This window comes from Shinella sp. M27 (assembly GCF_049199905.1).
Classification (GTDB): Bacteria; Pseudomonadota; Alphaproteobacteria; order Rhizobiales; family Rhizobiaceae; genus Shinella.
Genome location: NZ_JBLZPK010000029.1, coordinates 1 through 49374 on the forward strand (window position 1 = coordinate 1; position 49374 = coordinate 49374).

41 protein-coding genes, 1 tRNA gene and 1 pseudogene are annotated in these 49374 nt (G+C 62.8%); 15 read left to right on the plus strand and 28 right to left on the minus strand.

What is annotated here, in order from left to right; all coding sequences use genetic code 11:
* From ACOZK4_RS11610 to ACOZK4_RS11625, 4 genes and pseudogenes are all read right to left on the minus strand, one after another.
* Nucleotides 1-356 (minus strand): annotated as a pseudogene (locus ACOZK4_RS11610) (nicotinate-nucleotide diphosphorylase (carboxylating)); the annotation flags it as partial.
* A gap of 39 nt (nt 357-395) precedes the next feature.
* Complete coding sequence (locus ACOZK4_RS11615) at nt 396-1994, minus strand: L-aspartate oxidase (protein ID WP_421592023.1); 1599 nt, start codon at nt 1992-1994, stop codon at nt 396-398.
* Between the two features lie 90 nt (nt 1995-2084).
* A complete protein-coding gene (gene nadA, locus ACOZK4_RS11620; protein ID WP_313522646.1) occupies nt 2085-3164 on the minus strand; it encodes a quinolinate synthase NadA in 1080 nt (359 codons plus the stop codon).
* Between the two features lie 167 nt (nt 3165-3331).
* Nucleotides 3332-4567, minus strand: coding sequence for an MFS transporter (locus tag ACOZK4_RS11625; RefSeq protein ID WP_421592024.1), 1236 nt, complete (start codon nt 4565-4567; stop codon nt 3332-3334).
* 299 nt (nt 4568-4866) lie between these two features.
* Here ACOZK4_RS11625 and corA point away from each other — a divergent pair, with 299 nt between their 5' ends.
* The gene (corA, locus tag ACOZK4_RS11630) at nt 4867-5859 is read left to right on the plus strand and encodes a magnesium/cobalt transporter CorA (protein WP_421592025.1); all 993 of its coding nucleotides are present in this window, start codon (nt 4867-4869) and stop codon (nt 5857-5859) included.
* Here the strand turns inward: corA and ACOZK4_RS11635 are convergent.
* The 5 genes from ACOZK4_RS11635 to recO all read right to left on the minus strand — a co-directional run bounded on the left by ACOZK4_RS11635 (nt 5856) and on the right by recO (nt 11760).
* Nucleotides 5856-6701 (minus strand): MOSC domain-containing protein, encoded by an 846-nt coding sequence (locus ACOZK4_RS11635; protein WP_313522652.1) that lies wholly within the window; start codon nt 6699-6701, stop codon nt 5856-5858. The two genes, corA and ACOZK4_RS11635, sit on opposite strands and share 4 nt — an antisense overlap.
* Nucleotides 6702-6780: 79 nt before the next feature.
* Nucleotides 6781-7434, minus strand: a complete 654-nt coding sequence (locus tag ACOZK4_RS11640; RefSeq protein WP_313522654.1) for an HD domain-containing protein — start codon at nt 7432-7434, stop codon at nt 6781-6783.
* A 36-nt stretch (nt 7435-7470) separates the two neighbouring features.
* The gene (locus ACOZK4_RS11645) at nt 7471-10329 is read right to left on the minus strand and encodes a DUF2339 domain-containing protein (RefSeq protein WP_421592026.1); all 2859 of its coding nucleotides are present in this window, start codon (nt 10327-10329) and stop codon (nt 7471-7473) included.
* 160 nt (nt 10330-10489) lie between these two features.
* Complete coding sequence (locus tag ACOZK4_RS11650) at nt 10490-10999, minus strand: PaaI family thioesterase (protein ID WP_421592027.1); 510 nt, start codon at nt 10997-10999, stop codon at nt 10490-10492.
* Nucleotides 10996-11760, minus strand: a complete 765-nt coding sequence (recO, locus tag ACOZK4_RS11655; protein ID WP_117369295.1) for a DNA repair protein RecO — start codon at nt 11758-11760, stop codon at nt 10996-10998. The genes ACOZK4_RS11650 and recO overlap by 4 nt, the downstream gene beginning before the upstream one ends.
* Before the next feature lie 209 nt (nt 11761-11969).
* On the opposite strand from recO, the gene ACOZK4_RS11660 reads away from it, so the two are divergent.
* Nucleotides 11970-12680, plus strand: a complete 711-nt coding sequence (locus ACOZK4_RS11660) for a L,D-transpeptidase (protein WP_421592028.1) — start codon at nt 11970-11972, stop codon at nt 12678-12680.
* A gap of 3 nt (nt 12681-12683) precedes the next feature.
* On the opposite strand, the gene ACOZK4_RS11665 is transcribed toward ACOZK4_RS11660, so the two are convergent.
* Complete coding sequence (locus ACOZK4_RS11665; RefSeq protein ID WP_421592029.1) at nt 12684-13046, minus strand: hypothetical protein; 363 nt, start codon at nt 13044-13046, stop codon at nt 12684-12686.
* 10 nt (nt 13047-13056) lie between these two features.
* A complete protein-coding gene (locus ACOZK4_RS11670) occupies nt 13057-13545 on the minus strand; it encodes an SRPBCC domain-containing protein (protein ID WP_421592030.1) in 489 nt (162 codons plus the stop codon).
* 70 nt (nt 13546-13615) lie between these two features.
* On the opposite strand from ACOZK4_RS11670, the gene ACOZK4_RS11675 reads away from it, so the two are divergent.
* Nucleotides 13616-13939: an ArsR/SmtB family transcription factor gene (locus ACOZK4_RS11675; RefSeq protein ID WP_421592031.1), complete on the plus strand. Its 324-nt coding sequence runs from the start codon at nt 13616-13618 to the stop codon at nt 13937-13939.
* A gap of 33 nt (nt 13940-13972) precedes the next feature.
* Here ACOZK4_RS11675 and bla read toward each other — a convergent pair whose 3' ends face one another.
* Nucleotides 13973-14866, minus strand: a complete 894-nt coding sequence (gene bla, locus ACOZK4_RS11680) for a BKC/GPC family carbapenem-hydrolyzing class A beta-lactamase (protein ID WP_421592032.1) — start codon at nt 14864-14866, stop codon at nt 13973-13975.
* Nucleotides 14867-15005: 139 nt separating this feature from the next.
* The gene (locus tag ACOZK4_RS11685; protein ID WP_421592033.1) at nt 15006-17315 is read right to left on the minus strand and encodes a Tex family protein; all 2310 of its coding nucleotides are present in this window, start codon (nt 17313-17315) and stop codon (nt 15006-15008) included.
* Between the two features lie 230 nt (nt 17316-17545).
* On the opposite strand from ACOZK4_RS11685, the gene ACOZK4_RS11690 reads away from it, so the two are divergent.
* Nucleotides 17546-18595 (plus strand): polyamine ABC transporter substrate-binding protein, encoded by a 1050-nt coding sequence (locus ACOZK4_RS11690; protein ID WP_421592034.1) that lies wholly within the window; start codon nt 17546-17548, stop codon nt 18593-18595.
* Nucleotides 18582-20945: a putative bifunctional diguanylate cyclase/phosphodiesterase gene (locus ACOZK4_RS11695; protein WP_421592035.1), complete on the plus strand. Its 2364-nt coding sequence runs from the start codon at nt 18582-18584 to the stop codon at nt 20943-20945. The genes ACOZK4_RS11690 and ACOZK4_RS11695 overlap by 14 nt, the downstream gene beginning before the upstream one ends.
* A gap of 36 nt (nt 20946-20981) precedes the next feature.
* Here ACOZK4_RS11695 and era read toward each other — a convergent pair whose 3' ends face one another.
* The 8 genes from era to rpoZ form a co-directional block, all read right to left on the minus strand.
* The gene (era, locus tag ACOZK4_RS11700; RefSeq protein WP_313522677.1) at nt 20982-21926 is read right to left on the minus strand and encodes a GTPase Era; all 945 of its coding nucleotides are present in this window, start codon (nt 21924-21926) and stop codon (nt 20982-20984) included.
* A 9-nt stretch (nt 21927-21935) separates the two neighbouring features.
* Complete coding sequence (rnc, locus tag ACOZK4_RS11705) at nt 21936-22655, minus strand: ribonuclease III (RefSeq protein WP_421592036.1); 720 nt, start codon at nt 22653-22655, stop codon at nt 21936-21938.
* Nucleotides 22652-23422 carry a signal peptidase I gene (gene lepB / locus ACOZK4_RS11710; protein WP_313522680.1) on the minus strand — a complete coding sequence of 257 codons (771 nt, stop codon included), beginning with the start codon at nt 23420-23422 and terminating at the stop codon, nt 22652-22654. Before lepB ends, rnc begins: the two co-directional genes overlap by 4 nt.
* 67 nt (nt 23423-23489) lie before the next feature.
* Nucleotides 23490-23900 (minus strand): holo-ACP synthase, encoded by a 411-nt coding sequence (gene acpS / locus ACOZK4_RS11715; protein WP_313522682.1) that lies wholly within the window; start codon nt 23898-23900, stop codon nt 23490-23492.
* A complete protein-coding gene (locus tag ACOZK4_RS11720) occupies nt 23897-24493 on the minus strand; it encodes a DUF2062 domain-containing protein (protein WP_421592037.1) in 597 nt (198 codons plus the stop codon). The genes acpS and ACOZK4_RS11720 overlap by 4 nt, the downstream gene beginning before the upstream one ends.
* A 99-nt stretch (nt 24494-24592) precedes the next feature.
* Complete coding sequence (locus tag ACOZK4_RS11725; protein WP_117369271.1) at nt 24593-24745, minus strand: DUF3563 family protein; 153 nt, start codon at nt 24743-24745, stop codon at nt 24593-24595.
* Between the two features lie 168 nt (nt 24746-24913).
* Nucleotides 24914-27145 (minus strand): RelA/SpoT family protein, encoded by a 2232-nt coding sequence (locus ACOZK4_RS11730; RefSeq protein WP_421592038.1) that lies wholly within the window; start codon nt 27143-27145, stop codon nt 24914-24916.
* Between the two features lie 108 nt (nt 27146-27253).
* On the minus strand, nt 27254-27658 hold the full coding sequence (gene rpoZ / locus ACOZK4_RS11735) for a DNA-directed RNA polymerase subunit omega (protein ID WP_421592039.1): 405 nt from the start codon (nt 27656-27658) through the stop codon (nt 27254-27256).
* A 410-nt stretch (nt 27659-28068) separates the two neighbouring features.
* On the opposite strand from rpoZ, the gene ACOZK4_RS11740 reads away from it, so the two are divergent.
* The gene (locus ACOZK4_RS11740) at nt 28069-28647 is read left to right on the plus strand and encodes an NYN domain-containing protein (RefSeq protein WP_117369265.1); all 579 of its coding nucleotides are present in this window, start codon (nt 28069-28071) and stop codon (nt 28645-28647) included.
* Nucleotides 28648-28880: 233 nt separating this feature from the next.
* Nucleotides 28881-29357 carry a hypothetical protein gene (locus tag ACOZK4_RS11745; protein WP_421592040.1) on the plus strand — a complete coding sequence of 159 codons (477 nt, stop codon included), beginning with the start codon at nt 28881-28883 and terminating at the stop codon, nt 29355-29357.
* Between the two features lie 58 nt (nt 29358-29415).
* On the opposite strand, the gene smpB is transcribed toward ACOZK4_RS11745, so the two are convergent.
* Together smpB and dapA are read right to left on the minus strand one after the other, a co-directional pair.
* Complete coding sequence (gene smpB, locus ACOZK4_RS11750) at nt 29416-29895, minus strand: SsrA-binding protein SmpB (protein WP_117369261.1); 480 nt, start codon at nt 29893-29895, stop codon at nt 29416-29418.
* Nucleotide 29896: 1 nt separating this feature from the next.
* The gene (dapA, locus tag ACOZK4_RS11755; protein WP_421592041.1) at nt 29897-30781 is read right to left on the minus strand and encodes a 4-hydroxy-tetrahydrodipicolinate synthase; all 885 of its coding nucleotides are present in this window, start codon (nt 30779-30781) and stop codon (nt 29897-29899) included.
* Nucleotides 30782-31104: 323 nt separating this feature from the next.
* On the opposite strand from dapA, the gene ACOZK4_RS11760 reads away from it, so the two are divergent.
* Both ACOZK4_RS11760 and ACOZK4_RS11765 read left to right on the plus strand, forming a co-directional pair.
* The gene (locus tag ACOZK4_RS11760; RefSeq protein WP_421592042.1) at nt 31105-33168 is read left to right on the plus strand and encodes a lytic transglycosylase domain-containing protein; all 2064 of its coding nucleotides are present in this window, start codon (nt 31105-31107) and stop codon (nt 33166-33168) included.
* A 70-nt stretch (nt 33169-33238) separates the two neighbouring features.
* Nucleotides 33239-34135, plus strand: coding sequence for an alpha/beta fold hydrolase (locus ACOZK4_RS11765; RefSeq protein ID WP_421592043.1), 897 nt, complete (start codon nt 33239-33241; stop codon nt 34133-34135).
* 198 nt (nt 34136-34333) lie between these two features.
* Here ACOZK4_RS11765 and ACOZK4_RS11770 read toward each other — a convergent pair whose 3' ends face one another.
* Nucleotides 34334-35419, minus strand: a complete 1086-nt coding sequence (locus ACOZK4_RS11770) for a porin (RefSeq protein WP_421592044.1) — start codon at nt 35417-35419, stop codon at nt 34334-34336.
* A gap of 974 nt (nt 35420-36393) precedes the next feature.
* Nucleotides 36394-36483, minus strand: a tRNA-Ser gene (locus ACOZK4_RS11775).
* A 418-nt stretch (nt 36484-36901) separates the two neighbouring features.
* Between ACOZK4_RS11775 and ACOZK4_RS11780 the strand changes: the two genes are divergently transcribed.
* Nucleotides 36902-38014 carry a calcium-binding protein gene (locus ACOZK4_RS11780; RefSeq protein ID WP_421592045.1) on the plus strand — a complete coding sequence of 371 codons (1113 nt, stop codon included), beginning with the start codon at nt 36902-36904 and terminating at the stop codon, nt 38012-38014.
* 60 nt (nt 38015-38074) lie between these two features.
* Here ACOZK4_RS11780 and ACOZK4_RS11785 read toward each other — a convergent pair whose 3' ends face one another.
* Nucleotides 38075-38539 (minus strand): MarR family winged helix-turn-helix transcriptional regulator, encoded by a 465-nt coding sequence (locus ACOZK4_RS11785; protein ID WP_421592046.1) that lies wholly within the window; start codon nt 38537-38539, stop codon nt 38075-38077.
* Between the two features lie 80 nt (nt 38540-38619).
* Here ACOZK4_RS11785 and ACOZK4_RS11790 point away from each other — a divergent pair, with 80 nt between their 5' ends.
* Complete coding sequence (locus tag ACOZK4_RS11790) at nt 38620-39042, plus strand: DoxX family protein (protein WP_421592047.1); 423 nt, start codon at nt 38620-38622, stop codon at nt 39040-39042.
* 22 nt (nt 39043-39064) lie between these two features.
* Complete coding sequence (locus tag ACOZK4_RS11795; RefSeq protein WP_421592048.1) at nt 39065-39748, plus strand: glutathione S-transferase family protein; 684 nt, start codon at nt 39065-39067, stop codon at nt 39746-39748.
* A 74-nt stretch (nt 39749-39822) separates the two neighbouring features.
* Here ACOZK4_RS11795 and ACOZK4_RS11800 read toward each other — a convergent pair whose 3' ends face one another.
* Nucleotides 39823-43173, minus strand: a complete 3351-nt coding sequence (locus tag ACOZK4_RS11800; protein ID WP_421592049.1) for a caspase family protein — start codon at nt 43171-43173, stop codon at nt 39823-39825.
* A gap of 98 nt (nt 43174-43271) precedes the next feature.
* Nucleotides 43272-44393 carry a Gfo/Idh/MocA family protein gene (locus tag ACOZK4_RS11805; RefSeq protein WP_421592050.1) on the minus strand — a complete coding sequence of 374 codons (1122 nt, stop codon included), beginning with the start codon at nt 44391-44393 and terminating at the stop codon, nt 43272-43274.
* Nucleotides 44394-44569: 176 nt separating this feature from the next.
* Between ACOZK4_RS11805 and ACOZK4_RS11810 the strand changes: the two genes are divergently transcribed.
* The 3 genes from ACOZK4_RS11810 to iolD all read left to right on the plus strand — a co-directional run bounded on the left by ACOZK4_RS11810 (nt 44570) and on the right by iolD (nt 49345).
* Nucleotides 44570-45427, plus strand: a complete 858-nt coding sequence (locus ACOZK4_RS11810; protein WP_421592051.1) for a MurR/RpiR family transcriptional regulator — start codon at nt 44570-44572, stop codon at nt 45425-45427.
* A gap of 120 nt (nt 45428-45547) precedes the next feature.
* A complete protein-coding gene (locus ACOZK4_RS11815; RefSeq protein WP_421592052.1) occupies nt 45548-47470 on the plus strand; it encodes a bifunctional 5-dehydro-2-deoxygluconokinase/5-dehydro-2-deoxyphosphogluconate aldolase in 1923 nt (640 codons plus the stop codon).
* Between the two features lie 24 nt (nt 47471-47494).
* The gene (gene iolD, locus ACOZK4_RS11820; RefSeq protein ID WP_421592053.1) at nt 47495-49345 is read left to right on the plus strand and encodes a 3D-(3,5/4)-trihydroxycyclohexane-1,2-dione acylhydrolase (decyclizing); all 1851 of its coding nucleotides are present in this window, start codon (nt 47495-47497) and stop codon (nt 49343-49345) included.
* Nucleotides 49346-49374 lie beyond the last annotated feature (29 nt).

The following is a 49374-nucleotide window of genomic DNA, read 5'->3' on the forward strand; positions in this document are numbered from 1 at the left end:
GCGACGCCGCAGAGATGCATGAGGAAATTCAGCGCCACCCGCTCGGCCGAAAGCACCGCCCGCGCCGGTCCCGAGACTTTCGCGATGACCGTCCCGGGCGCGAGCCTGTCGCCGTCCTTCACGAAGGCCTCGAAACGGATCGACGGATCCATCAGCCGGAACGCCTCGCGCGCCAGATCGAGCCCGGCCATGACGCCGTGCTCACGCGCATTCAGCTCCGCCGTCGCCTTCATCTCCGGCCCGATCGTCGCCTGGCTGGTGATATCGCCGGCCCGGCCCAGATCCTCGGCAAGGGCCGCGCGCACCTGGTCTTCCACCATCAGGGGGGAGAGGACGGGGAGATAGGAGCTGGTCATGAGCTTGTCCTGTTCAATGTCGAGAGGAAGACGGCGGGATCACGCCGCCGCCGTTTCCGAGAGATCCGCCACGACCTTGTCGGCTTCGGCGAGCGTGATGAAGGTGCGGTGTTTCCAGTTGGCCTTCTGCTCGGGGAAATCGGAGCGGTAGTGGCCGCCGCGGCTTTCTTCGCGAAGATACGCGCCCGTTGCGATGAGCTTGGCGGTCGTGACGATGTTGTGGAAGCGCATGCGGCTGTTTTCGCGCTCCAGCGCCGCGATCTCGCGGATCGCCGCCTTCAGGCCCTCGCCCGTCCTGATGACGCCTACCTGATCGCTCATGATGCGACGCAGGCGCTTCAGGGCGGCGCTGTCCTCGATGGTCACGAGGTCGTCGCTCTCCCCGGCATTCTTGCCCCAGTCGTTAAGCTTCGGCTCCGGCAGCATGCCCTTGATGTTTTCCGCGATGCGGGCAGCGAAGACGACGGCTTCGAGCAGCGAATTGGAGGCAAGGCGGTTCGCGCCATGCACGCCGGTCGAGGTGACTTCGCCGGCGGCCCAGAGGCCGTCGATCGAGGTGCGGCCCTCGGCATCCGTCAGCACGCCGCCCATGTGGTAATGCACGGCGGGCACGACAGGGATCGGCTGGGTGACGGGATCGATACCGGCAGCCTTGCAGGAAGCATAGACCGTCGGGAACATGTCCGGGAAATGCGCGCCCACCGCCTTGGTGCAATCGAGGAAAGCGCCGCGGCCGGCCTGCACTTCGGCAAAGACGCCGCGGGAGACGATATCGCGCGGGGCGAGTTCGGCATCCTCGTGGATATCGAGCATGAAGCGGTGGCCGGCGGAATTGACGAGATACGCGCCATCGCCGCGCAGCGCCTCGGTGGCGAGCGGTGCGGGGTCGCGGCCGATATTGATGGCGGTCGGATGGAACTGCACGAATTCCGGATCGGCGATGATGGCGCCGGCGCGCGCGGCCATGCCGACGCCCTGCCCGCAGGCCTGCCACGGATTGGTTGTGACGGCGAAGAGATGGCCGACGCCGCCCGAGCAGAGCACCACGGCGCGCGCCGGGAAATGCACGCGGTTCTTCGCCTGCCCGGCATCCGGCCGTGCGATGACGCCGGAGATGAAGCGGCCTTCGCGCACCAGCTCTTCAACCACATAGCCTTCCAGCACGCGGATCGACGGCGTGTTGCGCACGGCGGTGATGAGCGCTTCCATGATGGCCTTGCCGGCCATGTCGCCCTTCACGCGCACGATGCGGCGTTCGGAATGGGCGGCCTCGCGCGACAGCATGAGCTTGCCTTCAAGGTCGCGGTCGAAGGGCACGCCGTAGTCGAGCAGGTCGTGAATGCGCGACGGCCCTTCGGAGACCATGAAGCGCGCCATCTTCTCATCGACGATGCCGGCACCGGCTTCCAGCGTGTCGGCGACGTGTTTGTCGAAGGTATCGCCGGGGCTCATGGCCGCCGCGATGCCACCCTGCGCCCAGGCGGACGATGCGCCCTGACCGATCGGCGCCGCGGCGAGGATGGTGACGGGACGCGGCGCGAGTTTCAGGGCGCAGAACAGGCCGGCAAGGCCGCCGCCGACGATGACGATATCGTCGATGCCGTTCCAGGATTGCGGGCGGAAACTGTCAATGGGCATGGTCTTTCCTCCGACACGCCGCTCGGCCTTCCTGCCCGGAAGGCGAGCTGCGGGGCACTCCCGCCCCTTCTCCTCCTGAAACGAGGAGAGCTACTGCTTCAAATTCACCATCCGCTCGACGGCGAGGCGGGCACGATCGGCGATTGCCGGATCGACCAGGACCTCCTCCGTCATGTTCACCAGGCTGTCGAGGATTTTCGGCAGCGTGATGCGCTTCATGTGCGGACAGAGATTGCAGGGCTTAATGAAATCGACGCCGGGAAGTTCGGCCTGGATGTTCGACGCCATCGAGCATTCGGTGACGAGCAGCACACGCGAGGGCCTGTTGTCCTTCACATAGTTGATCATGCCCGAGGTGGAACCGGCGAAATCGCAGACGGCGATGACGTCGGGATGGCATTCCGGATGGCCGATGATCTCGATGCCGGGATGGGCTTCCTTGTAGGACAGGAGCTCGGCCGCCGTGAAGCGCTCATGCACCTCGCAATGGCCCTTCCAGGTCAGGATCTTCTTGTTGGTCTGCTTGGCGACGTTCATCGCCAGATATTCGTCCGGAATGCAGAGAACGGTATCGCTCTCCAGGCTCTCGATGACGGCCAGCACGTTGGACGAGGTGCAGCAGATGTCCGTCTCCGCCTTCACATCCGCCGAGGTGTTGACATAGGTGACGACGGGCACGCCGGGATAGCGCTGCTTCAGCAGGCGCACATCCTCGCCGGTGATCGATTCCGACAGCGAGCAGCCGGCGCGCGAATCCGGGATCAGCACGGTCTTTTCCGGGTTCAAGAGCTTCGAGGTCTCGGCCATGAAATGCACGCCGCACTGGATGATGATCTCGGCATCCACCTTGGTGGCATCGCGGGCGAGCTGCAGCGAGTCGCCGACAATATCGGCGACGCAGTGGAAGATTTCCGGCGTCTGGTAATTGTGTGCCAGGATAACGGCGCCGCGCTCGCGCTTCAGACGGTTGATGGCGGCGACATAGGGCGCATAAACAGGCCATTCGAAGGCGGGGATGAACTGCTTCACCTTCTCGTAAAGGTGCTCCGTCTCGCGGGCGATTTCCGGCGTGAAGGTGAGGTCGGGTTTTTCCAGGACACCGAAGCGCTCGGCGGCAGTGAGCGGACGCGCAGCCTCGGCTTCTGCCGCATGCGGGGCCAGAACGGTCATGGAACCCTCCTCTTCCGCCGGATTCCGGCGGCTTCGCTATTTTGCTCAATTTGAGCATAATAGCCGTAAAACAAAACCGGCATGGGCCGGTGGTTCAGATTTAGAAACTTTTGTGACGCTTTGCAAGAAGCGCCGCCCGAAATCCTTCGGGCGGCGGCGTGATTTCGTCAGGCCATGGCCGGGCGGGCAACGCCCTTTTCCTGGATGGGCCAGTGCACGATGGCCGCGAAGATGCCGAGCGCCACGCCGAGCCACCACACCGGATCGTAGGTGCCGAAATGGTCGTAGAGATAGCCGCCCATCCACACGCCGAGGAACGAGCCGACCTGGTGCGACAGGAAGACGATGCCACCGAGCAGACCGAGATGCTTCGTGCCGAACATGATGGCGACCAGTCCATTGGTCGGCGGCACCGTGGAGAGCCAGAGCAGGCCCATGACGATGGCGAAGATGATGACCGAGGTCGGCGATTTCGGCAGCAGGATGAAGGCCGAAACGGCAACCGAACGGGCGATGTAGATATAGGCGAGGAAATAGGGCTTGGAGTAACGCTGGCCGATGAAACCGGCGGCGAGCGAGCCGATGATGTTGAAGAAGCCGATCAGCGCCAGTGCGATCACGGCGTAACGCGCATCGATGCCGAGGTCGCCGAGATAGGCCGGGAAATGCGCGGTGATGAAAGCGACCTGATAGCCGCAGACGAAGAAGCCGGACACGAGCAACAAATAGCTGCGATGGCCGAGCGCTTCGCGCAGTGCCTCGCCGATCGTCTGCTTGTATTCGTTTGCCGACGTGATGCCTGAGGAGGAATTGCCGCGCAGCGGAATGGCGATGAGCGGCACCAGCAGCATCAGCATGCCGAGATAGACGAGGCTGTCCGACCAGCCATAGGCGCTGATCAGGCCCTGCGACAGCGGCGCAAACAGGAACATGCCGGCAGAGCCTGCCGCCGTGCAGATGCCGAACGCCATAGAGCGCTGCTCGGGCGTGACATTGCGTGCAAAGGACGACAGCAGGATGCCGAAGGAGCCGGAGCCAACGCCGAGACCAACCAACACGCCGCCGCCGATATGCAGCCAGAGCGGCGATGTGCCGAGCGACATGAGGAACAGGCCCAGCGCATAGACGAGGCCCGAGATCAGCAGCACGCGCCAGGTGCCGAACTTGTCGGCGATGGCACCAAAGAACGGCTGGCTGACGCCCCAGGCGAGGTTCTGGAAGGCCATGGCGAGACCGAAAGTCGTGCGGTCCCAGCCGGTATCCTGCAACATCGGCAGCTGGAAGAAGCCCATCGCCGAGCGCGGGCCGAAGGTGAGCACGGCGATCAGCGAGCCGGCGATGATGATGAGCCAGGGCATGGGCCGGCTCGCGGCGGGCGCCGCAACGGTGGATGGGGCGGACATGGGCGTCTCCAAATCAGGTGCGCGAAATTTACGTCGCACTATCAATTAACAAAAGCGAATTTAATTGACCGAGCGATCAGCCTCATTGATGGGATATTTCGATTCAAGCGACCGGCGGATGTGCTTGACGCGGAACGATTTTGGGCGCATCCCACCCTTCGGCGTCACAGGACGCCAATGAAACCCGGATAAGATCAATGGACCCCGACAGTCGACTATCGAGAGCGATGAAGCGACCCGTCCGGTAGCAGCGTTTCGGCTTGCTCCGGATGGCGAGAGCGCCCTCCAAGGAGCAAAGCATGCTGCAGATCTATGCCCGCAAGGCTGACCGTTTTTGCCTGCGCGACATTTCCAATCCCGCCATCGAACAGGCCATCGCGCCTGCCCTCTGGTACGACCTCCTCAACCCGTCGCCGGAAGAGGTAAAGGACGTCGAGGCCGCGCTGCACATTGCCATGCCGACGCGCGAGGAGATGGAGGATATCGAATTGTCCGCCCGCCTCTATCAGGAAGACGGCGCCGCCTTCATGACCATGACGGCGCTGACCAATCTCGACAGCGACGAGCCGGCCAAGACGCCGATCACTTTCATCCTGCGCGGCCCGACGCTGGTGACGGTGCGCCATGCTGACGCAAAGCCCTTCGCCACCTTCTGCGCGCGAGCGCTGCGCGGCAACGGCCACAGCTATGAGAACGGCGAAGACGTCATGCTCGGCGTCATCGAGGCCGTGATCGACCGCATGGCGGATGTGCTGGAGCGGCTGGGCAACGAGATCGACGGTATCTCGCGCGAGGTCTTCCGCAGCAAGAAGGCCTCCTCCACCAAGAAGACACGGAACCTGGAAGCGCTGATCGAACAGCTCGGCCGCAAGGGCGATTTCCTGAGCGGCGTGCGTGAAAGCCTCGTCAGCATCTCGCGCCTCGTCGCCTACCATGCGGCGCTGGAGACGCCGACGCGCAAGCCATCGAAGGAAATCCGCCAGCTGGTGAAGCTCGTGCAACGCGACGCCACCTCGCTCGGCGACCACGCCGCGTTCCTGTCGGGGAAAATCAACTTCCTGCTCGATGCGACGCTCGGCCTGATCAATCTTGAGCAGAACCAGATCATCAAGATCTTCACCGTCGCCTCGGTGGTCTTCCTGCCGCCGACGCTGGTTGCGTCGGCCTATGGCATGAACTTCGAGCTGATGCCCGAGCTGCAATGGCACTTCGGCTATCCCTACGCCGTCGGCCTGATGATTATCTCGGCGCTGATGCCCTATCTCTATTTCAAGCGGCGCGGCTGGGTTTAGGCCCGCACCTTCATCGGCCAGCGCTCGGTGCGCGTCTTCGTCACGCGCACCGTGTCGCCGAGGCGGATTTCGCCTTCGCTGCGCGGCACGGCGTTCCAGCCGAAGAGCACGCCGGGCACGCGACGGTCGGCGGACATGCGCTTTTCGGCGAGGCCCTGGATGGGGTTGCCGCCGATGCGTTCGCCGGTCATCTGGTCCTGCGTGGTCATGATGCAGCGGGCGCAGGGTTTAACGAAATCGAAGACGATGCCGTTGATCTCGATCGCTTCCCAGAGGTCCTCTTCCCATGGATCGTCGCAGGAGACGAGGATGTTGGTGCGGAAGCGATCCATGCCGACGGGCTCCTGGCCCTTGGCGACCAGCGTCCGGTTGAGATCGGCAAGCGAGCCGGTCGTGGTGACGAGGATGGGGAAGCCATCGGCAAAGCCCACGGGGGCCGGCTGGCCTGCCCAGTCCTCCCCCTCGGCGCGGTGCGCCAGCGCGTCCATGTGGACGAGCTTGACCGGGCGCTCGAGCCAGTCGGACAGCACGTCGTTCACCGCTTCGTCGGCGACGGCGGCGTTGACGGGGCTATCCCAGACGGTAACGTCGAGGCGGTCTTCCGGTTCGAAGCTCGCGAAGAGCTGGCGGCCCTCCATTTCGAGATGCAGGCTTTCGCCCACCGCGGTTGCCTCGACGCGGGCCAGCGCCTGCAATTCGCGCTGGGTGATGAAGCGGCCGTCGGGCTCGACGATCATGAAGCGCCGGTCGCCGGCGAGGCCATCGATACGCACCGTGGCGCTTTCGACGGGGATGGCCCGGCCGCTCTTCAGCGGGTGAATGTTGAGGCCCTCGATCTTCATCGGACGTCCCTTCCTTGAAACTTTGATTCAACGCTCTGCCGAAGCGATTCAATCCGGCGGCACAAAAGCATGTTTTCGTTCAGATTTCATCCAGAAGCATGTCGCGGATCACGCGCAGCCGCTGCGTGCGCTCCAAGGCCATGCGGGCGCCTGCCGCCGTCTGAAAACCATCCGCCAGCTTGAACAGCTTCACCTCGAAATGATCGATGGCGAAGGCCTTGTCGTCGAGCGGGCGGTTTTCAGCGAGCGGATCCATGGGATCATAGAGGCCGCTGCCCATGCGGCCGGCAATATAAAAGCAGCGCGCCGCGCCCACCATGCCAATGGCATCGAGCCTATCGGCATCCTGCACGATCTTCGCCTCCAGCGTCTCGGGCGCGATATTGGCGGAGAAGCTGTGGGTGAGGATGGCATGGCTGACGGAGGACACATCCGGATCGCTCCAGCCTTCGGCAGCCAGAAGCGTCGCGGCCTTTTCGGCTGCCAGCCGCGAAGCCTCGGCGCGCAGCGGCGAATTCTTCTCCACGGCCACGCAATCGTGCAACAGCACGGCAGCGGCGAGCAGGCGCGGATCGCCGCCCTCCTCCGCCTGGATGCGCCGGGCGTTCTTCCACACGCGGATGAGATGGGCCGCGTCATGTGAGCCGTCATCGGCCGCGAAGGCCTGCGGCAGCAGGCGCGCGGCAAGCGGTCCCAGGGGCGTGAAGGCAGCGGCGAGGCAGGTGAAGGACATGGGGTATCCGGTGTTGTTGCCCCGAGACCTACCCCGTCATGCTTCCGCGTTCAATTCCGGCTTTTCACCCGTCCCGGACTTTCCCGAGAGGATTTTCTGGTAGAACAGGCCGATGCCGATCAGCACCGCGCCGAGCCCGATGAAGGACAGCGCGCGCAGGATGCCTTCGAGATTGGCCATGTCGATCAGGAAGACCTTCACCACCGCGATCAGCACGAGGCCGGCGGAGGCAAGGCGGATGCTCTTGGAATCGAATTTCGAACCGACCGCCAGCAGAAGCACGCCGAGCAGCAGCCAGACGACCGAATAAGTATAGGTCTCCGACTGGAGGAAGCCCTTCCAATCCGCAATGCCCTCGCCGTGCCAGTAGCGGCGAACCGACAGCGTAACCCAGGCGAAGACCAGCGCAACACTGGAGAGTGCCAGCATGATGACATAGGGCATCGGCCGCCGGTCGCGCGCATACCAGGCAAGGCCGCCATAGGCGATGCCGGGCAGCAGGTAGCCGACGAGCAGCAGGTCGAGCACCGGCCATTTGCCAAGCAGTTCGCCGGTGAAATAGGGATTGAGGCCGATGAAATGAGCGCTCAGCACCGAGAGAACCGAGAGTCCGCCGACGACCATCGATCCGTAGCGGAAGACGGGGCTTGGCGATTTCAGGTCGAGCGACATCATGACGGCGGATGCGCCGATGACGAGCAGCGTATAGGTCGCCTGTTCGCCGAGCGTCGGCACGGAGCTGTCGAGCACGCCGCCATTCATGCCGTGGCGCACGAGGATCGCGGCCGTCAGCAACAGGAAGAGGCTGGCAAGCGCCTGCAGGAGATTGCGGATGCGCTCCCCCGGCCAGCGGCGCAGCTCGAAGGCCGAGAGTGCCAGAAGCGCTGCGGGAATGCCGTAACCGGCGAGAAGCTGGTTGAAGACAGGCGTTTTCGAGAGGTTCGCGGCGCCGACGATGGTCGGCTCCCAGGCGATGCGGCCCGCGACGACAGCGGCGGCACCGGCCATCAGCCAGGGCAGCACCGGCCAGCGGCGCAGGCGGGTGGCGAAGACCGCGATGGTGCCGAGCGCAACAATGCCGAGCGTGGTGGCGAGGCCATCGGTCAGCGCATGGAGCGCGAGAACAAGGAAGGCGAAGCCGCCGGCCGACAGCGTCCATTGCGGAAGGAAGAGGCCGTCCTCCTCGCCTTTTCCGCGCGAAAAGGCTTCCGCGGCGGCAAAGAAGACGAGGCCGAGCAGCGCGGCGAGAAGCCCGTGCTTGGCATCGAAGGAGAGGTTGCCGAAGTTGAAGAAGCTAATGGTCAGGATCGCGAAGGGCACGGCCGGTGCGAGCAAACTCCAGAGGGATGCGAAAGCGCTGGAGCCCGCCATGCGCAGGCGTATCGCCGCAAGGCCGACCGCGGCATAGATAACCGCGAGGATCAGCAGCAGATTGACCGGCACCAGGCCGAGGACCGGCACGGGCAAGGTGCTTTCCGCCATCGGTGGTGCGGGGACCACCCCTTCCACCGCCGGCAGCGCGAGACCGCCGAAACCGTCGATCAGCCCTTGATCCGGCAGACCGACCATCGCCACCACGCCGATGACGGCGGCGACTGCGGAAAGGATCGCCGGATAGATCGCCCAGCCACGCAGGGCGCCGAGGGCGGCAAGGGCCAGGACGACGATGACGAAGGCGTAATCCGCATGGGCGAGTGCCGGGACGGCACTTGCGAGCACCAGCGCCGGGAAGGCCATGGCGAGCGCGCCGGTGACGGATACGGCCGCCGCCGGTGGGGTGAGCAGACGATCCAGTGCATCGGCGGGTTTGGCGTCGGCAGGCGCGGGCAGATCTTCGGTCGTGACATTGCCCGGCCAGATCAGGCCGTGGCCTATGGCAAGCACCAGCATGGCGACCAGCGCCGGCACCACATCGATATTGCTGGCCTGCGAGAGGTAGAGCACCGCCCACAGCGCCATGCCGGCATTGGCGAGCGCCGGCACCACCTGCCAGTGGCGGATGCGCGAGGCGGCGAAGGTGGCGAGCCAGGCGACGATGAGGAAGCCGAACAGGCCCCAGGCGCTCGGCTCTTCCGTCGCAACCAGCGCCGGGGTGAGCATGGAGGCCAAGAGGCCCAGCCCGGCGAGCGCCTGCCCGTGCAGCAGCGAGAGGCCGATGGTGGCGAAGGAGACGGCGGCGAGCAGCACAAAGGCGGTGACCGGGCCGAAATAGCTGTAGAATTCGTAGGAGACATAGGTGACGGCGAAGAGCGTGATGGCTCCGGCAGCCGTCAGCACGCCGGGGATCATGGCGTTTTGGAAGGCATTGGCGATCAGCGGCTGGGCGCGGCGGCGCACGAATTCGCCTGCCGCCATCAGAACCAAGCCGAAAGCAGCGGCCAGCGACAGGCGCACGGCGGGGCTCAGCAATCCGGCCTCGATGGAATATTTCACCATGAAGATGCCGCCGAGCGCCAGCGCAATACCGCCCACCCAGACGGCCCAGCGCGCACCGATGCGGCTTTCGAAACTTTCCTTCGGGCGGGCCGGCGCAGCGGCGGGTGCGGACGCCACCTCTTCCGCCGTTTCGCTCGCGGCAACGGTTTCGGCCGGCACGGTGGAGGTCTCGCCACCGAAGATCGCGCGGCCTGCATCCACCTCGCCGCTTTTTGTCGTCCAGGGGCTCGCGAAATCGGCCGCTACAGGCTCGTCCGTTACCTCCTCCCGCGCGGCTTCAGGTGTTTCGGCAACCGGTTCGGCTTCGGTGGCTGGGATTGCGATGCCGCTCGCCTTCAGCGCCTCGATCTCGCCCTTCAGCCGCATCACCTCTGCGCCGATTTTCTGCGCGCTATTGCGCGAGGCGTTGAGGGTATAGAGCGCGAGGCCAATCGCGACCAAAGAGAGTATTTCGAGCATTGCGTCTCCAGCACGGCACAGTCCGGGCGGCGAGACTACCCGGTTTTATCCAAACGCCAAACGGGGTTACGTTTCAGGCGGGCAATCTCTTCGGAGCCTAGTTCTTTGTTTTCACGCAATTCCGGACGCAAAACCGCTTCGCACTTTTGCTGGAATTGCTTTATCGCATCAGGTTTTCGATGGGGAAGATGGCGCAGGTTTCCGTGCCGTGCGCCAGAAGCTTGCCGTTCTTGTCGCGCAGCCAGGCTTCCGACGTGGCAATGGTGCGGCCGCGATGGATGATTTTCCCCTCGCAGAACACCTCGCCCATGCTGGGCAGCACCGGGCGCACGAGGTTCAGCTTGAATTCGATGGTCGTATAGGCCTCGCCCGGCTTGATGACGGAGAAGACCGCGCAGCCGAGTGCCGAATCCATCACCGTCGCCGTCCAGCCGCCATGCACGGTGCCGAGCGGATTGAGGTGATCGGCGGAGGGCATGCCGGAGAAGACGACGTGGCCGTCCTCCACTTCGGTCATCGAGAAGGCGAGTGTGCGGCACATCGGCGGCGCGGGCAGCGCGCCCGCCAGCATCGCCTGCAAGACCTTCAGGCCGCCGTCGCGCTTCACTACGTCGAGCGGCAGCGTTCCGATGCCGCCGACCGTCAGCCCCGGATAGATTTCCACCGTCATGCATGCGCCTCTTCGGGTTGATCGTTTTTCGGTCCGCCGAGCGCCTTCAGCGCCGCCTGCACGAAGCCCTCGCGGGCATTGGCGAGTTCCAGCCCGCGCGGTTCGCAAACATGGCGGTTGAGGAAGAAGGCCGTCAGGCGGAAGCCATCGGCAAGGGCGGCGGCGTCGGCCGCGTGCCGGCTTTCGTCACCCAGGAAGGCGGGCAGCGCCAGCATCTTGTCGGCCCAGGGTGCGCCGGCGGCGCGTGAGACGGCACGGCCGGATTTCGGCGAGACGTAGCAGAGATCGTCCTTCGCGCCCGTCGCGACACATTCCAGGAGATCGAGCCCGAAGCCGAGATCGTTCAGCACGGCGAGCTCGAAACGGATGAACAGCTCGCCGGCATCGGCCGGCTCGTGCAGATGGCCGAGAATGACGGAGAGCGCTTCATAGAGATGCGGATGCGGATCGCGCTCCGGCAGGAAGCGTAGCAGCGCCGCCATGGCCTGCACGCCATAGACGGCGGTCGCCGTCTCCATCAGCCGGCCGGCGCGCAGTTCGAGCGGCTCGACGCGGAACTCGCCGAGATGCTCGTCGAGCCTTGCCCGCCAGGTGACATCGACGGAATTGCCGGGCTGGAGCACCGGCTGCATGGTCCGTGAACGGCCGCCGCGCACCATGCCGAGATGGCGCCCGCGCTCGCGCGTCATCACCTCGACGATCACGGATGTCTCGCCGTGGCGCCGCACGCCCAGAACGATGGCCTCGTCACTCCATTGCATGATTGAAGCCTTACGCCGTCCGCCGGTTTGCCGCAAGCCGGTGGGCTCCTCCCCGTGCGTCGGAACGACGCGTGGCGCATCGGCAACACCTAAGCCCTTGCCACAGTTTCGCTTTTTTCTCGCCCTGCCCGCGCCGACTTTGCCCCCGAAGACCCGGCCAAGCGCCGCAAAGGCCAGATTTGAACTTCGAAATGACAGGTGCCGTCTTGATGTGTGTGTTCCGTCCGCTTGCCCTTCTCGCCCTTGCCGCAACGCTTACCGGCTGCGCCACGACCACGATGGAGGTGAAGAGGAAAGGGCCGGATCCCATGCATGTCGCCATGTACGGGCCGCATCCCGACGAGCGCTTCCCGCTGCCGGCGATGGATATCAGCCGGGTGAACCCGAGATACTTCCGACAGCAGGTCGCCTATCAGACGATGGAGCCGGCCGGCACCATCGTCATCGATACGCAGAACCGCTTCCTCTATCTCGTGCAGGGTGAAGGCATGGCGATGCGCTATGGCATCGGCGTCGGCAAGGCGGGGCTGGAATTCGAGGGCACGGCGCGCATCGGCCGCAAGGCGGAATGGCCGCGCTGGACGCCCACGCCGACCATGATCAAGCGCGAGCCGGAGCGGAACCTGAAATGGGCCGGCGGCATGGAGCCGGGTCTCACCAATCCGCTCGGCCCGCGTGCGCTTTATCTCCATAAGGACGGCAAGGACACGCTCTTCCGCATCCACGGCACGTCAGAGCCTTGGTCGATCGGCAAGGCCGTATCCAGCGGCTGCGTGCGGTTGTTCAATCAGGATATCATCGATCTCTACAGCCGCGTGCCCACGGGCAGCCGCGTCGTCGTGCTGCAGCACCAGACGCCGGCCAGCGAGACGACGCCGATGGCGGCCGCCGACGGTCTCGTGCCGCCGGCCGCCATTTAGGGATTACCAGGCGTCGGGTTCGCGGACCATGTGCACGATGTTGGCCGGGTTCATGATCCAGCCGCCGCGGAAACCCACGCCCAGATCCTCGACGGCGTCGCAGCGCACGGCGCCGTTCTTCTCCAGATGGCCAAGGGCGCCGGCATGGTCGGGCGTGAAAAGCTCGAGCCAGACTTCGGCCTGGCTGTAATTCGGCGCCTCGTCGATCCACAACCGGTTCGGACCGAGTTCGAAGCCGATGGCCGGCGCTTTCGCCTCGAAGGGCTTCAGGCCGACGACATCGCGATAGAAAGCGACGGTTGCTGCATATTGATGCGTCGGCACCTTCATGGCGATGTTAATGCCGCCTTTGATCTGCGCGCTCATCGCGGCCTCCTCACGTGAAATCCTGCTGCTCGGCGGTGACGACGCCCTTGAGTTCGCTCGGGTAATAGCCGTCACGCAGGTTGATGCCATATTCGACATAGGCCTTCATGCAGGCGAGCATCTGCGACCAGCCCTCGCAGTTCATGTAGGAGGATTTCTGACCGCGGTCGTTGTCGCGCCAGCCGGTCTCGGCGATGGTCACCATCGTGCCGCCATCTTCCAGCGGCTTGAAGCGCATCTCGACGCGGGTCTTGTAAGGCGCCTCGCCCTCCTCGACCATCGCATCCCAGCGAAAGACGATCAGCGCATTTTCCTCCACCTTGTCGACGATGACGGGGGCCATGCCCCACCACGTCACGGTGGTACCCTCGACAAGCGGCGCACTCGCGCCGCCGATCGTCGTGAAATAGCCGCTCAGCTTCTTGGGGTTGACCACCGCATCGAAGACCTCGGCGACCGGCTTGCCGATCCGCCCGTTCACACGAAATTCCAGCGTCATGCCATCCTCCTTGGGGCGCACCGCCCTCCTCCGTCTTGTACCACGTCAAAATATGTTATAAAAACATAACATGTCAAGCGAATCGACTGAAGACGCCGTTTTCAAGGCGCTCGCCAATGGAAAGCGGCGGCAGATGCTGGATGCGATCAAGGTCGCGCCGCTGACCACGGGCGCGCTGTGCGAGAAGTTCCCGGAGATGGATCGCTGCACGGTGATGCAGCATCTGAAGGTGCTGGAAGAGGCGGACCTGATCATTCCCCGCAAAGAGGGCCGCGAACGCTGGAACCACCTCAACGCGTTGCCCATCCAGGCGATCCACGATCGCTGGATCAGCCAGTACGCCAGCCATGCGATGAGCGTGCTTTCGGCGCTGAAGGGCGAACTGGACAGCTAAGGCGCCGCCTTTTCGACGGCGCCTAACCAAAGATCAGACGGCAGCAGCGATGCGACCGATTTCGGCGATGAGGGCATTGCGCTCGTCGCCGGAAATACCGGGCATTTCTACGAAGGCCGAAACGACGATCGCGCCACGTTTCGGCGACCAGGCGACGGCCACGTCATTGGCATTGCCGGCCTTGTCGCCATTCGTACCGGTCTTGTCGCCGGTCATCCAGTCGGCCGGGAAGCCGGCGCGCAGCCGTTTATCGCCCGTCTTGTTCATGACGAGCCAGGCGGCAAGCTGGGCCTTGGAGCGCGGCGAAAGCACATCCGTGAAGATCAGCTTCCGCAATGTTTCGGTCATTGCGACCGGGGTGGTCGTGTCGCGTTCGTCATCAGGCGTTTCATGATAGTTGAGCGTCGGCTCGGTACGGTCGAGACGGGTGATATCGTCGCCGAGACCGCGCAGGAACGCCGTGACCGCCTTGGGGCCACCGGAAGCGCCGAGCAGCAGATTGGCGGCGGCGTTGTCGCTGAGCGTGATCGTCGCCTCGCAGAGTTCGGCAATCGTGATGCCCTTGCCGCCGACGCGCTTTTCGACGACCGGCGCCCAGTCGATGAGATCCGACTTCTTGACGACGATGCGGCGGTCCAGTGCCTCCTCCTTGCGATCGACGCGGGCGAGGATGTGTCCGGCCAGCAGGGCCTTGAAGGTGCTGCACATCAGGAAACGCTCGTCGGCGCGGTGGCCGAGCCGGGCGTTCGTTGCGAGATTATGTATGGCAACGCCGAAGCGTCCCTTGTGGCGCACTTCCAGTTCGGCAAGCTGCTCCTGCGGGCTTCCGCCAGAGGCAGCCCTTGCCATGCCGGCCATGACTGAGACAGCGGGAATGGCAAGGAAAGCACCGGCAATCGCCTGCCGGCGTGAAATCGTCATCGTCATAGGTCAATTTTCCTGTCTTTCAGGCAGCGGAGCGCCCTGCGCCCGGCCCGTTTGAACCCGCCCCTGTCGCGACTATGCGCAAAAGGGCGGGTCAAAACAAACGACGATTTCTGCCGGCAGCCATTAGGAAAACTAGGGCTTATTTCTTCTTCAGCGCCTCGGCGAAAGCCGCACCGAAGGCACCCTGCGCGGGCGCCTGCTGCTTGGGCGCGGCCTGGCTGAATTTCGGCTTCATCTGGGTGTTCCTGTCGTTGCGCGGGGCGTTGTCGCGGGCGGCGGGCGCGCCGCCGTCCTTACGCATGGTCAAGCCGATACGCTTGCGCGGCACGTCGACCTCGGTCACACGCACCTTCACAACGTCGCCGGCCTTCACCACCTCATGCGGGTCCTTGATGAAACGGTCGGCCAGCTGCGAGACATGCACGAGGCCATCCTGATGCACGCCGATATCGACGAAGGCGCCGAAGGCGGCGACGTTTGTGACGGTGCCCTCCAGCAGCATGCCGGGCTTGAGATCCTTGATGTCGTCGATACCATCCGCAAAGGTCGCGGTCTTGAACTCCGGGCGCGGGTCGCGGCCGGGTTTTTCCAGTTCGGCGAGGATGTCCTTGACCGTCGGCAGGCCGAAGCGCTCATCGACAAAGACCTTCGGATCGAGCTGCTTCAGCGCGGCGCTATCCCCCATCAGGGTGCGCACGTCACGGCCGCAGGCGGCGACGATCTTTTTCGCCACGCCATAGGCTTCCGGATGCACCGAGGAGGCGTCGAGCGGCTCCTTACCGTTCGGAATGCGCAGGAAGCCGGCGCATTGTTCGAAGGTGCGCGCGCCGAGGCGGGAGACCTTCATCAGTTCCTTTCGGCTCTCGAAGGGGCCATTGGCATCGCGATGCGCGACGATGGCTTCCGCGGACGATTTGCCAAGGCCGGACACGCGGGCGAGCAGCGGCGCGGAGGCCGTGTTGAGATCGACGCCGACGGCGTTCACCGCATCTTCCACCACCGCATCGAGCGAGCGGGAGAGTTTCCCCTGGTCGACATCGTGCTGGTACTGGCCGACACCGATCGACTTCGGCTCGATCTTCACCAGTTCGGCGAGCGGATCCTGCAGGCGCCGCGCGATGGAGACGGCACCGCGCAGTGAGACGTCGAGGTTGGGGAATTCCGCGGCCGCCGTTTCCGAGGCCGAATAGACCGAGGCGCCGGCTTCCGAGACGATGACCTTGGTGGGCTTTGCGCCCGGCAACTGGGCCAGCATGTCGGCGACCAGCTTTTCCGTCTCGCGGCTGCCCGTGCCGTTGCCGATGGAAATCAGCTCGACCTTGTGCTTGCGGATGAGGCTGGCAAGCTCGGCCTGCGTGCCGCGCACGTCGTTTTTCGGCGGGAACGGATAGACCGTCGTCGTCTCGACCACCTTGCCGGTATTGTCGACGACAGCGACCTTGACGCCGGTGCGGATGCCTGGATCGAGGCCCATCGTGGCGCGCGTGCCGGCGGGGGCAGCGAGTAGCAGGTCCTTGAGATTACGGGCGAAAACGCGGATGGCCTCCTCTTCGGAGCGTTCGCGCATCTCGCGCATCAGGTCGAGCGACAGCGACATGGAGAGCTTGACGCGCCACGTCCAGCCGATGACCTCGGCCAGCCACTTGTCACCCGGCTTCACGCCGACCGCATAGAAGGAGGCGATGATGCGCTCGACGGGCTTGACCGGCTCGGTGCTGTCCTGATCGACGACGATATCGACCGACAGAAATTCCTCGTTCCAGCCGCGCAGCATGGCGAGCGCCCGGTGGCCGGGCACGGTCGCCCAGCGTTCGGTGTGGTCGAAATAGTCGGAAAACTTCGCACCGGCCTCCTGCTTGCCCTCGACCACGCGGGAACGCAAGAAGGCATTGCTTTTCATGTATTCGCGCAGGCGCTTCAGGAGATCGGCGTTTTCCGTCAGTTGCTCGGCGACGATGTCGCGTGCGCCTTCCAGCGCCGCCTTTACATCCGCCACCTCGGACGACAGGAATTTTTCGGCGAGCTCCGCGGGTACCAAAGCGCGGTCGGCGAGTATCTGCTCGGCGAGGGCCCCGAGGCCACGCTCGCGGGCGATCTCCGCCTTGGTGCGGCGCTTCGGCTTGTAGGGCAGGTAGATGTCCTCGAGCTCGGCCTTCGTCATGACGGCGGCGATCTTGCCGGAAAGCTCGTCCGTCAGCTTGCCCTGCCCCGCGATGCTCTCGAGGATCGAGGCGCGGCGGGCTTCCAGCTCGCGCAGATAGGTCAGCCGCTCGGAAAGCGTGCGCAGCTGCGTATCGTCGAGACCGCCGGTCACTTCCTTGCGGTATCGCGCGATGAAGGGCACGGTCGCGCCCTCGTCCAAGAGCCCGACGGCGGCGGAAACCTGCGCGGCGCTCGCCTTGATCTCGGATGCGATCAGGTTTGCGATCTTCTGCGGTGTCGGGGCCATGTCGAACTCCTCTGGGTGGCAGGCGGGGCGGCGACCATAGTGCGCGGCCGCAAACAGGCCAATCGCAGGCGGGACGGGCCATCGCCACGTCCACAACATATATCACGGGCTGCCCCGCCATGCAGAAGTGCATCAGGGTTGAATGGACAAAAACAGGAGCTTACCGGTTGTAACGCTTCATAAAGTCTTGCCGCCTATCTTGTCCCCGTAGGGGAAACGGGGCCTTCGGCATGCGCGGCGCATTTTTTGCAGCAGTCTCACTGACGGCCTTCGCCACGGCTGCTCCCGCGGGCGCGGCCACGCTCAACCTGCTCATCTGGGAATCTTATATCGATGGGCAGATTCTCAAGGACTTCTCGGCCGAGACGGGTGTCGAGGTCCGCCAGACCTTCTACGACAGCGGCGATGCGCGCGACGAAATCCTCGCCGACCCCAACAGCAATGTCGATGTGGTGCTCACCAACGAGAACGGCGCGCGGCTCTATGGCAACCGCGGCGTCATCATGGCGCTGGACACCACAATGGTGCCATCGCTCAAGGACTATGCCGAAACCTGGACGACGCGCTGCGGCGGCTTCGGTGTGCCCTATCTCTGGGGCACGATGGGCATCCTCTATCGCTCCGATAAGATCACCACGCCGCCCACCTCCTGGGCGGACATGATGAAGCCGACTGAGAGCCTGCGCGGCCACATCGCCATGTATGACGACCATGCCGAGGCCTTCGTCGCCCCGCTCGTACTGCTCGGCAAGTCGGTCAACGCCAATGACAACGAAACGCTGAAGGCGGCCTATGAACTGATGAAGGCGCAGGTGCCCTATGTGCTCACCTACGACTATGTCATCACCTCCATCCAGAGCGCCGACAAGGGGCCGAACATCTGGATGGCGCTCGGCTATAGCGGCGACCAATACACGCTGAACGACAAGGTTTCTTCGCCCGGCCTCTGGCGCTATGTCGTGCCGAAGGAGGGAACGCTCTCCTGGCTCGACTGTGTTTCCGTCAGCGCGCGCTCTGAAAACAAGGATCTCGCGCTGAAGCTGGTGGATTACATCAGCAACGCCAAGAACGGCGCCCGCAACGCCGTCAAACTCAACATGCCGACCGCCAGCACCGCCGCTTTGGCGCTGCTGCCGGAAGACATGCGCTCCAATCCCGAAATCTATGCCGCACCGGAAATCCTGGCCAAAAGCCAGTTTCAGGAGGAACTGACCGTACAATCGGTGCAGGCCCGCCGCCGCATCATCAGCAGTCTGGCCAAGATCAGTGACGCTCGGTAAACGCGCCCTCTCCCTCATTTTTCCCGTCATTCTGGCCGGCTACGTGCTTGCGGCCTCGCTGATCTATTATGTGCAGAGTTCTTCGGTCATCGGGCTGGAGCGCGCGCGGCTCTGGCAGCAGATGGGTCTGCTGACGGCCGTCTTCCAGAACGAGGTGACGCAGAACCGCAGCCTCATCTATTCACTCGTCGAGGGTGGCGCCGTGCGCCTCTTCGTCAACGAGCCGGACGCCGCCTATCGCAGCAACGCGCTCGGCGTGCGCCTGCAGCAGAGCATCACCTCGCTCTCCGATGACGGCAAGAAATTCATCTCCGTCGCCATCATCCGCCCGCCGCTGACGGTCGACTACTACTACGAGAACAGCGACGATCCCTTTGCCGAGATCACGCGCCAGCAGGTCGAGCATGCCCGCCAGGTGATCGCAAGCCCCCGGCTGTCCTCCTGGAGCTATCTTGATGTCGAGGGCATCGAGCCGCTGATCGTGCATTCGGAATTCATCGACCCCCTGACCTTCAACCGTCCCGTCGCCAGCGCCAAGAACGGCGCGATCCTGGTGCAGACGGCGGTCAGGCCAAAACTGTTCCTCGACATGAAGCGGGCGCTGGAGAAGGAATACGGCGCTGAGATCGAGATCGGCCAGCACCAGCTTCTCGCCCAGGGCGCACTCTCGGCCACCGCGACGCTCAGCCCCTCGCTCTTCGCGCGCCTGACGCCGGATCCGATGTTCCTGAACGACCGGCTGTGGACGCTGAAATCGCTGCTGGCGCTCGGCGCCATCGCGCTCAGTCTCTGCACCATCGTGCTCGTGCTCGGCCTCGTGCGCCGCTACATCACCAATCCCATTGCCCGCCTCGACCGCCAGCTGACCGACGTGATGACCGGCAGCCGCAGCGCGCTTCCCGAGATGAACGAAGCCGGCGAGATCGGCCGCCTGTCGGCCAACGTCAAGCGCCTGCACGACCATTCGATGCAGTCCTTCGATCTCGTGCAGAACGCCTCGTGGACGGACACGCTGACGGGCATTTCCAACCGCGAATATTTCAACATCCGCTCCACCCAGATCCTCGAAGAGGCCGAAGCCGAGGATATCGGCTGCACCCTGCTCTTCATCGACGTGGATAACTTCAAATTCGTCAACGACAAACACGGCCACAAGATCGGTGACGAGCTTCTGAAGGTTCTCGCCGACCGTATTTCGGCGATCGTCGCGCGCGCGGTCACGGAACGCGGCCTGCCGGACGGTCTGTTCGCGCGGCTTTCCGGCGACGAATTCGCCATCATGCTGCGCTGCCAGCCGGGAAGCGGCACGATCACCGAAACATCGAACCAGATCCTGGCGCTCTTCGGCGAAGGGTTCGAGGTTTTGGACAAGGCCTATCCGGTCACCGCCAGCATCGGCATCGCCGTCTATCCCGAGGACGCCCGCACCCTGCCCGAGCTCGTCGCCAACGCGGATGCCGCCATGTACCAGGCGAAATCCCAAGGCAAGAACGGCTCGGCGCGCTATTCCCGCTCGCTGCACGAAAAGCGCAACCGCCAGCGCCGCATCGAAGAAGAGCTGCGCGTGCTCGATCCCGACCGCGAATTCCACCTCGTCTATATGCCGATCGTCGATGGCCACGGTAAGGTTATGGGGTGCGAGGCGCTGTTGCGCTGGAATTCCCCGGTTCTCGGCCGCGTGACGCCGGACGAATTCATTCCGATCGCCGAGACGACCGGCCTGTTCAGCAAGATCGACTGGTGGGTGATCGACCGCGCAATGGCGGAGTACGGCCAGATCAAGAAGCTGTTCGGCGCCGAGACGATCCTTTGCATCAACATCTCATCGGCCGAACTTTACACCAAGTCGATCAGCGACCATTTCTGCGAATGCGCCGACCGGCATGGCGTGGATGCCCGCGTCATCGAGATCGAGCTGACGGAAACCTTTGCGGTGAAACTCGGCGAGCAGTCGCGCCGCAACATCGAGATCCTGCGCAGCCGTGGCTTTCGCATCTCGATCGACGATTTCGGCGCCGGCTATACCTCGGTGCAGCAGATCATCGAATACCCGGCCGAGACCATCAAGCTCGACCGCGAACTGGTCGAAAGCCTCACCCGCTCGGCCGCCCTTCCGACGCTGCGCGCGCTCGTGGCGCTCTGCCACGCGCAGGACATGTCGGTGATTGCCGAAGGCGTCGATACGACGGAGAAAATGGGCCTGCTCGCCGCCGCCGGTTGCGACTTCTACCAGGGCTATCTCATCTGCAAACCCCAGCCGATCGAAGAGCTCGGCATCTGGGCGATGCAGCGGCTGGTGGAAAAGGCGCGCGAAGTTGCGCAAAGCCCGGAGCGTCGGGCGCGGGCGTAAAGCAAATGGGGCTGCATCGCAGCCCCACTCTCAAAATCACGACGTCGGGAAATCCAACCCCATTTCGCGGAACCGCGCCGGGTCGTCGCCCCAGTTCTCGCGCACCTTCACAAAGAGAAAGAGGTGCACCGTCTGCTCGAGGATTTCAGACAGTTCCTTGCGGGACGCCGTGGAGATCGCCTTGATCGCGTCGCCGTTCTTGCCGAGTGCGATCTTCTTCTGGCTGTCGCGCTCGACATAGATGACCTGTTCGATGCGCACCGAGCCGTCCTTGCGCTCTTCCCACTTTTCCGTTTCGACATGCGAGGAATAGGGAAGCTCCTGATGGAGGCGCAGGAAGAGCTTTTCACGGGTGATTTCGGCCGCAAGCTGGCGCATCGGCAGGTCGGAAATCTGGTCTTCCGGATAGTACCAGGGGCCTTCCGGCAGCGCGGCGGAGAGGTAATCCATCACGTCTTCACAGCCGGAACCGTTCAGCGCCGAGATCATGAAGGTGCGCTCGAACTTGACGACCTCGTTGACGGCGGCCGTCAGCTTCAAAAGATCTTCCGGCTTGACGCGGTCGACCTTGTTCAAGACGAGGATCTTCGGCTGGTGGACTTCCTTCAGGCCTTCCAGGATCGTCTCGGCGTCTCCTCTGAGGCCACGCTCGCTGTCGATCAGGAACATGATGAAGTCGGCATCCTTGGCGCCGCCCCAGGCGGTCGTGACCATGGCGCGGTCGAGCCGGCGGCGCGGCTTGAAAATGCCGGGCGTGTCCATGAAGACGATCTGGGCGTTGTTGTGGATGGCGATGCCGCGCACGATGGCGCGCGTCGTCTGCACCTTGTGGCTGACGATCGATACCTTGGCGCCGACGAGGCGGTTGACCAGCGTCGACTTGCCGGCATTGGTCGCGCCGATCAGCGCCACGAAGCCCGAATGGGTCGGGCCTTCGACGGCGGCGCCGGTTTCGGCAGGGTTTTGGTTTTCTTCGGTCATGATGTCCGTTTAATCCGAGGCCTGGCTTTTCGGCCAGACGCCTTCGCGTTCCAGAATCTTCGTTGCGGCCACCTGTTCGGCGGCCCGTTTCGAGCGGTCGACGCCGGTTTCCGGCTTCACGCCCTTGATCTCCACCGTCACGGTGAAGCGCGGGTCGTGATCCGGGCCGGAGCGGTCGTCCACCTTGTAGTTCGGCGTCAGGCCGAAGCGGGCATGCGCCCATTCCTGCAATTCGGTCTTGGCATCGCGCCGCGCACCTTCCGCGCGGGCCGCCCTGCCCTCCCAGTTGCGCAGGATGAAGCCGCGCGCGGCTTCCAGCCCGCCGTCGAGATAGATCGCGGCGATCAGCGACTCTATCACATCGGCGCGCACATTCAGCATGGCTTTTCCAGTGAGCTTCTTCACGTCCGCACCGGTGCGGATGAAGCGGTGCAGCGCGAGGTCATCGGAGACCGCCGCACAGCTTTCGGCGCTCACGAGTTGGTTCAGGCGAACGGAAAGCTCGCCCTCCTTGGCATCGCGAAAGGTGCGAAACAGCATCTCAGCGACGCAGAGCCCGAGCACCCGGTCGCCGAGGAATTCCAACCGCTCGTAATTGCTGCCTTTTCCCGGCCGGGCGCTCGCATGGGTGATCGCCCGGTCGAGACGCTCCTTGTCGGTGAAGGCGTAGCCGATCAGCTCTTCGAGAGCCTTGCGGTTGACGTCGTTCAGCGGAACGGCGCCCTTCATTCAACGACCTTGAACAGACGATCCCAGCGCAGGTTCGTCGGCCATTTCCAGATTTCGCTGAAGGCGGTGTCATGGCCGAGCGAGAAGAAGATGAGGCTGGCGCGGCCGATCAGATTTTCCGCCGGCACGAAACCGACGTCGAAACGGCTGTCGGCCGAGTTGTCGCGGTTGTCGCCCATCATGAAATAATGGCCTTCGGGCACGATGAATTCGCGCGTGTTGTCGCCGACCGTGCCGGGGCGCGTGTCCAGCGTGTCATAGGTCACGCCGTTGTCGAGCTTTTCACGGAAGACCGGAACGTCCTCGCCCGTGTCGTACTGGTCGTCGGCGCGGAAGAAGCCGTTGTGCTCGCGCGGAACCACGACACCGTTGACGTAGAGCTCGCTGTCCTTGACCTGAATGCGGTCACCCGGCAGGCCGACGAGACGCTTGATGTAGTCGATATCCGGGTTCGGCGGGAAGCGGAAGACGACAATGTCGCCGCGCTTCGGCTCGCTGGCGAAGATGCGGCCGGAGAACAGGTTCGGCGAGAACGGCAGCGAATATTTCGAATAGCCGTAGGAGAACTTGTTGACGAAGAGGTAATCGCCGACGAGCAGCGTCGGCATCATGGAGCCGGAGGGGATGGTGAAGGGCTGGAAGAGCAGCGTACGGATCACCACAGCGAGCAGCAGCGCCTGGATTATGACCTTGACGTTTTCCCACAGGCCGCCTTCGGCCTTTTCTGTCTTCTCTGCCACGCCGGACTTTTCCTTATTTGCGAACATGGGGCCCTCTATAGAGGAAAGGTTGTCTGTTGGAAATCGCGTCGGTCAAAAAGACGCGGGGATCCGGTTATCCAGGCGTTCCGGCCGGAAGCGCCTCGATGATCACGAAAGCTTGCGCCAGCGGAAAGTCGTCGGTGATGGTGATGTGGATGCGCGCCTCGTGGCCCGCAGGAAGCATCTGTTGCAATCGCTCCAGCGCCCCGCCCGTCAGCTTCATCGTCGGCTTGCCGCCCGGCAGGTTGACGACGCCCATATCCTTCCAGAACACGCCCTGCGCCAGACCCGTGCCGAGCGCCTTGGAACAGGCCTCCTTGGCGGCGAAGCGCTTGGCATAGGAGGCCGCGCGGTTCTTGCGCCCGTCGGATTTCGCCCGCTCGATCTCGGTGAAACACCGATCGGTGAACCGCGCGCCAAACCGCTCCAGCGACTTCTCCACCCGGCGGATGTCGATGAGGTCGCTGCCGATGCCGATGATCATAGGGTCGTTTCTCCGGGGGAAAGGGCGGTTGTGCGGGTCGGGGAAAGGCCGGCGCGCTCCAGAAGGCGCGCGTGACGCCGCGCCTTGAAGGAGCGCACGGCAAAGCGTGTCACGCCATAAGCGATGGCGGCCGTCACGAGACCGAGAAGGCCGGCGCCGGCAAGCATCGGCTTCAGAACCGGCTGCCAGAGTTCGGACAGTTGCAGGTGCTCCAGCCGATGGAAGAGCTCTCCCGCCGTCACCGCCTCGCTGGAGGTGATGCCGAGAAGGACCTCGCCGACGCGGAAGGTCGCGAGCGCAATCAGCGGAATGGTGAGCGGATTGGCAATGGTCGTGGCGAGCGCCGCAGCCAGCAGATTGCCGGCCATCAAATAGGCGAGCGCCATGGCTAGGACGATATGGAAGCCGAGAAGCGGCGTGAAGGCGGAAAACATGCCGGCGGCAACGCCGGCGGCCACCGCATGCGGCGACGCGGAAAGGCGCAGGATTCGCTTGGCAAGGTAGCGCGCCGGACGCGTTAACCCCTTGCGCGGCCAGAAGAATTCGCGCAACCGGTCGGCCATCGAGGCCTTCTTTCGGCGTCTGAACAACATGCCCAAGACATAGCCGATCCGTTAGTGGCATTTCAATGGCGCTGACATAGCACCAAGACCGGCCGTGGCGCACTCTGTGCGCCACTCGATCTCAAGACCTTAGAAGGACTTGCGGAACAGGCCGCGGTCGATCTGACGCTGGCGATATTCCAGGTCGATGCGGTCGATGGCGCCATTGAGATAGGCGATTTCGCGCTCTTCCGAGTTCGGAACGCGCAGGGCGCGGGCAAAGTTCTTGATCTGCTTCAACATGGTAAACCTCTTTCGGTTACCTCCCGAAACAGAAGATAGGGTGGAAGCCCCCAAGGCACCAGCGACACTATTCCAATACAGCCATGCAAATGGCGCATAACGACTGGTCAAATGTTGGGCAAACCTGCCTTATTCAGGGCAGGCTGCCATATTTTTGCATGGAAACCGTCATGTAAACACGCGACTGATCGTCGAGACGCACTGAAGCTCCTTGAGCTGGCCCATCAGCTGGTTCAGCTGGCGGAGATCCCAGACTTCGAGATCGATGTGCACTTCGGTGAAATCCGTCGCCACCCGCGTCATCGACATGGAGCGGATATTGACGTCACTGGTGGCAATGGTCTGGGTGACTTCGGCCAGCGTGCCCGGCTCGTTCAGGGCGTTGATCACGATACGCGCCATGAAACGGGTATTGTTGGCCTCGTCTAGATCCCAGCGCACGTCGATCCAGCGTTCCGGCTCGTCGTCGAATTTTTGCAGCGCCGGCGACTGGATCGGGTAGATCGTGATGCCCTTGTCCTTCTCCATGATGCCGATGATGCGATCGCCCGGCACGGCGCCGCCGGCGGAGAATTGCACCTCGGCATTGCCGGAGAGGCCACGGATCGGCAGGGCCTCGGGGCCGGTTTCCGTTTCTGCACCTTCGAGCGCCGACTTCGCCTTGCCGGGCAGCTTGAAGACCATGCCGGCGGCGCTGCGCATGTTGAACCAGCCCTCCTCCGTGTTGGGCTTCACCGTCACGCGCTCGTCCTGATAATCCGGAAAGACGGCGCGCAGCACGTCGAGCGACGACAGCTCGCCGCGGCCGACCGAAGCGATGGCGTCCTCGACGTCCTTCTGGCCAAGGCGATGCAGCACAGGCTTCAAACCGTCGCGAGAAAAAGATTTGCCGGCGCGGTCGAAGGTGCGCTCCAGAATGCGGTAGCCGAGGCCGGCATATTGTTTGCGCACGGCGGCACGGGTCGCTCTGCGGATGGCGGCACGCGCCTTGCCGGTGACGACGATCTCTTCCCAGGCCGGCGGCGGCACCTGAATGCCGGAGCGGATGATCTCCACCTCGTCGCCGTTGGAGAGCCGCGTGACCAGCGGCATGATGCGGCCGTTGATCTTGGCGCCGACGCAGGTATCGCCGACATTGGTGTGCACCGCATAGGCGAAATCGATGGGTGTGGCGCCGCGCGGCAGGGTGATCAGCTGGCCCTTCGGTGTGAAGGTGAACACCTGGTCCTGGAACAGCTCGAGCTTGGTATGCTCGAGGAATTCTTCCGGATTGTCGCCTTCGGCCAGCGCCTCGATCGTCCGGCGCAGCATGGCATAGGCGTTGGAGCGCGGCGACGTCGTGCGCACCTCGCCGATCACCACTTCCTTGTCCTTGTAGAGCGAATGCGCCGCGATACCGTATTCGGCGATCTCATGCATGCGCTTGGTGCGGATCTGCAGTTCGATGCGCTGGCGCGACGGGCCGACGATGGTGGTGTGGATCGACTGGTAGTCGTTCTGCTTCGGCGTCGAGATATAGTCCTTGAAGCGGCCCGGCACGACGCGCCAGCGCGTATGCACGATGCCGAGCGCAGCATAACAGGCCGGCACATCGTCGACGAGGATGCGGAAGGCGTAGACGTCCGACAGCTGCTCGAAGGACAGCGACTTCGACTGCATCTTGCGGAAAACCGAATAGACCGTCTTCTGCCGCCCCTTGACGAGCGCGTCGTCGAGGCCGTTGACCACAAGCAATTCGCGCAACTCGTCCTCGATCTTGCGGATCAGGCCCTCATTGCGGCGGGAGAGTTCCTCCAGCTTGTTGGTGACGGTCTCGAAGGCTTCCGGATTGATATGGCGGAAGGAGAGGTTTTCCAGCTCCTCGCGCATGTCCTGCATACCCATGCGGCCGGCGAGCGGCGCATAGATATCCATCGTCTCCTCGGAGATGCGGGCGCGCTTTTCCGGCGTCATATGGTCCAGCGTGCGCATGTTGTGCAGCCGGTCGGCGAGCTTGACGAGCAGCACGCGCACGTCGTCGGAAATAGCGAGCAGCAGCTTGCGCAGGTTTTCCGCTTGCTTGGCCTTCTTGGAGACGAGGTCAAGCTTCTTGATCTTGGTGAGGCCTTCGACCAGCGCGCCGATATCCTCGCCGAACAGTTCGTCGATCTCGCCGCGCGTCGCGCTGGTGTCCTCGATCGTGTCGTGCAGCAGGGCGACCGCGATCGTCGATTCGTCGAGGCGCATATCGGTCAGGATGGCGGCGACTTCGAGGGGATGCGAGATATAGGGATCGCCGCTCGCCCGCTTCTGCTGCCCATGCTTCTGCATCGCATAGACATAGGCCCTGTTGAGCAGGGCCTCGTTGACGTCGGGCTTGTACTTCTGAACCCGTTCGACGAGTTCATATTGGCGCATCATTCTCGGTCGGCTCCCTCCCCGCGCGGCGGGGCAAAAAAAAGTGCGCCCCGACCATAAGAGGGGCGCACCGGCATTCGCAATATCAAAGGCTTCGGTAAGTTACCGAAATCAGTAATCGTCGCTCTTTTCCGGCGGTACGAGGCCTTCGATGCCGGCCAGCAGCTCTTCTTCCGACATACGGTCGAAGGTGATGGTTTCCGGCTGGTCCTCGTCCTCGTCGACGGTAGCCGTCGTGGACGCGGTGTCGGCAGCCAGGCTTGCCGGATCGGGCTCGGGCTCGTCCACTTCGACATGCTTCTGCAGCGAGTGGATCAGGTCTTCCTTGAGGTCGTCGGGCGACAGCGTTTCGTCGGCGATTTCGCGCAGGGCAACGACGGGGTTCTTGTCGTTGTCGCGGTCGATGGTGATGGCGGCACCCTGCGAGATGAGGCGGGCGCGATGGCTTGCAAGCAGAACCAGCTCGAAGCGGTTGTCTACCTTGTCAATGCAATCTTCAACGGTGACACGGGCCATTGCCTGTCCTTTGTGATCGAGAATTTCAGGAGTTTGCATGCCCGATACAGGCAAAGCAGGAAAAATTCAAGTTTTTCCTTCCCTGTCCCGACAGCCGCGTGTCATAAGTCTCCCCATGTAATTTCTGGTTGAGTCCTGACGTTACGGCAGGCTGAAAGACCAAATATCCGACAAATAGGGTAACGTGCGGGAACTGTTCTTCAATTCCGAAGCCTTTGAAATTGCTGAAACGATGCCGGTGACAAAAATCGTATCCGCAACCTAGGTTTGCTTGGAAAGCGCCTTCGGCTGCCCTAAATGAAGATTATATGAAAAAGAGTTAATTCAACCGGCCAGTGCATCCGGAAGGGCCGGAACATGTTCAAAACCGACCTGTTTAGCTCAACTTCTACTTAAAAGGATTTCCCGATATGTTCGACCCCCGCGAGAAAATCGCACTCTTCATCGACGGTGCAAATCTCTATGCGGCTTCCAGGACACTCGGCTTCGACATCGATTACAGGAAGCTTCTGAAGGCCTTCCAGAAGCGCGGCTACCTGCTGCGCGCCTATTACTACACCGCTCTTATCGAAGACCAGGAATATTCCTCGATCCGCCCGCTGATCGACTGGCTCGACTATAACGGTTACAAGGTCGTCACCAAGCCGGCCAAGGAATTCACCGACTCGCTCGGCCGCCGCAAGATCAAGGGCAATATGGACATCGAACTCGCGATCGATGCCATGGAGCAGTCCGAGACGGTCGACCATCTCGTCATCTTCTCCGGCGACGGCGATTTCACCACGCTCGTCGAGGCGCTGCAACGGAGGGGGCGCAAGGTTTCCGTCGTTTCCACCATGCAGACGCAGCCGCCGATGATCGCCGACGACCTGCGCCGCCAGGCCGATTATTTCATCGACCTTGGTACGCTGAAGGCTGAAATTGGCCGCGACCCGTCCGAGCGCCCGCAGCGCAATGTCGAGCCGGCGGCAGACAACGTCGCCGAATAAGCGCCCCTTTGCCGTGCTTCCTGCTTAACGTCCCGCTCCGGGACGTTAATGCGTTCAGGACCCAGCTTACGGTTTTTCTTGAAATTTCCTGACGCAGAAACCCTGAAATTCCGGGCTTTTCAATGTTCCGTTAAACATTGATTCAAATGCGCCCGCGGGCCATTAATGTTCCGCAAGTTTCTCCTGATATTCCCATTGCCGTACAGTCATTTCGCATTGGGACATCTTACAACATGGTGGACGCAGTCTCGCTTTCGGGCAACAGCTACCGGGCAGCATCGAACGCGCTTGAACTGCGTGCGGCGACGCCTGCGGTGGAAAACCGCCCTGCCGCCTCCGCCCTTGCCGCGCTTACAGTGCCGCAGCCGGTCACGCAGGTCTCGACACCGTCGGAAACAGCCGAGGACATCGGCGACCTCAGCTTCCTCTACGCGCCGAACGGCCAGCCTGGCCTTTCCACCGTTCCCGCCTATGCCGTGCCGTCCGCCCAGGCGACAGGCGAAGCGCGCATCTCCGCCGAACGCAACCCGACGGCGCGTCTTGCGATCGAGAGCACCGATCTCAACGCCCTGCTCTCGTCCTTCCTTGCCCCGCGCACGCCAAGCGCCAATCCGGCCCCCTCGCCGGACGTGCCGAGCGAAACGAACGGCGCACAGCTTGCGCTCGCCGCACAGCAATCGGTCATCGCGCAGCTTTACGCGCAGTTCTGAATTTCATCTTGAAATCGGGATACGCGCCGGCCTGATCGCCGGCGCCGGAGAAGCAGCGTCAGCCGCGATCGCGCAGCAGGCGGCCCTTCTGGCGGTTCCAGTCGCGTTCCTTCTCGGTCTCGCGCTTGTCATGCAGCTTCTTGCCCTTGGCAAGCGCAAGCTCGAGCTTGGCCCGGCCGACATCGTTGAAATAGACCTTCAACGGCACCAGCGTCATGCCCTCGCGGTTGATCGCGACGCGCAGACGATGGATCTCGCGCTTGGAGAGCAGCAGTTTGCGGCGGCGGCGGGTCTCGTGGTTGAAGCGATTCGCCTGCAGGTATTCCGGCAGGTAGGAATTAATCAGCCAGATCTCGCCGCCCTCGTCCGAGGCGTAGGATTCCGCAATATTCGCCTTGCCTTCACGCAGCGATTTGACCTCCGTGCCGGTCAGAACCAGACCGGCCTCGTAGGTGTCTATGATCTCGTAGTTGAAGCGGGCCTTGCGGTTTTCCGCTACAATTTTCTTGACCGTCGCTGGGCGTGCTTTTGTTGCCATATCAGTTCAGCAGGCCGGCGTGGCGCAGCGCCGCGTCGATGGCAGCCTCCGTGGCCGGCTCCAGAGTGGGCAGAAGCGGCGAACGCACGAAGCGGTTCATGCCGCGGGTACGGTTCAGCGCATATTTCGCGCCGCAAAGGCCGGGCTCCAGGAAGATCGACTTGTGCAGCGGCATCAGCTTGTCCTGATAGTCCAGCGCCTTGGCGTAATCACCCGCCAGCGTCGCTTCCTGGAATTCGGCGCACAGGCGCGGCGCGACATTGGCCGTGACCGAGATGCAGCCGACGCCGCCATGGGCGTTGAAGCCGAGTGCGGTCGCGTCTTCGCCCGAAAGCTGGACGAAATCCTTGCCGCAGGTGATGCGCTGTTCAGACACGCGCTCGATCTTGCCCGTCGCATCCTTTACACCCATGATCGAGGGATGCGCCTTGTGCAGCGCGCCCATCGTTTCCGGCGTCATGTCGACTACGGAACGGCCGGGAATATTATAGATGATGATCGGCAGCTTCAGAGCGCCGGCAATCGCGGCATAATGCGCGAAAAGGCCCTTCTGCGTCGGCTTGTTGTAATAGGGCGTCACGACGAGAACCGCGTCCGCACCGGCCTTTTCGGCGTGCTGGGCGAGATCGATCGCTTCCTTGGTGTTGTTCGAGCCCGCACCGGCAATGACCGGAACGCGGCCCTTTGCCACCTTGATGCAGAGTTCCACCACCCGTTTGTGCTCGTCATGGGACAGCGTCGGCGACTCGCCGGTGGTGCCCACCGGAACGAGACCGTGGCTGCCCTCACCGATCTGCCATTCGACATGAGCCGCGAACGCGTCTTCATCGACAGCGCCGGCATCGGTAAAGGGGGTGACGAGAGCGGGAAGGGATCCCTTGAACATCCAGAACTCCTGAGGTCAAAGCCGCCCGTGGGCTTACATGCTTTGGCCGTATTCCGTGGTTAAAAACGCTGGCACAATAGTCGGGTGGCGGTCATGCGGCAAGCGTCGCGATGGGCGTTTTTCATGCACAAACAAGGCGGAATTGGCTCTGGGACACGAATATTCGTTTCACCTGATCCGTCGCTTGGGATGAAGCGGCCTTCACGGCTTAGTGAAATGAGCGGTTAAGGTTTCGTTAAGGCAACAAAGGGTTAATGAGTGTTCACAAACAGGCGGAAAACCACGCGCCGACGCGTCGCCTGCCACGGCATCCGGGATGTAGCATGATCTCGACAAACAGTTTTGCTCTTTGCGCCTTGCTGCTTGCCGGTATAGCCGGACTTGCGCTGCGTTCATCGCCCGTCGAGGCTGACAACACCGCCGACATCAAGCCGCTCGGCTTTGCCGCCGAGATGCCGTCGAAGGATGTCATCACCAGCGCCATTCCGCGCGCAGACGCCGTGCCGGTCGTAAGCACCGAACTGCGCGAGGGGCTCGACGCCCTCTCCAACCGCGATGCCGCAGCGGCGATTGCCGCTCGCGATCGCCTGCCCTCCTCCAGCCTCGACCGCCATATCCTGACCTGGGCGATCGCCGTTTCCGGCCAGCGCGGCGTGCCTTCCTGGGAGATCGCCAATGCCCAGCGCGAGCTGAAAGGCTGGCCGGGCCTGACGGCGCTGCGGGCCAATTCCGAAAAGGCGATGGCGCGGGAAAACCCGGCGACGGCAGATGTTCTCGCCGCCTTCGGCACCACAATGCCGGAGACGGCGGAGGGCGCCGTCGTGCTGTCCCGCGCACTCGTCGCGGCGGGCGACACGCCCCGCGCAACGAACATCCTGCGCTCGTTCTGGCAGAAGGACGCGCTTTCCAAGGATATAGAGGACAAGATTCTCGCCGAATTCGGCACCCTGCTCAGCGTCGAGGATCACAAGACGCGCATGGAGATGCTGCTTTATCGCGAGCGCGCCGACCAGGCACAGCGCTTCGGCGATCTCGGCAAGGCGCAGTCGCTCTATCGCGCCTGGGCGGCCGTCATCCGCAAGGCCAAGAATGCCGGCGACCTGATCAAGGCCGTGGATGCCAGCTGGCAGAAGGACCCCGCCTATACGTTCCTGCGCATCCGCAACCTGCGCGGCAAGCAGGACTACCGCGCGGCGGCAAAACTCTTTGCCGCCATGCCGGAGGACCCCGCCCGCCTCATCAATCCCGGCGCCTGGTGGAACGAGCAGCGCATCGTCAGCCGGGGCCTTGCCGATCTCGGCGATTATCGTGATGCCCATAATGTCGCTGCCCGGCACGGAGCGGACGATCCGACCGATATCGTCGAGGCGGAATTCCATGCCGGCTGGTATGCGCTGCGCGACCTTGGCGATGCGAAGACGGCGGCTGGCCACTTCCAGCGCATCCTGCAAACCTCCGACCGGCCGCTTTCGGTCTCCCGCGCCTGGTACTGGCTCGGCCGGGCCGCCGAAAAAGGCGGGCCGGGTGACGCCAAGGACTATTTCGCCAAGGCGGCGAATTTTCCCGGCACCTTCTACGGCCAGCTTGCCGGCGCGCGGCTTGGCCGCAAGACGCTGAACGTCACCTATCCCACGCCGACGGCGGAAGAGCGCGCGAATTTCAACCAGCGCGAGGCCGTGCAGGCTATTGCCCGTCTCCAGGCGGCCGGCCATGGCTGGCGGGGCGACAGTCTTTACCGGGCGCTGGCCGGCGAGCTGATGAGCCCCGGCGAGCTTGCGCTTCTCGCAGCGCAGGCCGAAAAGGGCGGCAACCACCAGCTTTCGCTGCAAATCGGCAAGATTGCCTTCGGACGCGGCATCGATGTCGCGGCGCTGGCCTTCCCCATCGGCGTCATTCCCGATGGTGCGAACATTTCCGGTTCCGGCAAGGCGCTCGCCTATGCCATCGCGCGGCAGGAAAGCGCCTTCAACCCAGCCGCGATCTCACCCGCCAATGCGCAGGGACTGCTGCAACTGATGCCAGGCACCGCACAAGGTGTGGCAAAGCGCTACGGCCTTGCCTATTCCAAGGAACGGCTGACGACGGATGCCGCCTATAATGCCACGCTTGGCGCGCATTATCTCGGCGAGCAGATCAGCGATTTCGGCGGTTCCTACGTGCTGACCTTCATCGCCTACAATGCCGGCCCGCGCCGCGTGCCGCAGTGGATCAAGCGTTATGGCGATCCGCGCGGCAAGCCGGTCGATGAGGTGGTCGACTGGATCGAGCGCATTCCCTTCTCCGAAACCCGCGGCTATGTGCAGCGCGTGATGGAGAATTACCAGGTCTATAAGACCCGCCTCGGCCAGGCCGCCGATATCGAACACGACCTCAGCGTCGGGCGCTAAAGCGCAATTTCTGGTGACTTGCCGGCAAAATTGGTGATGATGCCTGACCTTTCCCAGGCAAGGCATACGCATGGCACCTTCGGACGCACCGGCATTCCGCGACATCTTCTTCACAAGCGAAGACGGGCTGAGGCTCCACGCCCGCGACTACCCGGTCGCAACGCCGTCCGACATCGGCGGGCGCCTGCCCGTCATCTGCCTTCCCGGCCTCAGCCGCAACGCGCGCGACTTTCACCAGCTCGCCGTGCTGCTCGCCAATCATCCTGAAAATCCTCGCCGGGTCATTGCCGTGGATTATCGGGGCCGCGGGCTTTCGCAATACGATCCCAACCCCGCCAATTATAATGTGATGGTGGAATGCAAGGATGTCATTGCGCTCTGCGATCTACTCGGCCTGAAGCAATGCCTCTTCATCGGCACCTCACGCGGCGGGTTGATCCTGCATATCCTCGCCGCGCTCCGGCCGGACCTCATTGCAGCAACGGTTCTGAACGACATCGGACCGGCAATCGAGGCTGAGGGCCTCATGGAAATCCGGGATTACCTCGGCCGCCGCTCGACCTTTTCATCCTTCGAACAGGCTGCCGAAGGCTTGGCAGCGCTTCACAGCAGAGCCTTCCCCGCCCTCGCCGGGACCGACTGGCTGGACATGGCCCATGCGCTCTACATCGAACGTGACGGCACGCTCGTCGCCGACTACGATCCCGCCTTGAACGACCAGCTCCAAGCCATCGATTTCAGCAAGCCGCTGCCCAGCTTGTGGCCGCAGTTCGAAATCCTCGCTGAAAAGCCAATGCTGATCATCCGCGGCGCGCATTCAAAACTCTTTTCCGCGCAAACGCTTCAGGCAATGGCGCAGGACCGAGCGAAAGTCACCACGCGAACAGCACCCCGCCAGGGCCATGCGCCCCTCGTCCACCTTGAGAACATCTTTCCCTCGCTTGCTGTATTTCTTTCGGAGTTCTGAGCTTACCCACGAGGCGAGTAGCCAACTCGAAGCGCGCTTCCCTTGCGGCTCAATCAACGTATCTCGGATCGCACCATGACTGGCGTGAACCATGAGCCCCAAAAACGGTGCGGCCGGTCGCGATAAAAGAACCCCAAAAAACGCAAAAACCCGCAGTCCATTTCAGGACTGCGGGTCTTTTATCCAACCTAGATCAGATTAGAACGAACGCTGGAAGCGGATCATACCACCCCAGGAGTCGCCATCGTCGTTACCGTTGTCGAAGTAAGCAACTTCCGGCGTTACAACGAAGCCCGGGACAACCGTGAAGTTGGCGTTGGCAACAGCAGCGAGCTGGTCGCCGTCATCGAACGAAACCTGTGCGTTGAGCGTTACGCGGTCGGTAACAGCAGCCGATGCGCCGAGCCAAACAGCCCAGTCACCCTGCCAGGTAGCGTAAACGTTACGACGGTCGCCGTCCGTGTTCCAGCCACCCATTGCGAAGACCGAAACGCCACCGAAGGTGCCGTCAGCACGGAGCTTGATTGCGCCCTCTTCAGCAGCAGAGTCATAGCCGCCAAGGAGTTTAACGCCGAACGTGCCCGTCGAATAACCGATACCACCAACGATGTTCGGAACGTAGTCACGGCCGGACGAGCGAACGACGCCGAGCGTCGGATCAGCAAGTTCGTCCGCTGCGTACATTGCGTCAGCTTCGTTACGGTCAGTATCTTCAAGCGAGATCACAGCCGTGAGGCCCGAACCGTTGTCATAGTTGTACTGGATGACGTTGGTGTCGTAGATGCCGCCCGAGATCAGGTCGTCGTTGATGACGTTGCCGGCATAACCAGCGAACGTGTAGAAGGCCGTTTCGGTCTTACCGACGCGGAAGCCGGCGAGGTCGATGTAGGCGAAGTTCAGCGAGTTGTCGCTATCGCCTTCGCCGTACCAGTTGAAACGGGTTTCAACGTAGGTCTTCAGAGCGCCGTATTCGGTGTCCGAAGCCGTTTCGATCTGCAGCGAGAGACGGGACTGCGTTGCCCACTCGTCGCCGAAATCGCCGTTTGCGCCGTTTGCATCGAGACCGAGCAGTTCGCCGCCCTTTACGTCAAAACGAACGTAGCCGCCGATCTTGAGGCAGGTTTCGGTGCCGGGGATGTAGAAGAAGCCGGTGCCGAAAGCGTCGCAAACGCGAACGTATTCCATGGGCTCGGGCTCAGCAGCGACGATAGCGTCGGCAGCCTGTGCGCCGGATACTGCTGCGAGAGCTGCAGCGGAGCCGAGAAGAAGGCTCTTGATGTTCATTTCTGACCTCCAGTCAAAAAGTTTCAAACGGGTCTGGGTTTTTTGCTGAAGGACAGCGTTCCCTGCCCCATCCCCAAGTTCAAGAAGTGGACGATCAACCGCCCCTGCTTCCGAGAGTGAAAATACTCGACACGGTTCCGTAAGCAATCTCCAAACTGAAAGGAGGCAGAGTTTGTGACTGCCTTCGCCCAACGCTGTTGCGGAAAGGACACAAAATGGCGGACCGGGTCGTTAAAAGTTTATGGATTCTTAACAAAAGGCCTTATGGAGCGGGCACTTAGCTTAATCTATCCACCCGCCGCCACCGCCTCGGAAGGGGCGAAAAGACGGCAAAACGCCTTCATAAACATGGCAACGGCGCCTTTTCGAAACCGCGCGCCGCACCGATGCAGGTCCGATCATCACGCCGAGAGCCAGAATCGCATGGCTTTCAATAGACTCGATTCGTCGTGATTCTGACGAAAGACCCGGCGTGGTGGACATGACGGAGGGTCGGTGCGCGGTTACCGTCTTCATGGAGTGACGCGCAGCCGGGCCAATTCTCGCAAACTGCAGCTGGAAAACGAAGTGCCCGTCGAGGTTTCGAAGAAAACAACACGTTATCCCCCTCACCGTATTGATAAGAACGTGGTAGCCGGTCTTAAAGAAACGATGGCGATGAAGAGCTGCTGGAAACGGCCGAACGTCGCGACGCTGTTCAATACGTCACTACCAGCACGCCGTAGAGAATATTGTCATAGGCACTTGTCGACAAAACCATCGTCGCCTCAGCTACCCGTGACCGTCGCTATGTAAACGAGAGCGTCGTGCGTTACGCCATGGGCATGGGCAAAGACATGGCCCCTGAGCGAGCCGTTGATCGCGACAGAAAGGCGCCCGACTTTGCCAAGAGGAAAGCGCGGTAGACCGATGACGTGGATGACACAAATCCACGCTTCGTCTCTTTGAATGTCGTATTTCATTAATGGGGGAACTGGCGGAGAAGATGGGATTCGAACCCACGATACCGTTCCCGGTATACTCCCTTAGCAGGGGAGCGCCTTCGACCACTCGGCCACCTCTCCGCTCGCGGTTTCACTATGCGGCGGCGCTTTTGATTGCAAGGCTTTTTTGCCCTCGAACGCGAAATGAAACCGTCTTTGCCTCTTTTTTGGATTTTTCCGCAAGAGGACCTGGGTCAGGGTCTGAGGATGGAGAGCTTCCAGGCGGCGGACTGTGCTGAAATGACGGGAATCATCCGCTGATTCCCGCGCTCCACAGGATAACGCGCATTGCTGGTCGATTGGCGCGCGCAGGACCTTGGGAAGCCCATTATATAAAGTCGTTGAAATAGGCACCGGCTCGAATCGTATGCCTCGCCCGCAAAACTCCGAAAATTCGCCTCGAAATCGCCGCGTGGCTCCCGTCTTGTTCAACACCGGTTCAGCTTGCCGGCGTTAGATGTCGTGCAACAAACCCGTTGTTGCGGAAAGGAATACGAATATGACAGTCGTGATTGATGGCACGCCCGGGGACGACCTCATCGTTCAGAACTCCAAGATCGAACTGGATGTGTACACCTATGGCGGTGACGACGAGGTCGTGCTGAACCTCATCGGCACATATGGCGGCTTCAACAAGGTCAACACCGGTAGCGGCAACGACATCGTGCGCAACAGCTTCGAGGGCGGCAACCTCGTCTATCTCGGCTCTGGCAACGACTATTACACGCATAGCGGCAAGGACTACGACCCGGATTATTATGACAAGGTCTATGGCGGCAGCGGCAACGACGTCTTCAAGGTATTGTCCTACCAGAGCGTCTATAACGGCGACAGCGGCAACGACACGTTCTATTCCGCCGGCTTCAAGAACACCTTCAACGGTGGCGCCGACATCGATACGATCAACTATTCCCTGCAGGATTCGAGCAGTGAAGAAGGCCGAGGCATCTATGTCGATCTCGACAAGGGCTATGCCAAGGCAGTTTCCGGTCGCCTGGAGACGCTGAAGAGCATCGAAAACGTTGTCGGCACCAGCTATGCCGATACGCTGATCGGCACGGCCGGCAGCAACATTCTCAAGGGCGGCAGCGGCAACGATCAACTCGAAGGTCTTGGCGGCAACGACAAGCTCTATGGCGGCAGCGGCGTCGATATTCTCTACGGCGATGCGGGCAATGACGACCTCTATGGCGACACGGGCAACGACCGGCTCTATGGCGGCTCGGGCGCGGACGACATGTTCGGCGGCTCGGGCAATGACCTGCTCGTCGGCGGTGCCGGCAGCGATCTTCTGGTCGGGGGTTCGGGGGCCGATACGTTCCGTTTCACCAGCATTTCCGACAGCAAGGTCGGCTCGACGCTGCGCGACATCATTGATGACTTCGATCCCGGCAATGGCGACAAGATCGACCTCAGCGCGATTGATGCCAACATCAACACGTCCACGAACAACAAGTTCTCCTTCATCGGCAAAGCCGGCTTTTCTGGCACTGCGGGCGAACTGCGCTATTCGGGTACGATCATTTCCGGTGACGTGGATGGCGATGGCGTCGCCGACTTCCAGATCGACGCGGGCCTGACGAAATATTATGGGAGCGATTTCCTGCTCTAAGCGGAAACGTCTTGCGACAATCGAACGCCGGGGCCCTGCCCCGGCGTTTTGCATTTGGGCTCAGGTGCCTCGCGCCAGCCGTGCAAGCCCGTCGGCAAGCGCCGTGGCGTCGGCATCATCCATCGCCCCGCCAAGGTGGCGCTCGATGGCGGCGGCATAGACGGTCCATATCCGCGCCTGCATGCTGCGGCCTTCCTCGGTCACCAGCACCCAGCGGCCGCGGCCGTCCTCGGGCAGGATTTCGCGACGCACCAGCCCTGCCCCTTCCATGCGATCGAGCAACCGCGAAAGATTGTGCTGCGCCAGGAGCGTACGTTCCTCGATTTCGAAGGGGCGCAACCTGCCCTTTTCCGTACGCACCAGCTCCCACAATACATCGTACCAGGCGAGCGGCGGCATGTCGGCGGCTTTAAGGTCCTGCTCGACGGCGGCCAGCAGAAGGCGCTGGGCGCGCATGAGGCGGATCCACAGCCGGGTGGTGGCTTCGGATGGCTTGCCGGTGGTTTGTTGAGTTGAGTCGGACATATATGCAATTACATGCATCTTGACGGAATTGGCAAGGGCACATATATGCAATTGCATCTACTTCAATCCGGAGACCAGACATGCCTCTTTCCCAAACCCGCACCGACCTCACCGACTACGGCGTCACCCTGCTGCGCATCAGCCTCGGCGTGATGTATCTCGCCCATAGCATTGTCCTGAAACTGCTGACCTTCGGCCTTGCCGGAACGGCGGGCTACTTCACCTCCATCGGCCTGCCCGGCTGGCTTGCTTATCTGACCTTCGCCGCCGAGGCGGCGGGCGGAATCATGCTGGTGCTCGGCATTCAGGCCCGCTGGGTGGCGTTGGCGCTTATTCCCGCCCTGGCGGGCGCCATCATCTGGGCGCATGGCGCTAATGGCTGGGTGTTCACGGCCCCCGGCGGCGGCTGGGAATATCCGCTCTACCTCATCGTGCTTTCCATCGCGCAGGCCCTGCTCGGCGACGGGCACTATGCGCTCAGCCCCTCGCGCAGCCTGCGCTGACCCAAACCAAGGAGATATCCGAATGACCGAAGCCCGCCTGATCCTTGTCAGCCACCCCCTCTGCCCCTATGTGCAGCGCGCCGCCATCGTGCTTGCCGAAAAGAGTGTCCCCTTCGAGCGCCGCACCATCGAGCTTGCCACCAAGCCCGACTGGTTTCTGGCCCTTTCGCCGCTCGGCAAGGTGCCGCTGCTGCTCGTTCGCCAGCCCGACGGCAGCGAGGTCGTGCTCTTCGAAAGCGCCGTCATCTGCGAATATCTCGAGGATGCCGAAACCAATACGCCGCTTCACCCGGCCGATCCGTTGGCCCGCGCCCAGCATCGCGGCTGGATGGAATTCGGCTCCTCGATTCTCGGCGATCTCTGGGGGTTCGAGACGGCGAAGGACGCCGAGACCTATGACGCCAAGCGGAAGGCGCTGGTCGACAAGTTTTCGCGCGTCGAGAGTGCCCTTGGCGACGGACCGTTTTTCGCCGAGGACAAATTCAGCCTCGTCGATGCGGTCTTCGCGCCGATCTTCCGCTATTTCGATACGTTCGACACGATCGCGCCGACCGGCGTCTTCGACGGTCTCGTAAAGGTTGCCCGCTGGCGCGCGGCGCTGGGGGCGCGGCAGAGTGTCAAGGACGCGGTTGCCGAGGATTATCCCGCACGCCTCAGGACATTCCTGGAACAGCATGATGCTTGGCTGCTGAAGCTTGCCGCCTGATCGCGTCTCCCAAAGAAAAACCGCTGGAAACGGGTGTTTCCAGCGGTTCCTTGTTTCAAGCCTGTCCGGATGGATCAGGTGCGGGCGGCCAGCCGATCGATCGCGTTCTGCGTCGAGGTGCCGAAATCGCCGTCGATCGGGCCGCTGTAATAGCCGCGATCTTTCAGGATCTGCTGGAACTCCTTGCGGAACTGCGGCGTGAAGTTCGCCGGCGAACCCTTGAGTTCCTGCAGCTTGCCCTGGTCGCCGCCTTCCACGCTGGCGGCGGCCCAGCGGGCAGCCTCCTTGGCGTTGGAACGCGTGCCGAGACCCTGGTCGTAGAGGCGGGACAGGTTGCCCATGGCATAGGTATTGCCGCCATTGGCCGCCTTTTCATACCAGTCGATCGCCTGGGCATAGTCCTGCTTCACGCCGTTGCCGACGTCGTAGAGCCAACCCAGCGAGGCCATCGAATAGTAGTCGTTCTGGGCCGCGGCCTTTTCATACCAGGTACGCGCTTCGGCAAAATCGACGGGAATGCCGAGACCGGACTGGTAGGCATAGCCGACCGAGGACATGGCGTTGACGTCGCCGCCTTCCGCGCCCTTCTTGTACCAGTCGAGCGAGACATTGTAGTCGCGCTGCGTGCCGAGACCTTCGCGGTAGAACCAGCCCATCGTGGCCTGCGCGTTGGCATAGCCCTGCTGGGCCGCCTTGCTGTACCACTTGAACGCCTCGTCATAGTCCTTGCGCGTGCCGTTATAGCCTTCGCGGTAGAGCCAGCCGAGGGACGCCTGGGCATAGGGATTGCCGGCATTCGCGGCCTGCTCGAACATGCGGGTGCCCTTGCCCATGTCGACCGGGCCATCCGTGCCGTAGATCGAATACCAGGCGAGGTTGGTCAGGGCATAGAGGTTCCCCTCGTCGGCGGCCTTCTGGTAATGCTCACGCGCCTGAGCGAAGTTCTTCGCGGCATCATGCGCACGGCCCAGCATGTTGCGAACCGAATTGTCCGACGGATTGGCATTGAGTGCCGCTTCGCAGACCGAGATCGCACGGCCGTAGTCGATATTGGCGAAGAGCTTGCCGAGGAAACCCGGACGCAGGTTCGGTTCGCCGGCCAGTTCATAGCACTGGTCGACATCCGAGCCGCTGCCGAGCGTCGACGTCGACTGGTCGGTCGAGGTGACCGTCGACGAGCCGGAGCTCGACAGCGCGGTGCTGTCGTTGCGGCCGGCGGCCAGCTTGTCGATGGCGGCGAGCGTTGCCGCACCGAATTCGCCATCGGCCGAGCCGCTGTAATAGCCGCGCTCGATCAAAAGACCCTGCAGTTCCTTGCGGAAGGCAACGGTGAAGTTGGCAGGGGTTTCCTTCAGTTCCTTCAGCTTGTTGGGATCGCCGCTTTCGACGGCGGCAGCAGCCCAGCGGACGGCTTCCTTCGCGTCGGCCGGCGTGCCGAGGCCCTGATCGTAGAGGCGCGAGAGGTTGCCCATGGCATAGGAGCTGCCGGCATTTGAGGCCTTCTCATACCAGTAACGGGCTTCCACATAGTCCTGCTTCACGCCGTTGCCGACGTCATAGAGCCAGGCCAGCGAGGCCATCGAGTAGGAATCGCCGATGTTGGCGGCCTTTTCGTACCAGACCTTGGCTTCGGCATAGTCCTGCGCTGTGCCGAGGCCGTTCTGGTAGGCCCAGCCGAGCGAGGACATGGCGTTGGCATCGCCGGCGTCCGCAGCCTTGCGGTACCAGGTCAGCGACTGGACATAATCCTGCGAGACGCCGAGGCCTTCGCGGTAGAACCAGCCCATCGTCGCCATGGCATTGGCATAGCCCTGGTTGGCCGACTGCTGGTACCACTTGACGGCTTCCGCATAATCCTGGCGCGTGCCGCCATAGCCTTCGCGGTACAGCCAGCCGAGCGAGGCCTGGGCGTAGGAATTGCCCGCCGTCGAAGCCTTTTCGAACATCGACAGGCCCTTCGGCACGTCGACCGGGCCATCCGTGCCGTAGATCGAGAACCAGGCCAGGTTGGTGAGCGCGTACATATTGCCGAGCTCGATGGCCTTTTCGTAATTCCGGCGCGCCTCGACATAGTTGCGGTCGGCATCGTGCGAGCGGCCGAGCAGGTTGACGAGCATGCCGTCGGACGGGTTTTCGTTGACGGCCTGCGCGCAGGCGGTGAGCGCCCGCTTGGCATCGATCTTCAGGAAGTTGACGCCCATGAAGCCCGGCAGCGACTGCGGTTCGCCGGCCAGCAGGAAGCAGTCGCGCGAGGCGGCGGTTTCCTGCGAGGCGACGTTGACGCTCAGCCCCTTCTTCGGCTCCAGCGCGGCAATGAGATGTTCGGCATCACTGCGATGTTTGCTATCAGGATAGCGCTCGAGGAAGCGCTGGAGTGCGGCCGCGTCGGTCGATTCCCTCAGCGCGTCCCAGGCGATGCCGTCGGCATCCTGGCCATCGTTCTGGGTGGCCTCCTTGAGGCTGGCGAGCTTCTTCTCCGCCAGCATCTTGTAAACCGGGTCCTTGCCGTGCTTGGCGATGAACGCGTTGATCAGGTCCTCGTCGGCGAGGTCGCGGATGTTCTGCCAGTCGGCTGCCGCTTCGGACTGGCCATTCGGCGAGACTTCCGTGTTGCCGCTGTTGGTGACGTTGATGTTCACTTCCTTGATGTTCAGGAAGATCTGCGCACCGCCGAGCGAACCATAGACGAAGGGCTCCTGCTCGCGGTTGGTGGCTTCCACCACCTCGTCGCGCACCTTGCCGAGCGCGATGCGCACATCGAGGCCAGGTTCCGTCAGATATTTCGAGAGCGCCGTGGCAAACGGGCTGTTCTTGCCCTCGCCATCGAGCGCCACCGTGCCGGCTTTCGACGCGAAGGCGATCAGCGTGTCGGCCGATTCGGGCTCGACGCGGGCAAGGCCGCGCGTCACGGCGCGGGTGCCGATGGAGCGCGTCATCGCTGCGGCGAACGGATTGTTGCGGCAGGCATCGAGAATGAAGAGCTTCAGCTTCTTGGCGCCTTCCAGCGACCGCTGCACGCGGTCGATGGCAACACTTTCGTCCTCGACGTCGCGGTCGCTCTTCAGCGCCGCATCGACCGGAATCAGATAGTTGACCCCGTTCATCTCCATGGCGTGGCCGGAATAATAGACCACCGCCATATCCGCATCGGCAGACTCGTCCTCGAAATCGCGCAACGCTTTCACCATGGCGGAGCGGTCGAGATCGAGAACGGTCTTGACGCTGTCAAAACCGGCCGCCTCGAACGAGGCGCGCATCAGCTCCACGTCGTTGGCGGGATTGTTCAGCTGAGCGGTCTCTTCGTATTTCTGATTGCCTATCAGCAGTGCAACGCGTTTCGCCTCAGCGGCGTTCGCGTTGAACACGACGACAGCAATCGATACGAAGAACACCGGTGCCCAGCGTTTTTGTATTCGCTTGAACATGCCCTTCCCTCCGGCATTATTGCCGCCAGTATTACGTATGAGACTAGCGGTTTCAATGACTAAGCCGGTGGATTTTTTTGGCGGGGTCGCCGAAAAAATCACGCAGGGGCGATTTCCACCCAGCGTTCTTCACGGAAGGACTGCGCCATGGCATGCACCGTCTTTTCGATGCGCAGGCCATGGTTGAAATCGATGGAATGGGACGCCATGCCGGCAATGGCGGCGATCAGCTCGCGGCATTCGATGACCTTGAGGTCGTTGAAGCCGAGGCCGTGGCCGGGGGCCGGGATGAAGCGGTCATAGGGCTTGTGGTGCGGCGCGGTCAGGATTGTGGAAAAGCCCTGTTCGGTGGCGCGGCCGTCGGTCGTGTAGAGCTGGAACTCGTTCATGCGCTCCTGGTCGTAGAGAATCGAGCCCTTCGAGCCATAGACCTGCAAGGCGATGCGGCCCTTGCGGCCCCAGGCAGAGCGATTGGCCATCAGCACGCCGGAGATGCCGCCGGGAAGGCGCATGAGGACGCTGGCAATATCGTGGTTCTCGACTTCGCGGCGGCCGCCGTCCTTCACCGGGCGATCCGCATAGGGTTTTGCCAGCGCGGCGATGACCGCCTCTACATGGCCGAACAGGCTCCACAGCAGCGACAGTGGATGCACGGCGAAATCGTCGAGCGCGCCATAACCGGAGGATGCCTCGCTCTTCCAGTAGAACAGCGCCTCAGGGTCGGCCATGAAGTCCTCGTCCATCTCGACGCGGACATGGTTGACCGTGCCGATCGCGCCCTCGTCGATCAGGGACCGGATGTGCCGCATGACGGGGTTCTGGATGTAATTGTAGCCCATCACCGCCACCTTGCCGGACGAGCGCTGGGCGGCGAGCATACGTTCGGCATCGGCAAAGGCCGTCGCCATCGGTTTTTCGCACCAGACATGTTTGCCCGCCTCAAGCGCGGAAACCGCCATTTCGGCATGGAACTGGTTCGGCGTGGTGACGGAGATGACGTCGACATCGGGATCGGAGAGCAGGTCGCGCCAGTTGGCCGTGGATTTCGCAAAGCCGAATTCGCGGGCGCGGGTGGCGGCAAGCTCGGGATTGGCTTCCGCGAGATGCACGAGGCGTGGGCGGTCCACGTCGCCGAAGACCGTGCTGACATTGTTCCAGGCGAGCGCATGGCACTTGCCCATATAGCCGGTGCCGATCAATCCGATGCCAAGCGCTTTCATGACGTATCTCCCTCGCTGAATTCCGCTACGCACCGGCAGAGGAATTGCTATATCTCGCCGCACGGGCGCCTCTAGCGCCATCCATAGCGGGAAAGATTTGGAACGAAAACTATCTTTTCCGAAAATATGGAATATTTATTTCTTTTATCGCAGAATGGCCGCCGAGGAGACCCACGATGAGCAACACCGAAACGGCCCTTTCGCGCGTACCGCGCGATTTCGACAGCCTGCGCTCCGTCATCATCGAGCGCAAGGCGACCATGCCGAAGCGGCTGGCGCAGGTGGCGGCTTATGCGCTGGCCAATCCCGACGAGATGGCTTTCGGCACCGCCGCCAGCATCGCGACGGCGGCCGACGTGCAGCCCTCAACGCTGGTGCGCCTAGCACATCATCTCGGCTACGAAGGCTTTTCCGACCTGCAGAACGTTTTTCGCGCGCGGCTGCGCGATCGCACGCTGTCCTATGAGGAACGCCTCGCTTCGCTGGAAGCGGGACCTGCGGCCAACAGCGACACCGAACTGCTCTCCGGCTTCCTGACCGCTGCCAGCCAGTCCGTCGCCCGCCTTGCCAGCACCATTGACGGCGAAACCTTTTCCAGGTCCGTCGATCTGCTCGCCCGCGCCGAAACCATCTATCTCGTCGCCAAGCGCCGCTCCTATCCGCTGACCGCGCATATCGCCTATGCCTTCGGCAAACTCGGCATCCGCCACCAGATCGTCGCCTCGCCCAACGGCATCGATCCGGAAATGGTGCAGTTCGCCACCAGCAAGGATGCCGTGATCGCCGCGAGCTTCGCGCCTTACGCCGCCGAGAGCCTGACGCAGGCGCAGGAACTGGCCGCGCGCGGCGTGCCCATCGTTGCCATCACCGACTCGGTCTTCTCGCCGCTGGCCGCCTCCGCCACGCATTGGTTCGAAGTGTCTGAGGCCGACTATGCCGGCTTCCGCTCACTCTCCGCCTCCATGGCGCTTGCCATGGCGCTGCCGGTCGCCATCGCCGAAAAACGGCGCAGCCTGCGCCGCATACCCAAGTGAAATGCCGCGAAATAGAAATGGAATGAACATTCCGAATTGACATAATAATGGAATTCATGTTTCATTTTCCCAGAATGTCGCCGCGCTTTCATGACGGCGCCGCGAGACCGGGAGGAAGACATGCCGCACACTGATCAGGCCAGAACGCTCGACGTCATCACGATCGGCCGTTCGTCCGTCGATCTCTATGGCCAGCAGCTCGGCACGCGGCTGGAGGATACCGCCTCCTTCGCCAAATCCGTCGGCGGATGCCCCGCCAACATCGCCATCGGCACCGCCCGCCTCGGCCTGAAATCGGCGCTCATCACCCGCGTCGGCGACGAGCAGATGGGCCGCTTCATCCGCGAGCAATCCGCCCGTGAAGGCGTGAATGTCGAGGGTATCAAGACGGACAAGGGCCGTCTGACGGCGCTTGTGCTGCTCGCCATCGAATCCGAGGGCATCTCGCCGATGATCTTCGTGCGCACCGACTGCGCCGACATGGCGCTCGACGCCGATGACGTGGACGAGGCCTTCATGCGCTCCTCCCGCGCCGTACTCGTCTCCGGCACGCATTTTTCCCGTCCCAACACCGAGGCGGCACAGCGCAAGGCGATCCGCATCGCCAAGGAAAGCGGCGGCAAGGTCATCTTCGATATCGATTACCGCCCCAACCTCTGGGGCCTTGCCGGTCATGCCGAAGGCTTCGAGCGCTATGTAAAGTCCGACCGCGTCTCGGCCATCCTGAAATCCGTCCTGCCGGATTGCGACCTGATCGTCGGCACGGAAGAGGAGATCATGATCGCCTCGGGCGCCGATGACGTGCTCTCCTCTCTGAAGGCGATCCGCGCGGTTTCGCCGGCAACCATCGTACTGAAGCGCGGCGCCATGGGCTGCATCGTCTATGACGGCCCGATCTCCGACGATCTGGAAGACGGCGTCGTCGGTGATGGCTTCCCTATCGAGGTCTATAATGTGCTGGGTGCTGGCGATGCCTTCATGTCCGGCTTCCTGCGCGGCTGGTTGAAGGGCGAGGACCACAAGACCTGCGCCACCTGGGCCAATGCCTGCGGCGCCTTCGCCGTTTCCCGCCTGCTCTGCTCGCCGGAATATCCGAGCTGGGAGGAACTGACCTTCTTCCTCAAGAACGGCAGCAAGCATCGCGCGCTGCGCAAGGACGAAGCGATCAACCACATCCACTGGGCAACCAACCGCAAGCAGGACGACATCCCCCTCCTCATGGCGCTCGCCTGCGACCACCGCATGCAACTCGTCGATATCGCCGACGAACTGAACGTGCCGCATGAGAAGATTTCCGAATTCAAGCGCCTCACCGTGCAGGCAACGGCGCGCGTCGCCGACGGCCGCCCCGGCTACGGCATGCTGATCGACGAGCGCTTCGGCCGCGACGCCTTCTTCGACGCCGCCACGCAGAACTTCTCGTGGATCGGCCGCCCGGTCGAGCTGCCCGGGTCCAAGCCGCTGCGCTTCGAATTCAGCCAGGATATCGGCTCGCAGCTGGTGGAATGGCCGCTCGATCATTGCATCAAGTGCCTGTGCTTCTACCATCCGGAAGATCCGGCTGCGTTGAAAAAGGAGCAGCAGGAGAAGCTGCGCACGCTGTTCGAAGCCGCCCGCCGCGTCGGCCGCGAACTGCTGGTCGAGATCATCGGCGGCAAAAACGGCCCGCTCAAGGATGATACGATCTCGACGGCGCTCTCGGAACTCTACGATCTCGGCATCAAGCCGGACTGGTGGAAGCTGGAGCCGCAGGCATCGAGCGAAGCCTGGAAGAACATCGAGGCCGTCATTGCCAAAAATGACGCCTATTGCCGTGGTATCGTGCTGCTCGGCCTGGAAGCGCCGACCGAGGACCTGGTGAAGGCCTTCGAGGCGACGACGGTGGCGCCGTCCGTGAAGGGTTTTGCCGTCGGCCGCACGATCTTCGTGGATGCCGCCCGCGCCTGGATGGCGGGAAAAATGGATGACGAGGCTGCGATCGCAGACATGGCCGGCCGCTTCCGCGAGCTGACCGACGCCTGGCTTCGCACGCGCGGCCTGTGAATAAAGAGAATTGGGAGGATTACGATGGGCAAGACGATCCGGCTGACGATGGCGCAGGCCGTCACGCATTTCCTGAAGGCGCAGATGACCGTCGTCGACGGCAAGACGGTGCCGATCTTCGCCGGCGTCTGGGGCATTTTCGGCCATGGCAATGTCGCCGGTATCGGCGAAGCGCTCTATCAGGTCCGCAACGAATTGCCGACGCTGCGCGCCCATAACGAACAGGGCATGGCGCATGCCGCCGTCGCCTTTGCCAAGGCCAGCTTTCGCCAGCGTTTCATGGCCTGCACGACCTCCATCGGCCCCGGCGCGCTCAACATGGTGACGGCGGCGGGTGTGGCCCACGTCAACCGCCTGCCCGTGCTCTTCCTGCCCGGCGACGTTTTTGCCAACCGCATCCCCGACCCGGTCCTCCAGCAGATCGAGGACTTCAACGACGGCACCGTCTCGGTGAATGACGCCTTCCGCTGCGTCTCGCGCTATTTCGACCGCATCACCCGCCCCGAGCAGATCATCTCGGCGCTCAAGCGCGCCATGCAGGTGCTGACCGACCCGGTCGATTGCGGCCCGGTGACGCTGTCGCTCTGCCAGGATGTGCAGGCCGAGGCCTATGACTATCCGGCTGCTATGTTCGAAGAAAAGGTCTGGACGCATCGCCGCCCCCGCCCCGATACCGAGGAACTGGCGGCTGCCATCGCCACGCTACGCAAGGCCGAGAAGCCGCTGATCATCGCCGGCGGCGGCGTGCTCTATTCGCAGGCGACGGCCGAACTCAAGGCCTTTGCAGGAATGCACGGTATCCCGGTCGCCGTCACCCAGGCCGGCAAGTCGGCGCTGCCGGACGATCATCCGCTCTGCATGGGCTCCATCGGCGTCACCGGCACCTCGGCCGCCAATGCCTTTGCCGAGGAGGCGGATGTCATCCTCGCCGTCGGCACGCGCATGCAGGATTTCACCACCGGTTCCTGGGCGCTGTTCAAGAATGACAATGTCAAGATGATCGGCCTCAACACCGTCGCCTTCGATGCCGCCAAGCGCGACAGCCAGCCGCTCGTCGCCGATGCGCGCGAAGGCCTGACGTTGCTGTCGGAAGCGCTCGGCGGCTGGAAGGCGCCTGCTGCCTTCACGGAAACGGCGAAGACCCGCAAGGACACGTGGATGGCCGCTGTCGCCCGCGCGACCGCGCCCACCAATGCCGACCTGCCCTCCGACGCGCAGGTCATCGGCGCGGTGCAGCGCACGATCGGCGGCGAGAATTCCGTGCTCGTCTGCGCGGCCGGCGGCCTGCCGGGTGAACTGCACAAGCTGTGGCAGGCCCCGAAGCCGGGCGGCTATCACATGGAATACGGCTTCTCCTGCATGGGCTACGAGATTGCCGGCGGGCTTGGCGTGAAGATCGCACGGCCGGAGGCGGACGTCGTCGTCATGGTCGGCGACGGCTCCTACATGATGATGAACTCGGAGCTTTCGACCTCGGTCATGCTCGGCAAGAAGCTCACCATCGTGGTGCTCGACAACCGCGGCTACGGCTGCATCAACCGCCTGCAGATGGGCACCGGCGGCGCGAACTTTAACAACCTCCTGAAGGACTCGATGATCGAAATGATGCCGGATATCGACTTCCGGGCGCATGCCGAAAGCATGGGCGCGGTCGCCGTGAAGGTCTCGTCCATCGCCGATCTCGAAACCGCGATCCAGAACAGCAAGGGCAACGACCGCACCTCGGTCATCGTCATCGACACCGACCCGCTGATCACCACCAAGGAGGGTGGCCACTGGTGGGATGTCGCGGTGCCGGAAGTCAGCCCGCGCAGCGAGGTCAACACGGCGCGTGAGGCCTATGTGAAGGCCCGCGCTGCACAGACCATCGGATAAGACGAATAACGCCCTCCTCTCTCCAACGT

Excerpts from the sequence above, each read along its gene's own strand:
- ACOZK4_RS11780 (WP_421592045.1), top strand. The coding sequence starts at position 36,902 with ATGACAGTCGTGATTGATGGCACGCCCGGGGACGACCTCATCGTTCAG.
- bla (WP_421592032.1), bottom strand. The coding sequence starts at position 14,866 with ATGACGATGACGATTTCACGCCGGCAGGCGATTGCCGGTGCTTTCCTT.
- recO (WP_117369295.1), bottom strand. The coding sequence starts at position 11,760 with ATGCAATGGAGTGACGAGGCCATCGTTCTGGGCGTGCGGCGCCACGGC.
- ACOZK4_RS11730 (WP_421592038.1), bottom strand. The coding sequence starts at position 27,145 with ATGATGCGCCAATATGAACTCGTCGAACGGGTTCAGAAGTACAAGCCC.
- ACOZK4_RS11810 (WP_421592051.1), top strand. The coding sequence starts at position 44,570 with ATGAGCAACACCGAAACGGCCCTTTCGCGCGTACCGCGCGATTTCGAC.
- ACOZK4_RS11640 (WP_313522654.1), bottom strand. The coding sequence starts at position 7,434 with ATGTCCTTCACCTGCCTCGCCGCTGCCTTCACGCCCCTGGGACCGCTT.
- ACOZK4_RS11725 (WP_117369271.1), bottom strand. The coding sequence starts at position 24,745 with ATGTTGAAGCAGATCAAGAACTTTGCCCGCGCCCTGCGCGTTCCGAAC.
- ACOZK4_RS11690 (WP_421592034.1), top strand. The coding sequence starts at position 17,546 with ATGCGCGGCGCATTTTTTGCAGCAGTCTCACTGACGGCCTTCGCCACG.
- ACOZK4_RS11795 (WP_421592048.1), top strand. The coding sequence starts at position 39,065 with ATGACCGAAGCCCGCCTGATCCTTGTCAGCCACCCCCTCTGCCCCTAT.
- ACOZK4_RS11685 (WP_421592033.1), bottom strand. The coding sequence starts at position 17,315 with ATGGCCCCGACACCGCAGAAGATCGCAAACCTGATCGCATCCGAGATC.
- ACOZK4_RS11650 (WP_421592027.1), bottom strand. The coding sequence starts at position 10,999 with ATGACGGTGGAAATCTATCCGGGGCTGACGGTCGGCGGCATCGGAACG.
- acpS (WP_313522682.1), bottom strand. The coding sequence starts at position 23,900 with ATGATCATCGGCATCGGCAGCGACCTCATCGACATCCGCCGGGTGGAG.
- ACOZK4_RS11665 (WP_421592029.1), bottom strand. The coding sequence starts at position 13,046 with ATGAGCGCGCAGATCAAAGGCGGCATTAACATCGCCATGAAGGTGCCG.
- ACOZK4_RS11615 (WP_421592023.1), bottom strand. The coding sequence starts at position 1,994 with ATGCCCATTGACAGTTTCCGCCCGCAATCCTGGAACGGCATCGACGAT.
- ACOZK4_RS11765 (WP_421592043.1), top strand. The coding sequence starts at position 33,239 with ATGGCACCTTCGGACGCACCGGCATTCCGCGACATCTTCTTCACAAGC.
- dapA (WP_421592041.1), bottom strand. The coding sequence starts at position 30,781 with ATGTTCAAGGGATCCCTTCCCGCTCTCGTCACCCCCTTTACCGATGCC.
- ACOZK4_RS11790 (WP_421592047.1), top strand. The coding sequence starts at position 38,620 with ATGCCTCTTTCCCAAACCCGCACCGACCTCACCGACTACGGCGTCACC.
- ACOZK4_RS11740 (WP_117369265.1), top strand. The coding sequence starts at position 28,069 with ATGTTCGACCCCCGCGAGAAAATCGCACTCTTCATCGACGGTGCAAAT.
- ACOZK4_RS11745 (WP_421592040.1), top strand. The coding sequence starts at position 28,881 with ATGGTGGACGCAGTCTCGCTTTCGGGCAACAGCTACCGGGCAGCATCG.
- rnc (WP_421592036.1), bottom strand. The coding sequence starts at position 22,655 with ATGAAGGGCGCCGTTCCGCTGAACGACGTCAACCGCAAGGCTCTCGAA.
- ACOZK4_RS11805 (WP_421592050.1), bottom strand. The coding sequence starts at position 44,393 with ATGAAAGCGCTTGGCATCGGATTGATCGGCACCGGCTATATGGGCAAG.
- rpoZ (WP_421592039.1), bottom strand. The coding sequence starts at position 27,658 with ATGGCCCGTGTCACCGTTGAAGATTGCATTGACAAGGTAGACAACCGC.
- ACOZK4_RS11660 (WP_421592028.1), top strand. The coding sequence starts at position 11,970 with ATGTGTGTGTTCCGTCCGCTTGCCCTTCTCGCCCTTGCCGCAACGCTT.
- smpB (WP_117369261.1), bottom strand. The coding sequence starts at position 29,895 with ATGGCAACAAAAGCACGCCCAGCGACGGTCAAGAAAATTGTAGCGGAA.
- ACOZK4_RS11785 (WP_421592046.1), bottom strand. The coding sequence starts at position 38,539 with ATGTCCGACTCAACTCAACAAACCACCGGCAAGCCATCCGAAGCCACC.
- era (WP_313522677.1), bottom strand. The coding sequence starts at position 21,926 with ATGACCGAAGAAAACCAAAACCCTGCCGAAACCGGCGCCGCCGTCGAA.
- nadA (WP_313522646.1), bottom strand. The coding sequence starts at position 3,164 with ATGACCGTTCTGGCCCCGCATGCGGCAGAAGCCGAGGCTGCGCGTCCG.
- ACOZK4_RS11635 (WP_313522652.1), bottom strand. The coding sequence starts at position 6,701 with ATGAAGATCGAGGGCCTCAACATTCACCCGCTGAAGAGCGGCCGGGCC.
- ACOZK4_RS11675 (WP_421592031.1), top strand. The coding sequence starts at position 13,616 with ATGTCAAGCGAATCGACTGAAGACGCCGTTTTCAAGGCGCTCGCCAAT.
- ACOZK4_RS11625 (WP_421592024.1), bottom strand. The coding sequence starts at position 4,567 with ATGTCCGCCCCATCCACCGTTGCGGCGCCCGCCGCGAGCCGGCCCATG.
- ACOZK4_RS11760 (WP_421592042.1), top strand. The coding sequence starts at position 31,105 with ATGATCTCGACAAACAGTTTTGCTCTTTGCGCCTTGCTGCTTGCCGGT.
- ACOZK4_RS11770 (WP_421592044.1), bottom strand. The coding sequence starts at position 35,419 with ATGAACATCAAGAGCCTTCTTCTCGGCTCCGCTGCAGCTCTCGCAGCA.
- ACOZK4_RS11670 (WP_421592030.1), bottom strand. The coding sequence starts at position 13,545 with ATGACGCTGGAATTTCGTGTGAACGGGCGGATCGGCAAGCCGGTCGCC.
- ACOZK4_RS11815 (WP_421592052.1), top strand. The coding sequence starts at position 45,548 with ATGCCGCACACTGATCAGGCCAGAACGCTCGACGTCATCACGATCGGC.
- ACOZK4_RS11645 (WP_421592026.1), bottom strand. The coding sequence starts at position 10,329 with ATGCTCGAAATACTCTCTTTGGTCGCGATTGGCCTCGCGCTCTATACC.
- corA (WP_421592025.1), top strand. The coding sequence starts at position 4,867 with ATGCTGCAGATCTATGCCCGCAAGGCTGACCGTTTTTGCCTGCGCGAC.
- ACOZK4_RS11720 (WP_421592037.1), bottom strand. The coding sequence starts at position 24,493 with ATGTTGTTCAGACGCCGAAAGAAGGCCTCGATGGCCGACCGGTTGCGC.
- ACOZK4_RS11800 (WP_421592049.1), bottom strand. The coding sequence starts at position 43,173 with ATGTTCAAGCGAATACAAAAACGCTGGGCACCGGTGTTCTTCGTATCG.
- iolD (WP_421592053.1), top strand. The coding sequence starts at position 47,495 with ATGGGCAAGACGATCCGGCTGACGATGGCGCAGGCCGTCACGCATTTC.
- lepB (WP_313522680.1), bottom strand. The coding sequence starts at position 23,422 with ATGTTCGCAAATAAGGAAAAGTCCGGCGTGGCAGAGAAGACAGAAAAG.